The following is a 57,671-nucleotide window of genomic DNA, read 5'->3' on the forward strand; positions in this document are numbered from 1 at the left end:
AACGGTTGCTCCTTCGCAAATGACTAAACTGCCGTTAGTTCCAGCATCTGGCGCAGCTTGTTCAGTTACTTCCACTTCTGCAATAGCATCTGTAGTACAGGGCGAAGTTGCGGGGACAGTGTAAGTATATGTTCCAGCACCAGCTAAAGCAGGTGACCAATTTCCAGTGTTGTCAGGAGTGCCACCGAGTTGCGCAAAAAGTTGTGCAGCGGTAACGGTTGCTCCCTCACAAATTACCAAACTGCCGTTAGTTCCAGCGTCTGCTTGAGCAGCATAAGAAACAAAAACAGTAGCCGATGCATCTTGCGTACATGGAGCTGTGGCAGTCACCGTATAAGTGTAACTATCGTTTCCATTATCTGTCCACGTTCCACCAGTATCTGGAGTCCCAGTAAGTGCAGTAAATAAATCTGTTTGAGTTGGTGTGGAACCTTCACAATACTTTAAAAGTGCGTTTCCACCAGCTTCAGGACAACCATTTACGGTAATAGATACGTTTGCATTTACAATATGTCCTAAGGCATCAATTATACCATATATAAAACTATCTGAACCCGAAAAGTCGGGGTCTGGAGCGTAGGTAAAAAAATCGTCTGTTGGGTCCGTTGGTGTACCGTTTACATTGAGATTAGCGACTCCATTAGAAGGGTTGCTAAACAAAAATATACCTACAGTTCCAGGACCATTGCCACCGAAAGAATCGTTCGTTGTAACATAGATAGCTCTTGACACGTCTTCATCTGTACTCACATTGTCATCTTGTGGCACGGGAAAGAAGCTCTCAGTAACATCATTTTCAGTATTACCATCCGTATCGATACCATCGTCAGAAATATCTGTTGTATCTGCAGGACCATAAGGACTATCTCCTGTAACAGTAACTTGATTTAAAAATCCACCATTAGGTAAATCGCCTGCTGTAAGCGTATAGCTAGCAACATAGGTGGCTACTTCGCCAGCTTGTAATGTGCCCATAGGAGACCCCATAGTATTAGTAACATAATTAGGTCCAGTAATGGTTAATGGGTTTAAATTGGCATCCGTAAAAGAGTCATTTAGTGTAATGTTATTCAGGGTTACATTACCTGTGTTTTCTACTTCAATAGTATACTGCACTACATCGCCTGCAGAAACGGGATTACTATATGCTTCGGTTACGGTTTTTGTAACTTCAATTTCAGGTTCAGCAATAATGAGATTTGATAAAACAAATTCTACTTTATCAGAAGCCGTAAAAAGAGGAATTCCTAATAAGCCTCCAGTTACATTTGTATTCATTTGAATAACGTGCGAGGGCTCATTCACCGATAGGCTTCCAGCACCTGTTCCACTATCTATTCCATTTCCACACTCGCCACCATTACTTATTAGAAGCGCAGAATCATTTATATTAAAGGATGTTGCAGTAGATTGAAAAATTGGTCCAACCGAACTCAATTCGTTCCAAGTGCCATTGGTAAAATTAAAATTTGCTGTAGCCGAGTCTCCTAGTGTTATTGAAAATGTACCTATTTTATCTACATTAATGATAGGGTTTACTATATATACTGGAATGTTACCCGGAGTATTTTCATAAAATTCAAAAGATAGATTGCCTGCAGCTATAGAACTAACTTCAATCTCTATAGAAGAACTGCCCACAATAGCCGGGTCGGAATACGTATTGGTTTTAGCACAATCTATATTCTCGTTCCCATTAATAGCGGTACCGTTACTAACTTTACAAACCACAAGAACTTTTCCATCACTAGAAACACTTTGCCATTCGGTAAGACTATTTTGTGTCCATGTAGTAGTTTGTTGGGCTAAAAGGGTAGGTGCACCAAAAAAACTAAACAAAAATAAGGCACATATAGCACGTATATAAAACAAAGTTTGGTTGGTCAGTTGTTTACGCATATAAGTATACTGGTAGCCAATAAAATATGGGGGGAGTCTTGACTATTTTAATTAAGCGTAAAAGTATATGGGACTAACAGTTGCTAAAATTTTATGTTGTAAAATAGGGCTACACCCACGTGAATACCCTTGTTTCTGTGGGGATACAACTAAGCTTTATACTGTTTTAGTTGTTTTGTTCTAATCCTAATTCTTTTCCTTTAGTAAGCATAAAAGCAAAGGCAGCTACTTTATCGTTAGGAATTTCACCTTCTAAAATAGCTTCTTTAATAGCTTCTTTTATGATACCAATTTCTTTGGAAGGTTTAAGGTTAAAGGTCTCCATAATTTCTTCACCACTTACTGGAGGCTGAAAATTTCTGATGCGGTCCCGTTCTTCTACTTCCTTTATTTTTTGACGTACCAACTTGAAGTTGTTAAGATAACGACGTTGCTTTTTAGGATTTTTAGTGGTAATGTCTGCTTCGCATAAAGTGAGCAAATCCTCCACATGTTCTCCGGCATCAAACACCAATCTTCTAACAGCGGAATCTGTTACATGGTCTTCAGATAGAATAATAGGCCTAGAGCTCATTAAAACCATTTTCTGGACAAACTTCATCTTGTCATTTAATGGCATTCGTAAACGCTTAAACAATTTGTAGACCATTTTACTACCCACAAATTCATGCGCATGAAAAGTCCACCCAATTTTTTTATGAAACTTTTTAGTAGGAGCCTTACCAATATCGTGTAATAATGCAGCCCAACGTAGCCAAAGGTTATCTGTGGTTTTAGCAATATTGTCTACCACCTCTAAGGTGTGCCAAAAATTGTCTTTATGGCGTTGTCCTTCAATCTCTTCAATACCTTGGAGTGCTTTTAATTCGGGCAATATATAGGGTAGTAGGCCAGTTTTATGCATTAGGGCAAAACCAATAGAAGGCTGCTCACTATTTAGGATTTTGTGCAGCTCATCAACAATACGCTCTTCGGAAATGATTTTGATACGCTCTTTATGTTCACTAATAGCTTGTAAAGAACTTAATTCAATTTCAAAATTCAACTGTGTCGCAAAGCGTATAGCGCGCATCATTCGTAGTGGGTCGTCAGAGTAAGTTATACCTGGTTCTAAGGGGGTGCGTAGAATACCTTTTTGTAAATCGGCTAATCCTTTAAAAGGGTCTAATACTATTCCAAAATTATGTGCATTGAGCCCCAATGCCAAAGCATTAATGGTAAAGTCCCTGCGGTCTTGGTCTTCTTGCAAGCTGCCGTCTTCTACAATAGGTTTTCTACTATCCCTAGTGTAACTCTCTTTACGTGCGCCAACAAACTCTATTTCCATGCCTTTATAATTTAGCATGGCGGTACCAAAATTCTTAAAAACTTTTACGTCAGAACTACCCTTAAGCAATTTAGCAACTGCTTTTGCTAAAGCAATGCCACTCCCAACAGCAACTACATCTATATCTTTGGCAGAACCTCGTTTTAAAAAAAAGTCGCGTACATAACCACCAATAACGTAGGCTTCCAGACCAAGTTCATCGGCAGCGGCACCAATAGATTTAAAAACAGGATGGGTTAATGCTTCTAGATATTTTTCCGACTTCATGTATGCTATTCCCTAATTACCTTTACCGTACCGTCATTCCCTAATTTAATAATGGAAGAAGGAGAAGGATTTGTTTTTTCGCGATGCAAATTTACTACATAATCTACGCCTTCTAAAATACGGTGGTCTATTTCTGAGAATTGCGTTGGTGTTGGTGCTCCAGAAATATTTGCAGAGGTAGATACGATGGGTTTTTTAAACCGTTGAATAAGATTTCTGCAAAAATCGTCCGAAGCTATCCGTATGGCTAAAGAATTATCTGCTGCAATTAGGTTTTTGGCCACTCCTTTGGGTTTGTCGTAAATTATAGTGGTGGGCTTTGTTGCTAAATCAATAATATCCCATGCTACATCTGGAACTTGTTCTACCGTACGTTCTAACATAGCATCATTGGCTACAAGGCAAATCAATGCTTTAGAATCCTCCCTATTCTTAAGTGCGTATACTTTTTTTACAGCATCTACATTAGTAGCATCACAACCTATGCCCCAAACCGTATCTGTGGGGTACAAGATAAGTCCACCATTTTGTAAGGTTTCCAAACATTTTGCTAGGTCTTCTTTCATGGCTATTTTAAATTAGATTTTTGTAATCGTTTTAGTTCTTTATATCTACTGTGAACGCCTAATGCATTAAGGTAACAAATGACTATTCCTCTTTTACCGTCTAAGAAACCAAACCGTAAAATATAGTGGTTGATAAATTTCCAAAAAGGTCTAAATATAGAATGATACCATCTTGCTTTCTTACCATTGAAAAAAGCTTCTTTAGCTTTCATTTCTCCATATTTTATCATTTTATCCTTATATGTGCTGTAAGAGTTAAATGAATAGTGAATTAGTTTGTTTTTTAATGTTTTGGAAACGCCATTAACTTCTAATGTTTCGTGAACAATCCTATCCTTCACAAACTTTACTTTATCTTTTTGAAATAGGCGATAATTCTTATCTGTCTGCCAACCACTAAAACGAAGCACTTTATTTTTATACATAAATGTCCTTAGAAAGTAATAAGCAGCCGCAGGGGATTTTAAATTAATGGTTACCTCAATTTCATTTTTGAGTTTTGGCGTAACTCTTTCATCAGCATCCATAAATAAAACCCAGTTGTTTGTGGCTTGGTCTAAGGCAAATTGTTTTTGGTCTGTATAATTTTTAAAGGCTCTTTGAATTAGTTTAACATGAGGATAATTAGCAATAATTTTTGTGGTATTGTCAGTGCTAAAAGAATCTACAACAATAATTTCATCACAAAAAGAAAGGTTTTCTAACACTTCCTTTATGTGTTTTTCCTCATTGAGAGTTATTAATAAAGCTGTTATTTTTTCTGTTCTATCCATGCAATAAATAGCCTTCTATTTCTTTGAGCTTTTTTGCTTTATCAAAATGATTAATAATATACTCCCTAGCTGCTTTCCCTTTCTCTATCAAATCCTCCTTATTTTCACTCAATTTCAGGATTGCTTCTACAAAAGCGTCTACATCATTTGGAGGAGTTAAAACACCGGTTTTATTTTGTTTAATAACCTCTGGGTTACTACTAATATTAAAAGCCACCGATGGTAGTCCGCAAAGGCCAGCTTCTGCTAACACATATCCAAAGCCTTCCCAGTGAGAGGGTAGTAAAAAAATATCTCCTTGCTTAAGAAACTCCATCGGATTATCTATAAAACCAGCCATGGAAATAGTTTCCCTTAGATTAAATTCTGATATTTTTTGTTCTAAATCTTTTCTTAAACGACCTTCCCCACCTATAATCATCTTAAATTCTACCTTACGGTCCTCTAATTGTTTTGCAACATCAATTAAAAAGGTCTGATTTTTTTGGTATTCTAATCGACCTAAATTAATTAAAGTGAAATGCTTTTTGTTATCCCAAGAGATACGATTTAAATTATCAGGAATGGCAATTCCATTATGTATTACAGTTATCTTATCTTTTGGAAATAGAGTGGGATTTTTTTGATTTATTGTTTTTTTAGTTGCTAGTGAGTTAGCTAATATTTCGGTTAGTACATTTTTAAAAAGATATCTGTTTAACCGATTATTTTTAATGGGAATAGCGCTGCCTCTTCTGTAAATAATTCTTTTAACACCCAACTGTTTGGCAATGGGACCAGCTATTTTTACATCACTAGACAGATTCATGACAATGGTTTCTAATTGTCTTTTTGCTAAGGTCTTCTTTACAATTACTCTTTTTACTGGGTTTAAAAAGCTTAAATTACCGAGTGCGATGGTTTGAAAAGGAATATTGGTTTTGCTTAGTTTGGCGGCCAATACACTATCTGGATGCGCAATGACAAAAACAGAAAATCCTCGGTCATTCAAGTATTGACTAACTTCTAAATGCCATTTTTCTCCTCCTCCCCAAGCTTTTGCGGTATTAAAAAAGCAAATTGTTTTCATCTACCTTAATTTGTTATAGATTGCTAATAAATCTGCTCCTACTTTTTGATCGGTAAACCGCTGCGCAAAATCGTACCCTTTGCTTGCCATCTCTGCTCTTATAGCAGGGTTTTTATACAAGTACTCTATTTTTTCTAGTATTTCTTTTGGGTCGTCTGGATTTATATAGATACTATGCGGACCTGCAGCTTCTGGAAAGCAACCATCTTTAGTTACTATAATAGGTAATTTACTAAAGAGCGCTTCTATCAACGGTATTCCAAAGCCTTCACAATAAGAAGGATAACAGAACACTGTAGCTGCTTGGTATAATTTTGGTAAGTCTTGTATGGAAATGTTTTTTACAAAAGTAACCTGTCTTTCCATTTGGTGATCAGCTATGTATTTTTTAAGTTTTTTAGCATACCCTTTTTCACCACCCACCAATGCCAGATGATACGTAGTGTCTTTTATAGCCTTTACAATAGTTAAAGCATTTTTACGCTCTTGTATGGTGCCTACATTTAAAATAAACTTATTTGGCAAGTTGTATCGTCTCCTTATGGCTTCCACATCTTTTTCTAGAAATTGTTGCTTAAAAGCATTATGACAGCCTTGATATACCACACTAATTTTGGTAGGTTTTACCTTTAAAAAATGGATGATATCTTTTTTGGTCTGCTCACTTATGGCAATTACATGATCAGCAGAATGTACCGCATAATTGAATTTTAATTTATAGATAATTCTATCCCAAATTTTGTAATAATGCGGGTGACTAAGAAAAATAAGGTCGTGGATAGTAACAATGGTTTTTACCCTCTGTTTTTTTAGTTTAATTGGAATTTCTCCAGATAAGCCATGATAACAGTTTAACTCATTTTCATTTATTTGTTTCCACTGTCCAAGTATCCGCCAGAGGGCAGGTATTTTTTTCCAAAACCATCCTTTAGGATAAACAATGGTGGTCTTTACATCTGGGATACTTCTATTAACAGTGGGTTGTCTGGTGTTAAATAAGTAAAAAGACTCTATCTCTGTAAAATCTGTTAGGATACGAATAACATCCCGGCCATAATTACCCAAACCGGTTTTGTTATGAAAAATTCGTTTGGCATCGTATCCAATTTTCATGTAAACTTTAAAATTTTAATTTAAGACTTACTTAATGTATCTAGCCCATTTAAGCATACAAAGTTATTCGCTTCTTGTTTTTCTCTCAACAATTCTCGGTTTTTTTCTACCCCTTCCGCAGAATACCCTTTTTTATGGTATAAGTGGTAAACAATTGCCTTGTTTTTCATGGATTTACTGCCGATACCATTCTTTTTTAAACGCCATTCTATATCTGTATCCTCACCAACGGCAGCTCTTATATAATCTTCATCGAATCCATTTATGGCAAGTAAATGTTGTTTCTGTATTCCCCAATTACAGCCCAATAAACCTTTGTCTTTTAGTGTAAAAATTAAGCTTTTGTTTTTTAAGTATATGGCTTCTTTTTTCTTGCCAGATTTAGATGTTAGAATATTAAATAATGCTAAATACTTTAGCGAACTTGTATTTTTAATTTTATTGGTAGTCACTTCATCTAGCATAACCCTTCTGCCTTTGAGCATTACATTGGGTATGGTTTGGTTAATATATGCTTTAACAAAATGTTTATGAGGTATACAATCACCATCTATAAAAACAATTGTTTTGCCTTCAGCAACTTTTATAGATTTATTGAGCATTTGGTTTTTTCTGAACCCATTATCCTGTTGTTGGCAGGTATGCTTTATGGGGAAATTATACAGACCTTTATTTTTTTGTAAAAACAAAGATGTTTCTGGATTATTATCGTCCTCAGAAATTATTGCCTCAAATTCTTTTGCACTTTGATTGTTTAAAGCTTTTAAGATAAGCTGTAAGCTGTCTAGTGCTTTGTAGTAAGAAATTATAACAGATACTTTAGCCATTACAGTATCAATATTTACGTATTCCTAGTAATCGTTTAAACTTTAGTTTAAACAATCTATAGGCGTATGATTTTTGCGCTATAGATACAAAATAGAAATAGGGGTTTCCTCTTCTTAAATCACCACTAATAATAGATGGTTTAAAATTGTTTTTCCAAGCGGCATAATCAAAACTTAATTGGTCTCTCTTACTTCTGGTAGAAACCATTTGCCACCAATCTTCCATAACTTTTATAACCTCTGGGTCATTGTGTTTACGTACAAGGACAGCAGAAAAAATTAAACCATTATTCTTTGGGTAATTTTCTGATTTTAAAAATGCTATTTGCTTTTCCATTACTTCTGGAGCATCTTTAAAACTACCACGTTCCTTTCCCAGTTTTATAAGGGCATCAAACTCATCGTAGACGCAGTCTCTTTTATCATCACATTGGTTGTGGTCAAAAATTGCCATTTTAAAATTTCCTAGGCTTTGGATAAGCTCGTGTATGTCCCCAACAATTAAATAATTAGAGTCAATATAAACGCTAATATCGTAATCCTTAAAATAAAGATGAGGAAGTATTTTTGGATGTCGATTTTTTCTACCCTCATCAGGATGGTCACTGAGTAATTCTATGGTTTTCCAAGGTGATTTTATCTTGGTTTTATCATCAGTAAAGCAAAAGAAGTCGGCACCGGGTATTTTTTTTTGAGGAATTATACCGTAATTTTTCCCAAATGCACCTGTATAAATTGCAATTTTGTTCATCTAGGGGTAAAGATAGAACTATTATTATAGTCTTATGTAAGTAAGCCCATTTACTTAGTAGAAAGGCTAAAATTCAAGAAAAAGAGGTACATATAGCCTTAATTAGGCTGTTTTTAGGTGGTATTCCTTTTCTTGTTCAGTAGTAGAAGCGAGATGAATCTCATTTTTTAGACGATACAGTTTAGAATACCGTATGTATACACTCAATGCATTTAAATAGCAAATGATAAACCCTTTGTAGCCATCTAAAATTCCTAAACGGAAGAAATAATTATAAACAAACTTCCAAATAGGTTTAAAGACCAATTTTAAGATATTAAAAGATTTATTTTTTAAAAAAAGCTCCGAAGCTTTTAGACTTCCATATTGAACCATTTTTCTTTTGTAGTCCTTATAACTTTTGTAACAATAATGTGTCAACTTCTCATTTAGAGCAGAGGTCTCTCCTTTAACTTGTAAGGTTTCATGCACCAATCTTCCTTTAGTAAAAGAGCAATGACTCTTTTTAAAAAGCCTTATATTTTTATCGGTTTGCCAACCACTAAAATTTAGGCTGTGATTTTTAAACATGAATTTTCTATAAAACCAATACGCACTGCTTGTATTTAAACTATTAATTGTAGTTAATATTTCATTTTGTAAAGGCTTGGAGACCACTTCATCTGCATCAATAAACAAAACCCAATTGTTAGAGGCCTTACTTAAGGTATATGCTTTTTGATCTGTAAAGTTTGAGAATTCTTTTTGTAACACAATTACGTTTGACAACGACTTTAAATATTCAAAGGTGCCATCTGTACTGAAAGAATCCACTACAATAATTTCATCCGCGAATGATACGGAGGCAACACTTTGTTTAATGTGCTCCATTTCATTGTAGGTAATTAATAAAGCGGTAAGCTTTTGGTTTGCCTTGCTCAAATCAACAACTATTTTGGTTAGAATTGTTATTGTACCATTATTAACTCGCAAAAAAGGTTTTAATTGTATTAACGAATACTTTTCTTACAAATTATTCTTTAGCTAGACTACATTAGTTCATAAAGGTTGCGTGTAAAAGTTGTTAAATTAATAAAAAAGCCCACGGCTATTTTTTTCAAACGGCCATGGGCAATGTTTTTAATCGGATGAGCAAACAGTCTATACTGCTACGTCATATTCGCGTAAAGCATCGTTTAAACTGGTTTTTTTATCCGTACTTTCTTTACGTTTTCCAATGATTAATGCGCAAGGCACCTGATATTCACCAGCAGCGAATTTTTTTGTGTAACTACCAGGAATTACCACAGAACGAGCTGGGACTCTACCTTTCATCTCAACAGGTTGCTCTCCAGTAACATCAATAATTTTAGTAGATGCGGTAAGCACAACATTGGCGCCTAGTACGGCTTCTTTTTCTACACGTACACCTTCTACAACAATACATCTAGAACCTATAAAAGCACTATCTTCTATGATAACTGGGGCAGCTTGTAGCGGTTCTAAAACCCCACCTATGCCAACACCGCCACTTAGGTGAACATTTTTGCCAATTTGAGCACAACTCCCTACAGTAGCCCATGTATCTACCATGGTGCCTTCGTCTACATATGCACCAATATTTACGTAAGAAGGCATTAAAATAGTACCCTTAGAAATGTAGGCGCCGTGGCGTGCAACCGCATGTGGTACAACACGAATACCTTTTTCTTTATAACCTTTCTTTAAAGGAATTTTGTCATGGTATTCAAAAATGCCAGCTTCTAGAACTTCCATTTGCTGTATAGGGAAGTATAGCACAACACCTTTTTTTACCCATTCATTAATTTGCCAACCGTCTGCAGTTGGTTCTGCACAACGCAAACTACCTTCATCAATTAAGTCTATTACTTTTCTTATAGCGTTCTGAGTCGCTTCTTCTTTTAATAATTCACGATTATCCCAAGCCTTTTCTATAAGCGCTTTAAGTTCTGTCATTGCTTCAATTTTGCGGTAAAGATAGCTTTAGGAAGGCAATAAACTCGTCAATTTTTAAATGCATAACATTTTTAAGGCTATTTTTGCCAAAATTTAGTATTGTGGCTAGAATCTTAGCGTTGGATTATGGTAAAAAGAGAACAGGTATTGCAGTTACAGATGAACTGCAGATAATTGCTTCTGGACTTACTACTGTAGCTACGGAAGAATTGTTACCATTCTTAACCGCATACATTGAGAAAGAGTCTGTAGAACGTATAATTGTTGGTGAACCCAAACAGATGGATGGTTCTGCTTCCCAGTCAGAAGAGTTAATTATTCCATTTATAAAAAAGTTACAGCAACAATTTCCGCAAGTTCCTGTAGAACGCCAAGACGAAAGATTTACCTCTAAAATGGCGGTTAGAACCATGATAGATGGTGGATTAAAAAAGAAAAAGCGACAAGACAAGGCTATGGTAGACCAAATAAGTGCTACCCTAATTTTGCAATCTTATCTAGATAGAAAATAGAATTATGATTTTACCGATTACGGCTTACGGAGACCCCGTATTACGAAAAAAAGCAACAAACATAACCAAGGATTATCCTAACCTAGAAACCTTACTTAACAATATGTGGGAGACCATGTATAATGCTAGCGGTGTAGGTTTAGCCGCTCCACAAGTAGGTTTACCTATCCGTATTTTCTTAGTGGATACTACTCCTTTTTCTAAGGACGAGGATTTAACGGAAGATGAACAATCCCAATTAGACGGATTTAAAAAAGTGTTCATCAATGCAGAAATTTTAGAAGAAACAGGAGAGGAATGGGCATTTAATGAAGGTTGCTTGAGCATTCCGGACATAAGAGAAGATGTACAACGCAAGCCAGAAGTAACTATTAAATACATGGACCAAAATTTTAAGGAGCATACAGAAACTTTTGATGGACTGTTGGCGCGTGTTATACAGCATGAATATGACCATATAGAAGGAATTTTATTTACCGATAAACTATCGTCTTTAAAAAAGCGTTTACTTAAAGGACGTTTGGAAAAAATTTCCAAAGGAAAAATTAATGTTGAGTATAAAATGAAGTTTCCACAAATGAAAAAAGGACGTTAATCCTTTGGTGGTTACTTTAAAAGTATAAATTTGCGCGCATAAAATTTGAATAAGCATGGCGTTGGAGAAAATATTATCTATAGGTGGTAAACCAGGATTGTACAAATTGCTAACACAAACCCGTTCTGGTTTTGTAGGTGAATCTTTAATGGACGGAAAGCGTATTTCTGTGGGTTTACGTAGTAATGTTAGTGTGTTGTCAGAAATTGCCATCTACACCTTAGAAGAAGAAGTGCCTTTAAAAGAAGTGTTTCAAAAGATTAAGGAGAAAGAAGACGGTGGTAAAACATCTGTACACCATAAAGACGAAAAAATTAAATTAGAAGAGTACTTTTTTGAAGTGTTACCTAATTATGATGAAGATAGAGTGTACGCGAGTGATATTAAGAAGATTGTACAATGGTACAATTTGTTGCATGATAATGGTATCACCGATTTTACTTTAGAAGCAGAGGAGACTTCAACAGAAGAGGAATAAATAGAATTAGGTTCTATTACACAACTATAAAGCTCGGTTAGCCGAGCTTTTTTTATGGGATAATTTTGGCAGTATTTTGTAGGGTGTCAATAAGTAAAATACCCTCTTTGTTATAAGGTAACATTCCAAGTTGTTCCCCTGCAGTGTTGAAAAAGCTAGTCAGACCCCCGCTTACATAAGAATCGTTTGGTCCTATGGCATTGACGATACCTAGGCCTAAAGATGTTTTTGTAGCAAGCTTTTTAAGATAGTTAAAGGAGTTTAGGCAGCTTTCTTCAGTTTTGGCCACACTGGCTATAACCATATCAGGTTGCTCATTGCTAATTTCTTCTGCTATTTGTGGTGTAAATGTTTCGTAGCAAATAGTGGCTTTTATGGTTTTAGTTTTAATTGTCGTAGTATAGGATTCTTTCCCTTGTTCAAAAAATGGAAATTCGTCTGCATGTAAAAAACGTTTAGCATAATGGGTAAGCGTTCCATTTGCTTTAGTGATTCTTAAACCTATTTTGGACTTATTGAGCCCTGGAATGGGTAAGCCTAACCAAATTTCAGTATTTAATTGTGTGGCAAATTCTTCAATTTGGCTATAATCTAACTGGTTTAATGGCTCTAAGAGGTTCTTTGCTAAAGAAGGCTCATAACCACTTAAACTTAATTCTGGAAATACCACTAAATTGGGTTGGAATGGTATGAGTTTACGTAACCAATTTAGATGGTTAGCTAGGTTGTACTCTAGATTACCCGGTTGAGCTTGTAGTTGTACTAGCGCAACATTCATTAGTATTAATTTTCTAGATTTTCTTCCTCTGGCTTTTTCTTTTTAACCTTTTTATAGAGTGGTATAAAATAAGATATGCTGTAGTTGTAACCTACTCCCCATTTAGCTTCTTCTGTAACCTTATTAAAACCAGGAATCCATAAGTTGTCAAAATTATCGGGTTTGGTGTTAGATAAAAGGTGACTCATCCTAACACTCATCCCCAAATACATATTCTTAATCAATTCTACCTTTAGCCCTAAAACAAACTCTAGCCAAGTAGCGTTAAGCCCTTCATGATTAATTGGCGTGTCGCTACCAAAAATGAGCTCATTTTCTGGCGCATACGTTCTATTTAAGTTCCAATAATTAAAATTGTGAATAGTAGAGGAAAAGCTGCTATGGGCTAAACGCCCACCTACGGTTATTTGATTCCGCATTCCGTACCAGTTAGAGTAGGTATTGTAGTCCATACCTGCTTTGGCATAGTTGCCTTCTGTGGTATAGCTGTATAAGATAGATTGATTTAAGTTTTCATCATCAGACTTTTCTTCGTTACCTACTTCTACAGCAATGTACCATTTATCTGATAATCGGTAATCTGCTACAAACTCTAATCCATTATAATCTTCATTAAGCATACCCATTACAGGTTTGCTTAAATCTACCCCAATTCGTAAACCGTAGGCGTATTTTCTGGTAATTGTATCCTTAGGATTAAGGTCTATAGATTTATCCTGAGCCCAATTTAATTGGCTAAAAAGACCAAAAATTATAAGACTAATGAAATATCTTAACATGTATTAAAGTGTCTCTTTTAATAGTAGTTTCTACCACAGCTACGCTATCTATCCAATTAGCAGAATCATTACTAAGTGTATAGCTTAACTCGTCGTAATTAGCAATAAATCCACAAGCTCTAGATAAGAATTCTTCCTGTACAGTGTAATTAAAAGTAATAGTATCAGGGTTACCAGATACGGTGCCATCGGTTGCTTGGCTATAGTTATTGGTAAGTACAAAAGTGGAGTTGTTAGTTTCTATGCGTAATGGTAAAGAGTCACTGGTTTTAGCTCCAACCGTATTTACAACTACATTTAATTCTGTCTCTACTGACCGTAAATTAGGAACCGATTTTTCGGTATCTGGGTCTTCGTAGTTAAAGAATCCAAGCATTAATACTGGCGTGTCTCCGGCAACACAAATGTCATCTTTTTCACAAGAGGAGAATTGTATAATAACTAGCAACAAAACAAATGGCAAAAATCGCTTCATGCGGTATTTTATCGTTTTTGTAAAAGTACTACATTTTCTACGTGATGGGTCTGCGGAAACATATCTACGGGTTGTACCTTAACAACTTTATACATATGGTCTAATAAGGCTAAATCACGTGCTTGTGTAGCGCTATTGCAACTTACATAAACAATTTTAGCTGCCCCAACGTTTAACAATTGTTCAACAACTTTTTTATGCATACCATCTCTAGGTGGATCCGTAATAATAACATCTGGCTGACCGTGTGTTGCTATAAATTCCGGGGAGAAAACATTTTTCATGTCGCCCACGTAAAATTCTACATTGTTAATCTTATTGTGCTCGGCATTTGCTTTTGCGTCTAAAATTGCTTCTGGTACAGATTCTATACCTATCACTTTTTTGGCCTTTTTTGCCACAAATTGAGCAATGGTTCCAGTGCCAGTATATAAATCGTACACCAATTCTTCCCCTGTCAATTCTGCAAAATCACGGGTTACCTTGTAAAGCTCGTATGCCTGCTCAGGATTGGTTTGATAAAAGGATTTTGCATTTATTTTAAATTGCAATCCTTCCATTTCTTCAAAAATGTGGTCACGACCGTGGTAACAAATAATGTCTTGGTCGTAAATAGTGTCGTTTTGCTTGTTATTGATTAGGTATTGTAAAGAGGTGATTTCAGAAAAGTTTTCTTGTAAGCCATTTAATAAGAGTTCTCTAGAGGCTTTATCGTCTTCAAAAAACTGTATCACTACCATTACCTCACCTATGGTGCTAGTTCTAAGCATTAAGGTACGTAGTAGTCCTTCTTGGTTTCTAGGATTAAAAAAAGACAGTTGGTGTTTTTCTGCAAATGCCTTTACCCACAATCGGATAGCATTACTGGGGTCTGGTTGTAAATAACATTTTTTTACATCTAAAATTTTATCCCACATTCCCGGAATATGAAAACCTAAGGCGTTTCTGTTTTCTATCTGTTGGTCAGAGATTATTTCTTCTTGACTCAACCATCTAGAGTCAGAAAAAGAAAACTCCATTTTATTGCGATAAAAATACTGTTTACCAGAACCAAGAATTGGTGTAACCTCTGGAAGATTTACCTGCCCTATACGCGTTAAGTTTTCTTCTACTTCCTTTTGTTTGTAAAACAATTGATGTTGGTACTCCATGTGCTGCCATTTACAGCCGCCACAGGTACCAAAATGTTCGCAAACTGGGTTCGTACGCTTATCAGAATAGGTATGGAACTTTATAGCTGTGCCTTCAAAAAAATTCTTTCTTTTTTTAAAAGTCTGTACATCAACTACATCGCCAGGAATGGCGTTAGAAAGAAAAATTACTCTTCCGTCTGGGGCTTTGGCAACAGATTTGCCTTTAGCGCCAGCATCTACAACAGTTACATTTTCAAAAACTTTTCTTCTATTATTTCTTCTCATGCCGCAAAAATACATCTTCTTTAAACTTTGAACTTATGCATGGCTTTTTAAAATGATTTTAAATTGATTTTATAGGTGCTGGGGATACTTTCGATTTTCGCACAGATTTATAAGATGTAATTCATCTTTCTAAAACGAATTACGTACAAACTTTTAAGTTTTATTAACTTTGGCACTCTAAGGGATGATTTCTCTCCCACGCTGCTTTTCTGAAGCTCTTCAGGAAAAAAAAGGTACAGAAGGAATGGTTATTTTAACAATTATAAAAACTATTAAAATGGCTGTTTTACAAGATTTAACTTCACAGCAAGCAATTGAATTAGAAGACAAGTACGGTGCTCACAACTACCACCCACTGCCTGTGGTATTAACCAAAGGAGAAGGTGTTTTTGTATGGGATTTAGAAGGAAACAAATATTATGACTTTCTTTCTGCATATTCTGCCGTTAACCAAGGACATTGTCATCCTAAAATTATTAAAGCACTTACTGATCAAGCTCAGCAATTAACCCTAACATCAAGAGCGTTTTATAACGACCAATTGGGAAAGTTTGAAAAGTTTGCCACTGAATATTTTGGATTCGATAAGCTTCTACCAATGAATACCGGAGCAGAAGCTGTTGAAACTGCTATGAAATTAGCACGTAAATGGGGGTATGAGAAAAAGGGAATTCCTGCAAATAAAGCAAAAATCATAGTTTGTGAGAATAATTTTCACGGTAGGACTATATCTATAATATCTGCATCCAATGACCCTGTAGCAACGGAAAATTTCGGCCCATTTACTCCTGGAATTGTTTCTATTGCCTATAATGATTTGTCTGCTTTAAAAATTGCTCTAGAAGAAGAAAATATTGCAGCATTTTTGGTAGAGCCTATACAGGGAGAAGCAGGTGTTTTTGTGCCAGACGAAGGCTACATTAAATCGGCAAGAGCATTGTGTAAGGAGAATAATGTATTGTTTATTGCCGATGAGGTGCAAACCGGTATTGCAAGAACAGGAAAGCTTTTGGCTACTTGTGGTGACTGTAATTGCGCGGATAGAAATTGTTCTGGAGAGCCAGAAGTGAAGCCAGATATTTTAATTCTTGGCAAGGCAATTTCTGGTGGTGTATTTCCAGTTTCTGCTGTCTTGGCAAATAATGAAATAATGGAAGTAATACGCCCTGGTAATCACGGTTCTACCTTTGGAGGTAATCCTTTAGCCTGTGCCGTAGCCACCGCTGCTTTAGAAGTTGTTAGAGACGAGCGTTTGGCAGAAAATGCTGCTGAATTGGGAGTGCTTTTTCGTTCCGAAATGGAAAAAATTATAGCAGAAACTGACTTAGTAGTAAAAGTTAGAGGTAAAGGCTTGCTTAATGCAATTGTAATCAACGATACCGAAGATAGCAGTACGGCCTGGGATATTTGTATGGCACTAAAAGAAAATGGTTTATTAGCCAAGCCAACCCATGGTAATATTATTCGTTTTGCTCCTCCTTTGGTGATGAATAAAACGCAATTGCAAGATTGTGTGGCAATAATAGCTAAAACCTTAAAAGGTTTCAAAAAACAAGCTTAGACCACAGCATTTTCTAACAAATGTAAAGACAATTGGTCTGCATCTAGTTGGGCCATAATTCCTGTGGGTAAGGTAAAGTTATTGGGAACATGCCCAAAACTGAATCCATACGCCGCAGGAATCCCCATTGGGGAGATTCTATCCAGAATGACTTCTTTTAAGGTGAAATTGCGATTATCTTTAAGGGTGTCACAACCAATGCAAACACCAAAAAAAATACCTTTTGCTTTATTAAAAGTTGACGTAGATAACAGTTGAGTAAGCATGCGGTCTATGCGGTAAGGCCGCTCTTCTATATCTTCTAAGAAAACTAATTTATCTGTAAAGTCAAGTTCGTATGGTGTGCCTATTAGAGCCGTAACCAATGTTAGGCTACCACCAATAAGTTCACCCGTTGCTGTACCAGCTGTAATTGTGTAGCGTTCATAGGTGGTATCTGATAACATTTCCACTTTAGTTAAAACTACATTTTTTAAGGTTGTGTGCTGCTGGTTGTGCATCACAACTTTTTTCAAGTATTCTTGGCTATAAGCATCATCCAGTGTGCTGCCTACGGGACCATGAAAGCCAACCAATCCCGTCTTTTTGTAAATGGCATTCAAAAGTGCTGTAACATCACTAAAACCTATAAGTACTTTTGGATTATTCTGTATAGCATCATAATCCAAAAGATGTAGTATTCTGGTGCAACCGTAACCGCCTCTAGCACACAGGATGCCATCTATTTCTGGATTTTTAAACATCTCCATAATATCTGCTGCGCGTTCTTCATCTGTATTACTAAAATAGCCGTAGTTACCTATAATACGTTGCGTGTGTACAGGCATAAATCCCATTTTTTTTAGCGCATCTAAACTAGTTTCTAGTACTTCTTTTTTAACAGCATAACCTGGGGCGATTACACCAATGGTAGCTCCTTTTTTAAGTTTTTTCGGTTTAATTTTAGATAGGTTATTGTCTAAATGGTGTATTTCACCCAAAGCAAATTGAGAAAAGAAAGTTGTTGCTCCCAGAGCAAGAGAGGATTGTATAAATAACCTTCTTTTGGTCATAGCAATTGTTTATTTAATAGGACTAAGGTTTAGCAGCACCATTTTTATTGGCTCGTTTTATTTGGCGTTGTATTTTTTTTATGGCACTCTCAATAGATTTTTCAGGTTCAATAATATTATATTCTCCCCAGAAATCTGGGTCAGAGAACCCAATAGCTTCATCTGCCAGAATAGTACTTCGTTTTAGTTTTTCTTTATTCTTAAGATTTTGTTGTTCTGTATTTTGTTTCCAATCTGTTACTGCCATTTCAGCAGCCATGCTGTAGAGTGAATTAAAGAGCTTTCCTTCCCAATTTACTTTAAACTCCATCAAAATATTACTATAGCCATAATACCATTTACCATTCTTTTCTCGGTAATCTACACGATAAGCTACCTCTGTTGGCCAAACATCTACTTGAGCTGGTTTTCTTCTTACAAATAGTCTGGAGGCTTTTTCACGGTCTGTAATATTCAATTGGTATACGGCGCTTACCAAAGTTTTGTTTTCTACATCTATATATAATTTTCCCTTGTATAAAGGGTCTGCAATGCTCTCTAATTGATTAAAAGCGATGACGTAAATCTGGCGGTCATCAATTAATGTGGAACCTTCGTATTTAAATCGGTATTCATCTACTAAGCCACCAGCAAAGATGTATTCTGGATATTTCATCAGGTCCACATACAAGGTGTTAAATGGGCCACCTTGTAGCTTTAAAGCCACGGTATCTAATTTATTATAATCGGTACTTTTACGAGCTTTATACAACCGCATCGCATCGTTTTTGTCTGATGCGTAGGGCGATTTATAAATGTTGACAACTGCTTCTGATAGCGAAACATTTCTTCTTCGCTTTTTAATAGTCTCTCTGTAAAAAGCTGTCATAATAGATGGCGCATCAAGGTAATGTTCTCCTTTTTTACTCAACACTTCTCGCACCAATTTCTCTGCATCTTTTGGTGCATTTATATTTACTGGTTCTAAAGCGGTCACTGCCACCTTAAGGTGAATTTTATTATTTTTTTGATTTAATGTTGTAAGCGGAATTGATTTAGTTTCGTACCCTAAAAAAGCAATTATTACTTGCGCATTTTTGGTGGTTAAAGGTACTTTTAAACTGAACTCACCGTCCGTATTTGTGATAGTGCTAATATTGGTGTTTTCAATGCTTATGGTAGCAAGCGCTAAAGATTTGTTGCTGCCTTCTTCTAAAACTTCTCCATTATATTCTCGGAACTGTCCATTTTGGGCTACAACGCTATGTGTTGTAGTACAACATACAGCAAATAAAATTAGGGTGAATATCTTTTTCATAATCAACAGTTTATAAGTTTTACTAGTTTGCAGTTTTACAACTAAAATTACAAAATATCAGCTTAAATTATGATTTCATACTTCATATAATTCTAACGGTAATTGGTCTGGGTCTTCAAAAAAAGTAAATCGTTTTCCCGTAAGTTCATCTATCCGGATAGGTTCTGTAGCAACATCAAAAGAATGTAAGCGTGCAATAGCATCTTCTAAATTGGTTACACAGAAGGCTAAATGACGCAGACCAGCTGCTTCTGGTCTAGAAGTTCTTTGTGGTGGATTGGGAAAAGAAAAGAGTTCAATACAATACTGCCCAGCAACGTCTAAATCTAATTTGTAAGAAGCCCTAGCCTCTCTATAGGTCTCTTTACGAATAGAGAGACCTAGAATCTCCGTGTAAAAATGTTTCGACTTTTTATAATCAGAACAAATTATGGCGATATGGTGTATACCTGTAAACATTAGTCTACCATGAACAGGGCATTAGCAAAAAATAGCTTGCCGTTTTCCCAAAAACCTCTGAATAGAGGATTATCTACCATATAAATTACTTGTCCACGGCCGTAGTTTTGATTGCCAAAAACAAGGGTATTGCCCAGTTTTTTTTGTGCGTTAGTACCTGCAAAACCAGAAACTGGAGTAGCATCTTTCTCTAAGTAAACTGCGTTGCCTTGTTTTAGATAATCATAACTGTCTGTGCCTAGTTTTAACGTAAAGTAGCTGTTGCCATACCCATATGCCAAAGGATTACTATTATCTACTCTAGTTTTAAAAATAGCTCCGGTAATAGCATTTTTCATTCGCTCTCGTTCTATGGCATGGCTAGGCGTAGGGGATGTAGCTTCAGTTTCCTTTTCTAATTCTTTTATTTTTAGACCAAACCCATTACTACCGGTTAAGCTTTTTAAGGCGCCACCCATAGCAATAAGTTTGCCACCTGCTTTAACCCAATCTTTAAGCTCTGCCATGGTGGTCTCATCCAAATAAGAATTGTAACGGCCATTGGGCAAAATCAGTACATCATAGGCGTCTAAATCTATATTTTTAAAATAAGCTTCGTTTAAAATGGTCACAGGATAGTTCAATTGTTGCTCAAAGAAATGCCATACTTCTCCAAATTGTAGGGTGGAGCTAGGTTTACCATTAAAGACTGCAACCTTAGGCTTTTTAATCATTCTTACAGCACTAGAACCAAAATCTTTGCCGCCATCCACAAATCCGGTGTTTACAGCCTCTAAACTTTTATAATGTTTGGTAGCTACTTCTTGTAATGTTGTTTCAAAATCAGCCACTTGTTCGTTATCGGTTTTGGTAATAATAAGACTACCACGTTCAAAAGATTTTCCATTAAGTGTAAAAGAATGGTGTGCCGCACGTATTTTTATTCCTTTTTGGAGTAATTCTGCTAAAAAACGAGCATCGTACATACTGTTCCAATCTGTTACATGCGCATACGCATTAGAGGTTACTTTGGTTGTAATAGGTTGGTCCATGAAATTTTGCTTGCTAACCGTATTTGTGCTTGCTACGGCATCCAGACCGTACGCATAGGGTAAAGACCAAGCCGTGATATCATAAGTTAAAGAATCACTCAACTTGGCAGCGGGTTCAAATAATACTTTTACCATGGTACCTTTGGGTTGGTTGGTAGAAACCACTAAGCTATTCTCATTACTTTTTAAAGAAGTCTGGCGATTGGTTTGGTAGCCAAAACCCTTAACGGTACTGTTGGTACCTTGATGATATGCTATTTCATGTTTGTTCAATAAAGAACTAAGTGCTCTAATTTTATCAACATCTCCATTTAAAACATAGTCTTTATAGGTAAAGTTTTTTTGCTGATAGAACTTTTTAAACTCGCTATTTAGACGTTGTGTGTTCCTAGCGGCTACTTCTACTGTAGATAAGCCTGTTGTAAAATGGTGGTCTATACGTTCTTGTAGCGTAAGCGTGTCCCCATTTTTTGTAATAATACCTAAGCCAGCACGGCCACTCCCGCCTTGCTCATACGTCATCCCAATACTTCCATTATACATAGGGTAGGTGTCTCCATAACTAGGATAGAGCAAATCAAAAACCTCCTTGGTGAAATAAAACCAACCCTTGGCATCAAAATATTTTGCATGATTTCTACCTATAGTCTCTTGAAATTCGCGTTGAAAATCGGTTATCACCTCATGGTAAGGTTCTGCAGCAGGTGCAAAATAATATGGATTATCTACACCTTGTTCATGAAAATCTACATGTACATGCGGTAACCATTGATTAAAAATTTTTAATCGTTGTTGACTTTCCACTTGGGTCAACCATGCCCAATCCCTATTTAAATCGAACATATAATGATTACTTCTGCCAGACAACCAACCCTCGTGATGCTCTACACTATTTGGGTCTACCTGATTAGGAGTGTTTTTATTCTGATTATACCAGTTTACATACCGATCTCTACCATCCGGATTAATACAAGGGTCTATAATAACTATGGTGTTTTTAAGATATTCTTTTTTATCGGTCAATAAACTGTAAATGGTTTTCATCGAAGCTTCTGTACTTACGCTTTCATTACCATGAACGTTATAACTTAACCAAACGATAGCCTTATCATTAGTGCCAGTGCCCGTAGTATTTTTTAAATGCTCTTTGCGTATTTCTTCTAGATTAGCTAGGTTTTCTGCACTAGAAACATAAGCCAGTTGTAAAAGTCTACGTTCATTAGTCTTACCATAGGTAATTAACTTTACATTTTCTGGTGCTACAAGAGCTAAATATTTATAGTAACCTACAACCTCATGGTGTCTGCTAAATTCTGTTCCAAGTTCATATCCCAAAAACTCAGAAGGACTTTTAAGAGTCTGTGCATAAGTGTTTAAAGCGATAGAAAGGACTAGTAGCGTAAAAATTTTTTTCATAAATGTGTTTGATTGTGGCGTAAACTCAAAGCTAGCAATATTTTTTGCAAGCGGCAATTAACGAAATTTTTAGGCTTCTACTGTTTGAAGTAACTTATCTTTAACCCGATTTTTTTCTTGAGTTCATGGATGTAGACTGTATACCTTACCAAAAAACCGGTTATTTTTCCAAGCTTATTTGCGATTATATTTCAGAAGAGCCAAAGCTTTCTAAATTCTATGGACACTTTCCTAGAATTGAAAATTTTGAAGCACAGATTAAGACAAAAGAACAATCGTTTTCTGTAACAACAAGAAAAATATTGGTACAGGCCCTTAAAGCACAGTATCAAGGAATATCCGCATCACCCAATACACAAGCAAATATAGAGGCACTGGGCTTAGAAAATACGTTTACTGTTGTTACAGGACACCAACTGAATTTGTTTACAGGACCCCTTTATTTCTTATATAAGATTATTAGTACAATTAATCTTACCGAAGAATTACAACAAAAGTACCCAGATAAAAACTTTGTGCCTGTGTACTGGATGGCAACAGAGGACCACGATTTTGAAGAAATAAACTACTTCAATTTTAAAGGCAAGAAAATACAATGGAATAAAAAGGCTGCTGGACCAGTGGGTAGGTTAGATACTACGGGTTTAGATGAAGTATTTAAGGTGATAGAGGCTCAAATGGGAACTACCCAACGAGCAGAAGAACTAAAAAAGTTATTTAAAGAGGGGTATTTACAGCACGCTACTTTGACGGAGGCTACACGGTATATTGTAAATGAATTATTTAGGTCTTACGGACTAGTTATCGTAGACGGGGACGATGCTGATTTAAAGCGATTGTTAATACCGTACATGAAAGCAGACATTTTAAATCAGCAGCCTTATGCGTTGGTTTCTAAGACTATAAATGCTTTGAGCAATGCTTCTGAGGATTATAAAATTCAAGTAAATCCAAGAGAAATTAACTATTTCTACATTAAGGATAATTTGCGAGAGCGAATTGTACAGCGTGGTGCCGATTTTTTTGTAAATGATACTGAGATAGCATTTTCTAGGGAAGCACTCTTAAATGAGATGGATGCGCATCCAGAACGGTTTTCTCCTAATGTAATTGCTAGGCCGCTATACCAAGAAGTAATTTTACCTAATTTATGCTACATTGGCGGTGGCGGAGAATTGGCGTACTGGCTACAACTTAAACAGTATTTTGATGTATTAGAAGTTCCTTTTCCTATACTTCTGCCGCGGAATTCTGCTCTATTAATAACCCAGAAAGTAGTGCAGAAGATTCATAAAATGGAGTTGTCTGTTGAAGATTTATTTTTAAAACAGAGTAGGTTAATCAATAAGAAAATTAGAAAAATATCTAATATTGATATAGATTTTACACCACAAAAAAAGGCCCTAGAAGCACAGTTTAAAGCACTTTATGAGTTAGCGGAGCAAACCGACGAATCCTTCATCGGAGCTGTGAAAGCACAAGAAGTTAAGCAAAAAAAGGGATTAGATAATTTAGAAAAACGTCTTTTAAAGGCTCAAAAATTAAAACTTAAAGACCATGTAATTCGTATTACAGAACTTCAAAATCAATTATTCCCTAATTATTCGTTACAAGAAAGACAACTCAATTTTTCTGAGATGTATTTAGAATATGGAGATGACTTAATTACAATCTTAAAAGAAAAGTTGCGTCCACTTCAGTTAGAATTTTTAGTGTTACGGGACTAAAAACTGACTCTCCCATCCATCATTTTGCTTGGTAAATTCAATACGTTGATGTTGGCTGTCTGTGAGTTTTAAATATTCTAATGTTGTGGTTTCTATTTCTACTTGGCAGAAAAAGTTTCGGTCACTCAAATAATCAATACCATCTGTTGGTGTTATAGTGCTTCCCGGAGCTTTTTTGGTGGTATAGTCTTTCTTTGCTTTATCAGATAATTGCGTCCATATTTTTTGCAACTCTTTAGTTTCCGTAACAATAGTCGCATTCCCAGTAAAAAGGAGTTGTATTTTTTTTTCTGGATGATAAAATAGTGCGGATATGGTGGAGTTGTTTCTTAATTGTTCCACTTTCGCAGAGCGTTTATCTGTGTAAAAGATTAATTTAAAATCTCCTTCTATAGCCCTAAGTACTACAGTTCGTTGTTTTGGCGTTTTACTTGCTATGGTGCCACAGGTAAAATATCTAAAGGGATGGCTATAAGTGTTAAGTGCTGTTTGGAGTTCTTTTTTGATGCTTTGTAAAACTAATTGATTCACTTTAAAACTTTTTTTAAAAATAATTCAATTTTAGGGTAGGGTAAAGCAAAAACTAATTGTTATACTACAAATTGCTTTGATTAAAAAGCAAAGCTTTAAGTATGTGGATTAGTTAATTCATGTGTTTAGGTTGGTTTTGATTTAAAATTAAAAGCCCCGGAGTGGTTCCCGGGGCTTTTGCCATTTATTATGTTGACTTGTTTTAAAACAAATCTTTAAAATGAGATTTTACTTCAAACAAAGTCGCTTGTTTCATATCATCAAACCGAACGTCTGCATGGCCAACACGCTCCTTAGGGCCTATCCCTACAGCGTGGAAACCTCCTGCTTTAGCAGCATCAACACCGCTTTCGGCATCTTCATAAACTACACATTCCTCTGGCTTTAACTCAAGTTTCTCTGCTCCAAACAAAAAGATATCTGGCGCAGGTTTACTTTTACTTACACTATTACCGTCACCAATTACATCAAAATATTTGGTAGCATCTAGTTGTGCTAAAACTTTAGTAGAATTTTTACTTGCACTGCCTAATGCCACTTTAAAACCTTCTTGTCTTAAATGTGTAAGTAATTCTCTAGCACCAGGCAAATAGTCCTCAGGAGTAATTTGGTTTAAACTTGCTACGTAAATCTCATTCTTTTTAGTAGCTAGTTCAACTATTTCTTTTTCTGGTAAACTTACAGCGTTGTGGTCCATAATAATACCTATGGAATCTAACCTAGAAACACCTCTAAGTTTTTCGTTCACTTCACGGTCAAAATTCCAGCCCATCTCGTCAGCAAGGGCTTTCCAAGCAAGAAAATGTAGTTCAGCGGTATCCGTAATTACACCGTCCAAATCGAAGATAAATCCTTTTATCATTTTAAATTTTGGTTTGGAGCACAAAGAAAGGTTTTAAATTGTTAAGAAAAAAGCTACAGAATGTTATATGTGCCTAGAATAATTAAAAATAAGGATAATCTTTAGGTTTATAGGTAGTTAGAAAAAAAATAATGTCCTAATTACCTCATAATTAATCAATTTCAAAAGAACTGATAATAATCTTTAAAATTACCTTTCGGTACTATTTCAAATTGCTATTTTTGCTCATGCATAACCAAGTTTTAATCCTCGATTTTGGTTCCCAGTATACTCAATTGATCGCCAGACGCGTTCGGGAACTTAACATTTACTCAGAAATTAAACCATTTAATAATCCGCCTAAGGATTTATCTCTTTACCAAGCTGTGATACTTTCTGGTTCACCACATTCAGTGAGGTTAGACAATCCTCCGCATCCAGATTTATCGCAAATAAGGGGCAAAAAACCATTATTAGGTATCTGTTATGGAGCACAATACTTAGCTCATTTTAGTGGAGGTAGCGTAGCACCATCCGCTACTAGAGAGTACGGTAGGGCACATCTGTCTAAGTTTAAAACAGATGAAGCGTTTTTAAAGGGTATAGACGAAGGTACTCAGGTGTGGATGAGTCACAGTGATACCATTAAAGAATTACCAGAAAACGGAGTGTTATTGGCAAGTACGGAAGATGTTGTCAACGCAGCATACCGTATAAATGGGGAAGATACCTACGCAATACAATTTCATCCAGAAGTGTACCACTCCAAAGACGGAAGTACGTTTTTAAAGAATTTTTTAGTAGACATTGCAGGCTTAAAGCAAGACTGGACACCCACAGCATTTGTAGAGGAAACTGTATCTGAGTTAAAAGAAAAAATTGGTGATGAGCGCGTAATTTTAGGACTTTCTGGTGGTGTAGATTCAAGTGTTGCAGCCATGCTTTTGCATAAAGCTATTGGTGAACAATTACATTGCATCTTTGTAAATAATGGTTTACTGCGTAAGAATGAGTACGAGCAGGTTTTGGAGCAGTATAAAGGAATGGGGCTAAATGTTAAGGGAGTCGATGCTTCGGCACGTTTTTTGGATGCTTTAAAAGGGGAGTCGGATCCAGAAGGTAAACGTAAAATTATTGGCCGAGTATTTGTTGAGGTTTTTGATGATGAATCACATCAAGTAGAAAATGCAACATGGTTGGCGCAAGGAACCATTTATCCAGATAGGATAGAATCAGTATCTGCAAGTGGTGGGCCATCGGTAACCATAAAAAGCCACCATAACGTAGGTGGTTTGCCAGACTATATGAAGTTGAAGATTGTAGAACCTTTACATTTATTATTTAAAGATGAGGTAAGAAGAGTGGGTAAGAGCCTAGGCATGCCAGACAATATTTTAGGCAGGCATCCTTTTCCTGGACCAGGATTAGGTATTCGTATTTTAGGTGATATTACCGCAGAAAAGGTGTCTATGTTACAAGAGGTAGATGCCATTTTTATTGAAGGTCTTAAAAAAAGTGGACTTTACGACAAAGTTTGGCAGGCCGGAGCCATGCTTTTACCCGTAAATAGTGTAGGGGTAATGGGAGATGAACGTACGTACGAAAAGTGTGTAGCGCTAAGAGCGGTAGAAAGTACTGATGGTATGACGGCAGATTGGGTTAATTTACCTTATGAATTTTTACAGAAGGTATCTAACGATATTATTAATAAAGTAAAAGGTGTAAATAGAGTGGTGTACGATATTAGTTCTAAACCACCAGCCACTATAGAATGGGAATAATGAAAAATTCTTTTATCACTGCATTTTGTGTAGTTTGTACGTTTGTTTTGGGTACGTTTTGTGTTTCTGCACAGCAGCGTTATATAACCCACGGGGTAGAAAAGGGAGAAACACTATATAGCATTGCTAAAAAGTATAGGGTAACTCCGTTTGCAATTCTTAAAGAAAATCCTGAAATCACAGATAGGGAAAATATAAAACCAAATACAATTTTGGTCATTCCTGTGAGTGAAGACATAGATGGAGCTACAGAAGAAAAACCTATAAAGCCTAAGCCCGAGGTTCAAGAAAATCTAAACCAAGATAGGCCTATTGGCTACACTAGGCATAAGGTGCGTAAAAGAGAAACTTTATTTGGTATTACCAAGGCTTATAATATTACAGAAGAACAATTAAAAAGATACAATAAAGAGTTGTATGCTACACCCCTTAGAAAGGGAATGGTTTTGCAAATTCCTAAATATCCAGAAGTTCCTGAGGAAGAAGAAACAGATATCGAATTTTTTCAATATCAAGTACTGCCTAAAGAAACTAGGTGGAGTATTGCTAATAAATATGGTATTACCGTAGATAGCTTAATAGCTCTTAATCCTAATTTGCCAAAGAATAGTAGTTATTTGGCAGAAGGGCAAGAATTACGTTTGCCAAGGCCTAAAGGCGATAGCTTAAAAGAACAACAAGTAGGGATATTTGAGTCGTATACCGTTCCAAAATCAATTGGGATTTATAGAATTAGTCAGAACTATGGTATCCCTGTAGATTCAGTCATTGCACTAAATCCAGAGATAAAAGACTTAGGCGGCTTAAAAGAAGGTATGGTGTTGCGTTTGCCTAAACGTAAGCCTAATGATGAGATAGTTAACACTGAGAACTTTATTTTTTACCAAGTAAAGCCTAAGCAAACGGTATTTACATTGACTAGAAATTTAAAGATTAGTAGGGATTCTCTTTTATTGCTCAATCCAGAATTAGAAAATGGACTAAAGGCTGGCATGGTACTTAAATTACCAAAAAAGAAAGAAGAGGTACTGCAAGTTAAAAACGCCCTAGTGATTGATCAAATTAATTTGCTAGACAGTATAAATGTGGTAAACAAACCCAATCTAATGTTTTTGCTTCCCTTTAGGTTAGATAGAGTAGATTTTTCTAATAGCGATAAAACGCAAAATCAAATTACAGGTAGAAAAGACATCAGCTATGCTATGGGCTTATATTCTGGTGCTATGATAGCATTAGATAGTTTAAAGCATTTAGGAATTTCTGTAAACGTAAAAGCCTTTGATACGGAAAGAAACGCGGATAAGGTTAATGCAATTTTAGCACAGCACTTGTTAGGTATAGATGCTATTGTGGGACCAGTAGATCCTAGTTTATTGAATACAGTAGCAGCGCAGGCAACTCAAAAAAATATTCCTGTGGTGGCTCCATTTGCATCCGCTAACGCGGTGAATTTTAACAACGTTTTTTATTCCATGCCTAATGATGAGTTGTTGAGAAATACATTGTTAGATTATATAGAAAAAAATAGAACTAAAGAACAAGTTATTGTTATTGCAGATGCCAAACACCTAGAGGCTAGGCAAGCTATTTTAAAACGATTGCCCTACGCAAGAGTAGCCAATATGGCTAAAGACGGGTCGTTACACCTAGTAGATTTTAAGGGAATGCTTACTAGAAATGAAGAGAATTGGGTTATAGTAGAAACAACGGACGAAAGTTTAGTGGCTAGTGTTAGCTCTATTCTTAATGCATCTAACCATAATAATGAGACTGGAGGTAAAACTAAAGTTCGTATGTTCACTACCAATTATAATAGTGCCTTTGAAGGAGAAGATGTTTCTAGACCTCATTTGTCTAATTTAAAATTCACCTTTCCTGCACCGTTTAAGGTAGATGAAACAAGTTCTTTTGTAAAAGCTTACAAGAAAAAATATGGAATAGATCCAGATAGGTATGCAGTAAGAGGATATGATATGACTATGGATTTAGTTTTAAAATTAGCTTACAAGAAAAATCTATTTGAAACCAATAAAGAAATTGGAGTAACGGAGTACAGTGGAAATAAGTTTGATTACTACCATAAATACACTGCGGGTTATTACAACAATGCTGTTTATGTACTGGGTTACGATAATTTGTATATTAAAGAGCTAAAATAATTAGGATGACTTCTAAAGTAACATATACCGGAGATTTAAGAACAACTTGTGAGCATTTACGTTCTGGAGCCGAGTTTGTAACTGATGCCCCTACAGATAATAATGGACTAGGACAGGCCTTTTCACCAACAGATACAATAGCTACAGGTTTGGCCAGTTGTATGCTTACTGTAATGGGTATAAAGGCTAGAGATATGGGTATAGACTTGGCGGGTTCTACTGCTAATGTTGCTAAATATATGGATAGCAACCCTCGACGAATTTCTAAAATTGAGGTAGAACTTAGTTTAAGAGGGGTGCAAGAACAAAAGCAGCGCACAATTTTAGAACGTACAGCAGAAACCTGTCCTGTACACTACAGCTTACACCCAGATATAGAAAAGGTAATTACATTTAATTGGGATTTAGAAAAGGAATAATTGTTGTTAGCCTCTTATTAGGTTTTGTTCTTTCTGCGCAAGATAAAGAAGCAGGAGTACCATGGCAATCCAAGCAAAAGCTAAGCTGGAGTGATTTTAAAGGTAAAATACCTAAAGACGCTGCCGCCGCCGCAACTACAGCAAGCGGAATAACCTATAATTACTCTGCCAATATTTGGTATCATGAGGTTAAAGTTACAATCACTATTACCGCATTCTTTTACCCTAATCAATCTTGGTATAGACCAGAGCTAGTAAATGAAAGGGTATTGCAACATGAGCAGTTGCATTTTAATATTACTGAATTGTATGCACGCAAGATGAAATTAGTTGTAGAGCGTACCGCTTTTACAGAAAATGTAAAAGAAGAAATACAAAAAATTTACAAGGATACGCTTAAAGAAATGAAAGATTTACAAGAGCGCTATGACTGGGAAACCAGTTTCTCTAGAAATGCAGAGGCCCAACAACGTTGGAACAAACGCATTGCAGAAGCCTTAGAAAGGCTTAATGATAAAGCGTAGTGCTCTTGTAAATACTAACAAATGTGTTTTGTTACCAATCGGTAACAGAACCCCAGTTTTCTCCGCTTTTAATACGGTATAATTGCATTTCAGAGATACCGAACTGCTTTGCAATCATTTTCATACGGGTTCTTCTGTTTGGATCGTGGATCTTTCTTTTGATCAACTTAACTTTTGCCTCTGTTAGTTTGGCGTAAGTTCTTTTCCTAGGTCGGTTCTTGTAGGCAGGATTGCTGAACTGGTGTTCCTCTTTCTCCTTTTTAGTAGCCCATTTAAGGTTTTCCACCCTATTGTCCTTCTTGTCGTAATTTACGTGGATTACGTACTGGTCGCCTTCTTTTTTCTCTAGAAAATGCTCTGCGACTAACTTATGGACGTATCTACTCGTAGATTTTCCATTTTGCTCCTGCTTCAATGGAAGGTTCTGGTATCCGTTGATAAAAGATTCAGTTACCAAAAATTCTTTATCTCCTTTACAGTTGATGACTCTACCGTAATTGGAAATCTTGAATTTGGCATCTTTTGAAATCTTTTCATCAAACTTAATCTCCTTCCATTCTTCGTTCCAAAAATTCCTAATCATTTGCTATCACTTAAAAGTTTTTATTTCACTAATGTGTATCCCCCATAAAAACTAGGGGAAATGTACAAAAAAACGGGGGGTTTTATAGTATTAACCGTTAACAGGTTTAATTAAAACGCTGAAAATTAATAAAATAATATTAAAAAAGTAAGTATAATATTACAAAATTGTTAATCAAAGACTAATAAAAGCAAACTTAAACCATAAATTTTAACAATAATTTATAAGTTATGCAGGGGTAAATACATGTATTTAGCGCTCCCAAGGTACCTCTGTGGCATTAAAATAGTTAATAGAATTGCGTTTTAAGTATGGAACTTGTAGGCCTAACCGTTTTTTATACGATTCCCAATCATAAAATTCTTCTTGTGTCCAGCCTAATTCTGCTATTCCAATAACTCTTGGAAAAGCAAGGTATTCTAAATCATCGCTATTAGTTATCGTTTCTGACCATAATGGTGCTTCAATCCCTAATATATGTTCTTTCCCTAATCCTTTTATAAAAGTGGATGGCCTCCACTGGTAAGCAGAATCTACAGGTATAAATCCTGCCCAAGTTAACCCTAGTTTGGTATTTGCATCATACTTCATATCTAAGTACGATTTGTTGCCGGGACTCAAAACTATTTTAGCTCCTTTTTTAGCCGCTTCTACGGAATGATGTTTTTCTTTCCATAATTGATGAATGGTATTGCTAGAAATATCGGCTTGGGATATTTCATTCCATCCCATCATTTGTTTACCATGTTGGTTTACAATAGCTTCAACTTTATTGATAAAGTGTAGGTAATCTTTCTTTTTGGTAGCGAATGTCTCGTCACCACCAATGTGAAAATACGGGGACGGGGAAATAGCTGCGAGTTCACCAATTACATCATCTATAAATTTATATACAGTGTCTTTACGGGTATCTAAAGTGCTAAAGCCTACTCGCATTCCAGTGTAATTGTTTACAGATTTTCCATTACCATTTAAAATAGGATAGCTGTAAACTGCCGCATTGATATGACCAGGCATGTCTATTTCTGGGATAACTTCTATATGCCGTTCTGCTGCATAGGCTACAATTTCTTTATAATCTTCCTGTGTGTAAAATCCGCCTTTTGTACCGCCAACTTCTGTCTTAGCACCTATAGTTGTTAGTTTTGGCCACGATTTTATTTCTATGCGCCATCCTTGATCATCTGTTAAATGCAAGTGAAACTTATTTATTTTATAGTAGGCCAATTGGTCCAGGTATCTTTTTACTTCTGCTACAGTAAAAAAATGTCTTGCCACATCTAACATTGCTCCGCGGTAAGCATATTGTGGAGCGTCTATTATTTTTCCACTAGGTATTAGCCACATGGAACTACTGCTTATTGTGTCATTAGCCGCTTCGGGAATAAGTTGTCGTAGGGTTTGAACGCCTCTAAAAGCACCTGCCGCAGAACGTGCACTCAATAAGATAGTATCATTCTGTATATAAAGTTCATAAGCCTCAGGAGAATCCTGTGCTAAACTGTCTGTTTTAGTGATATAGATAATACGCCTTACACTCTCATCTATACTGGTATTGACGCCTAATTCTAAGGGAGTAACTTCTTTTATTTTATTTGCTAAAAATTGTCCTACCGCTTCAAAACCAGTGGCGCTTTGGTCTGTAAAAATTACGGTACTACTATCTAATCCAAAGGCCGTATGGGTAGGTATTACTTTAATGGGTTTAGGTATTAGGGCATTTACAGATAAATCCGTTTTAGGATATTCAATTTTTTTCTTCTCTTCTTTACATGATAGTAAGGCAAGTAGTAAAGAAAATATGGTTATGGATTTTAGAATGGTCGATTTCATTATGGCTTGGTCAATAAAGAAATTGTTTTAGTTGTTGGTGCCAGATATCATAACCCGTGGGATTCATATGTAAGCCATCTGCTATGAAAATATCTTTACGTAGTTTTTTGCCATCGAGCATTGCATACCAAACATCCGCATAACTAATATTGGGAGAATTTTTGGCCAGTTTATCTAATTTTTTGTTGAGACGTTTGTACTTTCCTTTCAATTTCCAGCGGGCAATACTAGGCTTGGTAGATATAAGTACTACTTCTAAATCTGGGTCGTATTTGTAAAGTCGTTCTAAAACTTCTTGTAATGTTACTATAATTTCTTTAGGTCTTTTTTTGGCTGAAATATCATTATCTCCTTCGTAAATAAATACTTTTTTAGGATGGTAACGTAACACCACATCATCTAAATAATGTAATAAATCACTAGTTTGTGAACCGCCAAAACCTGTATTTAATACTTGATGTTCAGGAAAACATTCTTTTAGGTTTTTCCACATTCTTATACTAGAGCTACCAGTAAAAATTACCGTGGCTTTTTCTTGATTCCAAAGCGAATCATTATGCTTTACCAACGCAGTTATTTCGTCTTTAAATACATCTTGGGCGTTAGTAGATCCAATTACACACAGAAGAGATATGAATAGATAAAATTTATTGAGCATAATATTCTTATTAACTATGGAAGGTAAAGATTTTTTTATCCTTTTGGTCAAAATGGAACAGCTCTTAAGTCTAATTTAACTTTTGGTGCAGCACGTTATTTTATGGTGTAATTTTAATCAGTTTCTCACTTACTGCCCAATCATAAAATCGGTCTATCCATTTATCAGAAGGTAGGTTTTGTGTTTTCATTCCAAAACCATGTCCGCCCTTAGCATACATATGCAATGCAACAGATTTACCTGCATGTAGATATGTATTATAAAGTGCAATACTACCACTAGCAAGTTGTAGGGGGTCATCTGTAGCGCAAACAAGTAGCATTGGTGGAGCATCTGTTTTAGGGGGTAAGGGTAATAATACGGTGGACCAATAATACACAGGGACCAAAAAATCTGGTCTGGATGCTTTGGTATAATTTTGGCTTACCCCAACCGTAACTGCGCCACCAGCAGAAAAGCCCATAAAACCAATTTTGTTTTTTACGATGCCATAAGTTTCTGCATTATTGCGTACATATTCAATAGCATTTAAACCATCCTTAATAGAAAGTGGTATGTATTTAGTAACTTCTGTAACAATTTTTGCAGGATTGGTTTGTCCTAATTCTGATATTTCTTGAACCCCATCGTCACCCGTAGGCACTAAGCGGTATCGCAATACAAAGGCGGTTATCCCTTTATCAGCAAGCCATTTACCAACGTCTTTACCCTCACTATTAATACTAAGACCATATAGTCCGCCGCCAGGAGCAACTATAACAGCTGTACCTGTATTTATAGCGGGGCTTGGTCTAAATACTTCTAGGGAAGGCACGGCTACATTGGTAACAACTTGGGTTTGCCAAATGTTAGAGAAATACTCCCTTTCTGGATGGGTATAGGCTTTTGTAGTTTCATCATTGTAAGGAAGGATAATTTTTTCTTGACTATAACCTAGGGTAATCATAATTGAAAAAACGGAAATAAGATAGGTTTTCATGCTATTTAGTTTCTTAAATGTAAGGATAATTTATGCGGTGCATTGACACCAAAACCATAATTGTTACTTTTTACAAATTAGCAGGTAAAACCGTTCAACAAATTGTAGTTTTGAAGCCTGAAAATTTCAGCATGAACTCTAGACAGGAACAACTCCGAGCTTTTGACCGATTATTAACCATTATGGACGAGCTCAGGGCTCAATGCCCATGGGATAAAAAGCAAACCATGCAGTCTTTAAGGCATTTAACTATAGAAGAAACCTATGAGTTAGGCGATGCTATTTTAGATAATGATTTGGAAGAGGTTAAAAAAGAATTAGGAGATGTTTTATTGCACATTGTATTCTATGCTAAAATTGGTTCTGAGACTAAGGATTTTGATATTGCAGATGTAGCCAACAGTATCTGCGAAAAGCTGATACATCGCCATCCACATATATATGGTGATGTTAAAGTAACCGATGAAGAAGATGTAAAGCGAAATTGGGAAAACATCAAATTAAAAGAAGGCAAAAAGAGTGTGTTAGAAGGAGTGCCAAACAGTTTGCCTGCTTTGGTAAAAGCAAACCGGATACAAGAAAAGGTAGCTGGTGTGGGTTTTGATTGGGAACAACCAGAACAAGTATTTGAAAAACTCCAAGAAGAATTGGGAGAACTACAAGAAGAAGTGCTAAAAAATGATGCTGATAAAATGGAGGTAGAATTTGGAGATGTACTTTTTTCTATGGTTAATTATGCTCGCTTTTTAAATATTAATCCAGAAAACGCTTTAGAAAGAACCAATAAAAAGTTCATTAAAAGATTTCAATATTTAGAACAAAAGGCTAAAGAATTAGGTAAAACTTTGCAAGAGATGACCCTGGCAGAGATGGATGTTTTTTGGGAAGAAGCTAAAACTAAAAAGTAGGTTTAAATGAAAAAGTACACCAATGAGTTTGCCTACAATCTTAAACTAGCTGCCCCGGTAGTACTTGGTATGCTGGGACATACTTTTGTAGCTTTTGCAGACAATGTTATGGTGGGCCAACTGGGAACAGCAGAATTGGCAGCAGTGTCTTTGGGCAATAGCTTAGTTCTTATTTTTATGTACGTAGGTATTGGTTTTACTACAGCACTAACACCTCTAGTGGCAGAAGCGGATGGTGCTAATGACATTCCCATGGCTAAAAAATTATTTAAACATGGGTTGTTAGTTTGTCTAATAATAGGTGCGGTAATGTTTACCTTAATTATGTGTAGTAAAAATTTGCTTTATTACATGGAGCAACCACCAGAAGTGGTTGCGCTGGCTATGCCTTATTTAAATTTGGTGGCAGTATCCATGGTGCCTATGATTATTTTTCAGGCATTTAAGCAGTTCGCAGATGGGTTTTCACAAACCAAATACCCCATGTATGCTACCATAGTTTCTAATGTAGTAAACATTCTACTGAATTATATTTTTATTTTTGGAGCATTTGGGGCACCCAAATTAGGTATTATTGGAGCTGCAATAGGTACATTGGTTTCTAGAGTGGTTATGGTACTTTTTGTTTGGTATTTAATGTATCATAAACCAAAGTTTAAAGTCTATTTTCAAGGTCTTACCTTAAAAACTATAGAGAAAAAAATAATAAATAAGATTATGGCACTGGGTTTCCCTTCTGCTATGCAAGTGTTTTTTGAGGTCGGAATTTTTACATCTGCAGTTTGGCTCAGCGGAGTCTTGGGTAAAAATGCACAAGCTGCCAACCAAATAGCACTTAATTTAAGCAGTATGACCTATATGGTAGGCATTGGCTTAAGTGTCGCTGCTATGGTAAGAGTGGGGAACCAAAAAGGATTACAGAATTTTAAAGAATTGCAACGTATTGCTTCTTCAGTGTTCTTTTTAACCTTGCTTATAGAAGTTGTCTTTGCTGCCCTTTTTCTAGTGTTTAGGCATGCTTTCCCAACCATATATTTAGATGTAGACGATTTGGCTAATCAACAAGACAACATTGCTGTAATTGCTTTGGCAGCTAAACTGCTTTTGGTTGCAGCTTTTTTTCAGATTTCAGATGGGATACAAGTTGTTGTCTTAGGCGCATTAAGAGGACTACAAGACGTTAAAATACCTACTATTATAACGTTTATTGCCTATTGGCTAGTTGGTTTTCCCATAAGCTATTACCTCGGCTTACACACGGAATTGGCAAGTACCGGAATTTGGTTAGGGCTTTTATCTGGCCTTACGGTTTCTGCAGTATTATTGTATATTCGATTCAAATTATTGACAGATAAACTGATTGTTCAAAAATCCCAGCAAGCTAAGGCAAGCTAGGTACTATTAAATGTGATATGGAACTACCTAAATTTCTTTTGGGCGATAATACCGATTTTCCTGATGCAATTTTTATTGTGCATACAGACTACCCAAGGTTCATTATAAATCTAGAAAATGATGAGGTTGAATGGCTGGAAGAGTTTTCTAAGGAGGACGAAGAAGAATTAATGACCGAGGCAGAAAATCTGATAGAAGAGGCTACTGCTTTTTATGATAGAGAAGTTAGTAGATACGAAGATTAGCAGTGATAGGTTTGGAGCGACTAGATGCCATAGACAGAACAATTTTTTTATTTCTGAATAACCTTGGAACACCCCAATGGGATGGTTTTTGGTTATTTTTGAGCGACAAATGGGGTGCTATACCGTTATATGTGCTCTTATTGTTTCTTACGTATAAAAAATTAGGACCCAAGAAGACTGTTTTTTTACTCATTTTTATTGCATTGTTAATTACCTGTACAGACCAGCTTAGCAACTTTTTTAAATATGGTTTTCAACGTCCACGACCCTGCCATAACCAAGAGGTATTCAGGGTAATGCGTTTGGTAAAAAACAGCTGTGGAGGTAAGTATGGTTACTTTTCTGCACATGCCGCTAATGCATTTGGCGTAGCTGTATTTTTTGCATCTTTCTTTTTTAGAACGTACAAGTGGTTTGCCATATTTCTGTTAATTTGGGGTATTGCAGTGGGCTATAGTCGCATTTATCTTGGCGTACATTATCCAGGAGACGTTTTAACCGGTTTTATGGTAGGTATAGTTTTTGGCTGGGTGTTCTATAAGTTGTTTAAAACAATATTGCAAAAGGTTGGGTATGATATCTAATAGGCGGTATTGGTTCTTAATAGGCTTAATTTGTTTGGTATACTTAGCAGGCATGTTTGTTACCTTATTTGAAAACGACTCTGCCCAATTTGCTGTTATGGCGATGCGAATGGTACAAGAAAACGATTTTACGCATTTATTTAAAGGTCCAAACGAATACTTAGACAAACCCCATATGCATTATTGGTTGGCGGCCTTATCTTTTAAATTTTTTGGCATTCGCGATTGGGCCTATAGAATCCCAGGAATTTTGGCCACCCTATTGGCGGCTTATAGTTGTTTTGGTCTTGGTAAACTATTATATAATGCAGATGTGGGTAGGTTTGCAGCTTTAATTTTTATGACCTGCCAAACTATAGTTTTAGGTGCCATAGATGTCCGTACAGATGCGGTTCTTACAGGGTTTACCATACTTTCAGTTTGGCAATTAGCTGCCTATATAGAAGAACAGCAGCTTAAAAATTTACTTTGGGGTGCATTTGCTGCCGGAATGGCTTTTGCTACAAAAGGGCAAATAGCTCTTGTGGTTATAGGATTATGTGTTTTATGCCATTTAGCGTATACAAGAAGATGGCATTTGTTACTAAATTACCGTGTGCTTTTGGCTTTGCTTGTTTTTGGTGTAACCATAAGCCCTATGTTATATGCGTATTACCAACAATTCGATTTGCACCCAGAGAAAGTAATTAGAGGTAGAAATGAGCGCAGTGGTATCTTTTTTATTTTTTGGGAGCAGAGTTTTGAACGGATGAGTGGAGAAGGTATCGGTAAAAATAGTAGCGACTTCTTTTTCTTTTTTCACACCTTTTTATGGGTTTTTCTTCCCTGGTCTTTATTGGCCTTGTTAGGTTATTTTTGGAGAGTTAAGACTTTTGTTAAAATGCGATTTAAGTACATACAAGGGTTTGAGTTTTTGACTTTAGGCGGTATTACATTCATATTCTTTTTAATCAGCTTTGCCCAATTTAAGTTGCCACATTATATGAATATTATGATGCCGTTGTATGCTGTGCTCACCGCATCTTACATTTACAGCTTGCAAAAGTTTACCAAAAAGTCGATGATTAAAGCGCTGTTAGGTTTTCAGTATTTTGTATTGAGTATCGTGTATATTTTTGCGCTATTGGTTTGCTTTTACGTGTTTAAGTTTACAACTTGGTATAATTATGTGTTGCTTTTTAGTGGATTAGGTCTGGTTATTTATTTTTGTTTAAAACGAGAGCCTAGCTATGTAAGACTAATTACCTTATCTGTCTATGCCAGCCTGTTGCTTAATGGTGTTATGAATTTGCATTTCTACCCACATTTATTAGAATACCAAGCAGGTTCTACAATGGCAAAAAAGATAAAGGCAAATGCTATTGATGTCAATGACATTTATAAAATTAGTGAAGAACATACGTGGTCATTGGATTTTTACAATAAAAAACCTGTGACTATTAGTAGTATTACCGACTTAATGCAAGTGGAAAATGCATGGGTTTATGCATCGGATAATGAGCTTAAAAAGTTACAAGAGGCTGGGATAGATTGGGATAAAAAGTTAACGGTTAATCAATTTAGAATTACTCGTTTACAAGCTAAATTTCTAAATCCCAATACTAGAAAAAAGATTGTCAATAAAAGGCATTTGGTACACCTTAAATAGTCGGGTTTGTATGTAGTTCAGGTTTTTTTAAATGGTAAATTATACCGGCTAACGAAACCAAGGCATTAATTATAAAGAATACAAAACTAATGCCAATAGCAGTGTCTGCTTGCAACCCCAACCAATGTGATCCGTATAAAAAAGTAACTTCTCTACTACCTATGCCACCTATAGTTAGGGGAATAACGGATACGACTGAGGAAACCATGAAAATAAATAGATAGGCCACAGTATTTAGGGCGATGCCTATAGCTTGTAGAATAGCTAAGATTGCTAAAAGTTGTATTCCCTGAACTAAAAAGGAATAAAAGAAGGAAGTCCAAAATACTCCTAGGGTATAACTAAAGTATTTTTTTACCACCAACCAAAAACTTACAATAGCTAATGGTATTGCGAGGACAAACAGCCATGTAAATTGTTGTAGTACAGGTGCTTTAACAAAAACGGCAAAAATGCAAGCAAAAATGCCAATTAATAACATTCCACTTAAGCGGTCTAGCAAAAGAACAGAAACTATTTTGCGTGTGCCCGTTTTATATTTTTTCTGAATAACGTAGCCTTTGTAAGCATCCCCACCAATACCGCCAGGTAAGAATAGATTGTAAAACATACCCAGTATATACAATTTAAAATTGCTAACATGGGTAAGTGGAATGTTGATACTATGAAAGTATAGATTTAAACGTAGGGCGTTGAAAGTTTTAGATATTATAAATAAAAAGAGCGCTAAAATTAAATAACCTATATGCACTTTTTTTACAACCGCAATGACATCGCCAAAATTAATTTTGGTGAAAATAAAGTAAATCAAGACTACACTTATAACAATTTTAAGCGCAGTTAAGATGGATTTACGTTGTTTCTCCGTCACCTATGGTTATTTTCTTTATTCTATATGGTCTTTTAGACTGACTCTCATAATACGTACGTATAAGAAGCTCCATAACAATACCAATGGTAAAAAGCTGTATGCCACCTAAGATAAACATCATTCCAAAAATTAATAGTGGTCTTGTACCTATATCTTGGTCGAATCCAAATTTTACAATTAGCAAGTACATTTCTATAAAAACACCTAGTATAATTAACAAGAATCCAAATATTCCAAAAAGATGAATGGGACGCTGAAAGTACTTTCTTATAAATAGGAGTAACATCATATCCGCTACAACTTTAAACACACGCTCTAATCCATATTTAGATTTGCCAGCATGTCTTGCATGGTGTTTAACAGGTACTTGCTTAATTTGTGCTCCTTCTAGATAGGCTAAAAGCGTAATAAACCGATGCATTTCTCCATAAAGGTTAAGCCCTTTAGCAATATCTTTAGTAAATACTTTTAGAGCACACCCATTATCTTTAATGTCTAACTTAGTCACTCTACGGACTAAAAAATTAGCAATTTTAGATGGAATTTTCTTTACTAGGGAATCCTTTCTTTTTTGACGTATTCCTGTAATTAAATCGTATTCGCCATCTACCGCATATTGCAACATGGAAGGGATATCGCTTGGGTCGTTCTGTAAATCTCCATCCATGGTAATGATGAAATCCCCAGTAGCATAATCAATACCAGCAGCTAGCGCTAAACTTTGCCCATAGTTCTTTTTTAATTCAATCAACGCCACCTTGGGGTCGTTCATTTCTTTTACCACTTTTTTAGTGTGGTCTGTAGAAAAATCGTCCACATAAACAATTTGATAAGTGTACCCCACTAAAGCCTCATGTATCTTTTGGGTTAATAGTTGTACATTATCTTGTTCGTTATATAAAGGAACTACAATAGAAAGGGGAGAATCTGTTACCACCTGCATGTATACTGTTTAAATCGCCGCAAATTTAGGCTTTTTAATTAAGTGTTTTCTGTTTTACCCTCTATGAGTACTTTGGCAGCGGCAAAAGGCGATACTTTATTGGTTTCTATTTGTGTTAATAGTGTTTTTAATTGCTCTTGAATGCCAGGGGTATTGTAAAATTGATGTTTTAGTAAGCCATCTACGGCTTGTAGAAACCAGTTTTTGTCTTGTTTTTTTCTGTTGGCCATAAATTGATGGTTTTCTTTCATGGTAGACACAAAATGGGTTACAGTATCCCATATTGCTGCTATACCTGTATTCTGTATTGCAGAACAACTTAAAACTTTTGGGAACCACCCGTTTGGTTTAGGCGGGTATAAATGTAGGGCTCTTTTAAACTCTGTTTTGGCCAGTTGCACTTGTTCTAAATTAGTACCATCTGCTTTTGTTATGACGATGGCGTCTGCCATTTCCATAATGCCACGTTTTATACCTTGTAATTCGTCTCCAGCGCCAGCTAGTTTTAATAGTAGAAAAAAATCGACCATACTGTGCACAGCTGTTTCACTTTGGCCAACCCCTACGGTTTCTATCAAAATGACGTCATATCCGGCTGCTTCGCACAAAATAATGCTTTCACGAGTTCGTTGAGCAACGCCCCCAAGAGAATCGCTTGCCGGTGAAGGCCTTATAAAAGCATTAGCATCTTTAGCTAAGGTTTCCATCCGGGTTTTATCACCCAAAATACTTCCTTTAGAAATAGAGCTTGTGGGGTCTACAGCAAGTACGGCAACTTTTAATCCTTGTTGGGTTAAATAAGACCCAAAAGTTTCTATAAAGGTACTTTTGCCAACGCCCGGGACGCCAGTGATACCAACCCTAATACTGGTGTTGGTTAGTTGTAAGCATTGAATAATTAATTGGTCTGCTAATGTTTTATGGTCTGTATGGGTACTTTCTATTAAAGTAATGGCCTTTGCCAAAGCTGTTTTATTCCCTTTTTTTAGTTCTGAGAACAAATCGTCTACCGCAATGGGCGCCTTTTTTTTATTTTCTGGCGATTGCTTATTGTTTTTAAAAGATGGATTTATACCCAAGACACTTTGAATTTATTGCTAAAATAACAAGAATGCGCTCCTAAAGAACGCAAATGCTAGCTAATTGTACTGTATTGCTATATTTCACAAATTTTTAATATACCTTATTGGTGTGGTAGGGCAAACAAGTCTTACCTTCTCTGCTCGTAAAGAAAAATTAGATATGAAAACACTTTTTGAAACCTTTGCAACTAATGAAGGTGGTAGGGTAGGACACGTCACCAGTGATAATGGTGCTATAGACTTAAAGGTACAAATGCCAGATAACAATGGGCAACCAGAGGGTACCACAAATCCAGAACAATTGTTTGCTGCGGCTTACGCTTCTTGCTTTGCGGGGGCTGTACAGGCAGTAGCACAACAAATGGGAATTAAAGATTTAGGCGATTTTAGCGTAAAATCCACCATTTCTTTAAATAAAGATGAAGATGGTTATTATTTAGAAGCTACTCTAGATACCTACTTGCCAACAGTAGATAAAGAAAAAGGAGAAGATATTATAAATGAGGCGCACGAAATGTGCCCATATAGTAAAGCAACAAGAGATAATATTACCGTTCACCTCAATTTATTGTTAGACGAATAAGTTTCTCATAAATACACATTTACCATCCCGTTGTCTAACGACTTCGGGATTTTTTTTTATAAATTTTGACAAAACTTGCCACATTGTATTTTTTAAATCGTCCTTAAAGAAAACAACAAAACAAACCAACCATTTTGCATCTAGAGTTAGTAGAAAAATGTAAACAAAATGACAGGGCTGCACAGCTTTCGCTTTATAAAAAGTATTGCGATGGTATGTATTGTGTAGCAATGCGCTTTTTACAAAATGAAAAGGATGCAGAAGATGTATTGCAAGAAGCGTTCATTAAAGCCTTTCAAAAAATAGAGCAGTACCAAGGAGAAGTAACTTTTGGCGCATGGCTCAAAAAAATTGTGGTGAATAGGAGTATCGATTTTTTAAAAGCGAAAAGAGAAAAGACTATTCCGTTAGAGGATGGTTACATGCATGTAGCTGAAGATGATAGTTGGGAAGTAGCAGACCATTGTACAATAGAAATGGTAAAACTAGCTATAAACAATTTGGCAGATACCTATAAATATGTAGTGCAATTGTTTTTACTAGAAGGGTACGACCATCAAGAAATTGCAGAAATACTGGCAATAAGTGAAACAGCATCTAGAACACGATTAGTAAGAGGTAAAGCGCAATTAAAAGAACAGTTAAAACAGATGGACTATGGCACAGGATCTTAGAAAAATGTTTAGGGAGGAACGGTGTAAAGAAGATTACCAGTTATCCCATGGGCACGAGACCCGTTTTTTGGAACGCTTGGATAGAGACTTGCCAAAACGAAAGGGTAAATCCTATACTAGGTACATGATTGCCGCAAGTATTGCCCTCTGTGTTGGTATTGCTACGTATTTGTTTTTTGCAAAACCAGAAGCTTTGCCTAGCACTACCACAGTGGTACAGCAAGATGTAAAAAAAGAAGATGCTAAACTTTCTCTAGGAGCCTTGTCTCCAGAATTGCAAAAAGTAGAAACCTATTATACCGCTAATATTAATTACGAATTAAGCAAGTTAGATGTTTCTATAGCTAATAAAGAAGTAGTAGATGGTTATATGGATCAGTTGGGGGCGCTAGATGAAGAGTATCAAAGCTTAAATAATGATTTAAACGTTTACGGCCCTAATGATGATACTATTGCAGCACTTATCCAAAATCTACAGTTGCGCTTACAACTACTACAAAAATTAAAAGCAAAATTAAATCAATTAAAATCATCAAAAAATGAACAGGAATCAGTTACTATTTAATGGTATAGGTATGTTCTTGCTCCCCATGGTATTTTGGGCGCAGGGCAAGAGCAGAACCTATACTGAAACCTTTAATGTAGGAGAAGAAACGGTATTAGAAATTAATACTAGCCATACGGATATAGCTTTTGAAGCTTGGGATAAAAACCAAGTAGAAATAATTGCTACAGTTACAGTAGAAGAAGCTACGGATGAAGAAGTGAAAAATTATTTTAAAAACGAACCTTTTACCATTCTAGGGAATAGCAAAAAGATAGCTGTAAATAGTAGAGATGGGAGTAGTACATGGCAATTTATGGCTAATGATTTTAGCGGTGATGTGTATATGGACGTTGAACCTATATTTCTAGATTTAGAAATACCAGATTTGCCAGAAGTAGAAGCTGTAATTGGTACCATGCCTGCACCACCAGTACCGCCTTTGCCCCCAATGCCTAAAAAGACTTTTGACTACGAAAAATTTAAAGCAGAAGGGGAATCGTATTTAAAAGAATGGTCTAAAGATTTTGAAAAAGGTTTTGATAAGGAATATCAAAAGAAAATGGAAGAATGGAGTAAAAAGGTAGAAGAGCAAGTAAAGCAGTGGGAAAAAAAGCATGGTAAACGTGCCAAAGCTATGGAAAAGAGAGCCGAGCTCATGGAAGAGCGTGCTCAAAAAAGAGCAGAATTACAGGAACGTAGGCAAGAAATAATAGAAGAAAGAATTTTAGCCAGAGAAGATGTTAGGGAGGCTATAAGAATTAGTCGTGCAAATGATACACCTAGCGTATTTTATTATAACAATGCCGGAAAATCTACTAAGTACAAGGTTAAGAGAGAATTAAAAATAAAATTGCCAAAAAGTGTACGTTTAAAAATGAACGTAAAACATGGCGAAGTTAAACTAGCTTCATTGACCAAAAATTTAGAAGCAAGCTTGCGGTATGCAAGCTTGCTTGGCCAAACAATAGATGGTGACCATACTACAGTTAGCGCTGCATATTCGCCCATAGAAGTTCAAAAATGGAACTTAGGGCAATTAAATACCAAACATTCTGATGCTGTTTATTTAAAAGAAGTGGGGGAGTTGCAATACACCCTTGTTTCTTCTAACGCTAAAATTGGTAAGGTTAATAGTAAGGCATACATAACCAACAACTTGGGTAAATTAAGTATTGCCCAGTTGGGGCAAGGCTTTAAAGATGTTGATGTAACCTTGGTGAATGGAGAACTTAACTGTAAGTTGCCAACCTCCCCATTGTCACTATATGTAAATGGTACAGCTAGTGAGGTGAGTTGTTCTAAAAATTTACAATTAGAACGTACCACAAATAATTCTACTGTTATTTACAAAGGTTATCAACAACAAAAAAATGGCGGCGGAGCACTAACAATAAATGCAAAATATAGTGAAGTGGTTTTGGAATAGCCGCGATAAAGTTGTCCCAAAACCACCTACTATTTTTAATGCAATTTGGCTTCTTCTTTTAAATAATCTGTGAAATTTTCTTTAAATCGGTTTAATCTAGGAATAGAAACAGATTTTATATACGGATGTTCTGGATTACGTTTTTCAAAATCTTGATGATATTCTTCTGCCTCCCAGAATTTTTTAAAAGGTTCTACCTGAGTTACAATTTCATTTGGAGCATATACCTTTTCAGAAACTAATAAGTTCATATAATCCATAATTATCTTTTTCTCCTCTTCATTCTTATAGAAAGCAATAGAACGGTATTGAGGTCCTTTATCTGGTCCCTGTCTGTTTAATGTTGTAGGATCGTGAGAGCCAAAGAATATTTGCACTAGGGCAAAGAAAGAAACTTGCTCTGGGTCATAATATACCTTTACGGCTTCTGCATGTTTAGTTCTACCATAAGAAACTTCTTTATAGCTAGGATTTTGCTCGTCCCCACCAGCATATCCAGAAACTACTTCTTTTACGCCTATAACACTCTCGTAAATAGCTTCTACACACCAAAAACAACCAGAAGCAAAATATGCTGTTTTAAACTGACTTAAATCTTGTTGTTCTACTACTTTTTCTTCTAGTTTGATATCATTCTTTGTTGCATTTTCCGTATCCGTTTTGGTTTGGTTCGGAGTTCCGTTGCACGAAATACTGACTAATGCTAAAAGGAGTATACTTAAATGTTTCATCTAATTTTTCTTTTCTTAGTAGTAATTAAGCCTTAATGCTTACAATTTTTATTACCTATATAAGGATACTTTCTCCAATTTCTGGAAGCAACAATTTCTTTTGCAGCCCGTCAAAATGTGCTTTTGCCATTTCTGCATCTAATTTAATAGGTGGAAAAGTATCGTAATGGCAACCTAAGATGGTATTACACGCTATAAAATCAGAAGCATGGGCAGCATCTTTGTAATCCATCGTAAAATTATCTCCTATAGGTAAAATGGCCATGTCCAGACTACCAGAGGTTAACGGTATAAGTTTCATATCCATGGTAAGGGCAGTATCACCAGCAATATACAGTTGTTTACCGCCAGAGTTTAAAATAAAACCCCCAGGATTACCCCCGTAAGTACCGTCTGGCAAAACACTAGAATGGATTGCATTTACATATTTAAGAGTGCCAAAATCAAAAGTAAAGCTACCTCCATGATTCATAGGATGCCCATTAAAACCTTTTTCTTGGTACCAACTTATTATTTCAAAATTAGAAATCAGTGTGGCGTCTGGATTGTTTTTAGCAATCTGTTCTACATCTAAAACGTGGTCTTGATGGCCATGTGTAATTAAGATGTAATCTGCTTTAAGTTGATTAACATCTATATGACTTGCAAGTTCATTGCCAGAAATAAACGGGTCAATAATTAAGGTTTTGCCTTCTGTCTCTATTTGAAAAGAGGCGTGTCCTAGAAAAGTGATTCTCATAGTATGTGTCAAATTTTTAAGGGAAGGTAACAAAAACTGTACGCTTTTTAAATACCTTGGCGGTCTTAACCTAAGCTTTTAAGGTAGAATTATGATAGCAGCGCATTCTTTTTTACAAGAAATTGGTCCAACACGTTTATTTAAAGGGACTTTTAGCCATGCAGATTATATTCCGTTAGATTTATCTGTGACCAATAAAAGACTAAATGCCTATAATATTACAGACGCTCAGGAATGCCAAGATTACATTAATGAGGTGTTACGTGAGAAGAACGGTAAAATTGCCTATGGTGGTTATCTAGAAAAAAGAAACTTATACGGGAGTGCAGATATATTTAAAGGAGAAGCGTTAAGAAACATTCATTTAGGAATGGATTTTTGGATAGCCGCTGGGACACCCATCTACTGCCCTTTGGCAGGTACTGTTCACAGTTTTGCAAATAATTCGGATTTTGGTAACTATGGACCAACAATCATTTTACACCATATATATAAGGATTACAGCTTTTATACTTTATATGGACACTTATCTTTAGAAAGTTTGGAAGGTTTGTTTGTGGGTAAAGCTATTCCCAAGGGAACTGTGCTTGCTACCTTAGGAGTACCAGAGGTAAATGTTGGGTATGCACCCCATTTGCATTTTCAGGTAATTTTAGATGTAGAACAGTTTAACGGTGACTATCCAGGAGTTTGTGCAATTGAACGGTTACCTTTTTATAAAAATAACTGTCCAAACCCCAATTTACTGCTCGGTCTTTAGATTTCTATCGACGAAATGCACCCCAGTTCGATGTGTTGTTTTTTAGTTAAGAAACGGTTATCGATAGATTTTTGCACTTCATCTAAACAAGTGCATTTAATCGACTAAAGCCCTATCCATGGCGATTTAACTTAGGTCTCGTTTTATCTGGTGGTAGTTTTACAGTGTAAAATTATCAAAGACATGAAAGCAATAGTAACCTTTATCTTCATCATCTTAATCGGAAACGTAGCAATGGCTCAAGCTGATACTAAGGTAGAAGTTAAACCTCAAGGTGTTGAGTTGAACATCGCTGTGGTTAAAGAAGAGGTTAAGCAAGAGGTTAAAGAAACTGAAGTTGCTAGATTGTACATGTTTAAAAACTCTAGAGTTAAGAAAGCGCTTTCTTTTAACACTAAAAGAAACAAAGCTAAATTAGCTTAATCCCTAAAAGCCTATGATAATTGCAAGTTTAATATTTAGTACGCTTCTTTTAATTGGAGCAGCTTACGTAATTTATATCAATCAAAAAAAAAGTAAAAAATTAAAGCCCATAAAAGTAAGGGTTCGTTAAACGGAATTAATTTACCGATTAATAGATAAACGGTTAGGAGCTAAAATAAGCATTACCAGTGCGTTTGGTCGGTGTTTTAGTCGTTAATCGAGCTAAATTGCCATCCATCGATATATTTTGAAGTCGGTTTTGCATCAAAATTAAATTTGTAGCAAATCCTACTGACAATGAAAAGCTTAACCACCCTTATCTTAATCCTTGTAATGAACACCATAGCTTTTGCACAGACCGAAGCAAAAGTTGAAACCAAACTAAAGCCTGTTAAGCTAACAACTACTACTATAAGGACAGCAACCCCGAACCAAACACAAAAAGTTGCCTTTATCCATTTATTTAAACAAACTAGAGTTTTAAAGGAACTAACCTTTCAACCAAAAGTGGTAGAGGCAAAAATGGCGTAAAGCATTTCTAAATTTTTTAATAACTAATTTATAATGTAGTGTATTTGCTGGTTAAGCCTGTAAAAGATTGTGTAATTGCATAGCACTATTTTCAACAATAGTCTCTATAAAGTATAAAGATTGCCATTTCTGTGTATTAAGAGCTTGTTTGCCTGTTGGAGCGTCCCAGCTTGGGTAAACCCTAAATCCACGTTTACCAACTTTTAGGTGGGTAGTTACAATACCTTTTTTTACTAATACGGTCTTTGGGAAAAGGAATAGCCCGGACTTACCATTGGCTTTTACATGAATAAAATAAAAGTGAAATTCGTCTGTATATCGATTGGGAATGGTAACCCCTTCTGAATTTCTTTTCCAAAAAGTAACAAACTGACCTGTTTTTTTAGGCGTAATTTTAGCGATGCGGCACATTATGGTTTTGTTATTCACTTTAAAATTACAAGCTAAATATATTCCTGACTCTCCTGTTCAATCTTAAAATCTGCTATGGTACAGCCTGCCTTCGGAAATAAAAAAGGGTCGAGATGTTTTGTCATTTTTAAATCCAATTAGTACTTAGGAAGTTGAGGTGATGAAATTAGTTTTTTAGATTGGTTTTGTATAGTTTATTAATTCTAGGTTGTAGTATCCAAATACCTATTGGAAAAAATAAAATTAAAATGGATGCTATCCCCATCTTTTGGGCCATCTATTGCCACACCAATTAAGGCTTTTTTCGTACGCAATAGGGCTTCTAGTACTGCTTTTAGATGATTATTATTTTGAGCCGTTAGATTCGCTGTTATGCTAACAAATAATAGAAACAGAAGCGTAATTTTGCTGTATATAGAATAATATATTTAAAAGAAAAATTGACCTTCTAGTACGGGGAAAACTATACTCAAAGGTAAACATTGTAAGAGTTTAGAATGGAGCAGAATAATCATATTTTTAGTGTAACTTATTTTATTTAATATTGGGTAGGTTAAACATAATTGTTTAAAACCGTGGATTATAAGCTTATGAAGCGTTTTCTTGGAGTTCTCTTAATTGCTGTGTTGCTATTACAATCTTGCAGGACGGAAACAAAACAAACGATTGAGAAACAAGTGGTGATAAAAGATTCGCAATCAAAATCTGAAGAAGAGCAGGTAGAAGATACGCTAGAAGTAGGTTTAGAAGTATGGTCTAACCCTACTTGCAATTTAGGAAATTACATTTATAGCATCACAATTACCCCAGATACTACTAGAGCAGTAACCGATATGAGTTATAACCTACTCATGATACGTGAAAAGATGAAATTTAATGATTATAGTAATTTGAAACTCAAAGATACCGTAGTAAATCTGGATGTCAATAAAAAGACCTTCTTAGAGGAATATAATAGGAGAAAAGGAGACACCTTAGTATTGCCCAATTTTTACATTACTAATATGGTGTATAAATACGCTAGAGCTTCTGAAATACATTTTGATGCAACCATGTTTTCTATCAAAGATTCTGTGCATGCAGATGCTAGCTATCATATCTCCTATACTACGGGGGATTACCGTTTAACTTATGATTTAGACAATTAGAAATGTCGTTACTGTTACAATAGAGATGATACAACACTAAGGAATAGGAAAATTATTTAGTTCTCATAGTACTGAGGAAACTAAAATTTTAGCTGAAATCATTTAGAAATGGTACCGTTTAAAAGTGTCCATAATTTTTAAGATTGTAATAGCCCCAAACAGCCATTGCAAATTCTAAAAGCATGCCAATGCTGTAAAGTAGAGAAAAACCATCCAAAAAGAGACTTATTAATCTACCAAAAGCTAAACCAGCCATAAAAATGATGTTGCTTGTGGTAGCACTCTTCCAATAGGTTACTTCATAAACGCCGTACAACCAATAGAGTCCAATTGTAATATAAAGCCCCATTATAGATCTAAAAATGTTTTTCAGTTCTAGGTTTTGAACTTCAAAGTCAAAAATTAGGGGCAAAATTTTTTGTGGATTACCACCATAAATAAAAGAAACAACTATAACAACTAAGGAAGAAAGTAAGAGCTGAAGGTTTTTTAGTTTCATAATACGGTAATCAGACCAGGGCTCAAGCTCTTATTATTAGGATTGAAAACAGCTCATAAGGTATAAAACTTGCAGACCAAATTCCGATGAATAGCATATTTAAAGGATTAAAGGTAAAGGTTTACACCTAAATAGATTCTCTACTCTAATGTTTAATGGAGCAAAAATAGGTATTCATCGGTTAACTGTTACTTTTTACCGTTCATCGACACACTTTTGTAATCTATCTCAAACCGACTATTATTTTTTTGAATAGGAGGTAATTTTAACATGTAATTAAAAAATACTTAGCAATGAAAGCTTTATTAGTTATTGGGTTTTGCCTATTTGCATACTTAACCACTTGGGCAAAGGAGACACAAAAAGAACAAAAAGTTGCAATTGTAGTAACCAAAGGCATCGCTAAAGATATTTCTATAGTAAACAACCGCGTACGTTACCCTAAAATCGTTTTTATTTACAGATACAAGAACCAACGAATAGATCAAGCTTTAAATTTTATTACTAAAGACACTGAAGCAAAAGCTGCTTAATCATTAATGCGGTATACCTGGTTGTGTGATAGTAAAATTTGTTTTTTTCTTTGCATCAGAGACCATTGTTCTCACCTCTGACAGTAACTTTTTAGCGTCATAGATGATTCCGTCTTTTATCGTATAACTAACACCACCAATACGTACTACTTTATTGTCATCGGTTAATTTTATAGCCCCTGTTCCATAGAGAACCTTTAAATTTTTTAGTGGATTCTCCTTCAAAATTACAAAATCTGCTAATTTTCCAATTTCTACAGACCCTATTTGGTCTGCCATCCCAAGAGCTTCTGCGCCGTTGAGTGTGGCACTTCTAATAACCTCTAAAGGATGAAAACCAGCTTCTCTTAACAATTCTAACTCGCGTATATAGGCAAATCCATATAACTGAAATATAAACCCAGAGTCAGACCCCGCTGTTACGCGGCCACCTCTATTTTTATATTCGTTAATAAACGTCATCCATAACCGATAATTTTCTTTCCAAGCCACTTCTTGTTCCGTTCCCCAATCATGCCAATAAGAGCCGTGACTAATTTTACTGGGTTGGTAAAATTTCCACAAAGAGGGAAGTGTATACTCCTCATGCCATTCTGCACGCCTAGCTCGGTGCAAGTCCCTGCTAGCTTCATAAATATTAAATGTTGGGTCTAAGGTAAAATCTAAGCTAATTAATTCATCCATAACCTTGTTCCAATGTTCAGAATACGGTTTGGCAGCTTGTTGCCAAAGTTTGCCTGCATTTTCAAATCGGTGTTGTTCGTTCTGGTAATTATAATCTAATGGATAATTCTGTACGGTCCTATCATCAAACAAAGCTTCTGGTAAACCATACCAATGTTCCATACTGGTAAGACCAGCCCTTGCAGAATGTAAAACGTTCCATCTGGCAACATCCATTTGAGCATGGTGGCAGGCAGAACGTAAACCTAACTTCTTATTCTCATCCAGAGCAGCTTCCATAATTTCTGGTGGCGCACCAAAGAACTTTATACCATCGGCACCTTTTTTTGCATTCTCCCTTACCCAAGCACGAGCCATTTCTGGTGTGCTAATTGAGTTCTTACTGCCTTGTCCAAAGCCAGTATAAGCCAAAATTCTAGGAGCAACAATACTATTTTTAGCACTTCTTTCTTTTAAATCCAAAGCCCAATCTAAACCACGTCCACTGGGTTCTCGCACAGTTGTGATGCCATGTGCCATCCATAAACGAAAAACATATTCTGGTTCTGCGCCTTGGGCAACACCACCTATGTGGCCATGCATATCAATAAAACCAGGTAATAAGTACATACCCTGGCAATCCAATTCTTTACCTCCTGGTTTTAATTGTGGTCTTTTGGTTGGTTCAATAGCCACACCAGGATAACCAACTACAACTATATCTGTAATTTTATTCTGCTCTACTACAATATCCAAGGGACCCCTTGGGGGAGCTCCATTACCGTTTATGAGGGTAACGCCTCTTATGATAAGTTGGTTAAATGGTCCTTCCTGTGTATTGATTTGGGCGTTTAGCGTATGTAATATCCCAATAAAGAATAGAGCTATAAGTTTTTTCACGGCTATTTATTGTGGAAGATTAATATAATTGCCTAAAAAGAGCGCATTCAAAAATAGGCGATTGGTTCCATACCATGCCCCTCTAAAATTGGGGTTGTCTGCAAATAAAATAACCTTACCAGCTTTATGCTTACTCACTAGTAATGATGCTGAGGGTTTTAAATATTCTTGTGTATTCTTTTTAGTGATAAAACCATCTATATGTGGATTACTACTATACTTAGCTACAGTAGCGAATGCGTTTTTACTTGGTTGTAACCAAACCGTATTGTTTTTGTAAACTGGTATTTGCGTATCTCTATACCCAAAAGCTAGGGGGTGTGTAACATCTAAATCCACCTTAAAAATAGCACCGCCCACACGTTCTTTTCCTAAGAATTCTCTCGCATCTACATAAGGCTGTCGCTTAGTTGCTGTAGAATCTTTTTTGCTTTCTGTCAAGCTTTCTTTTACCCATTCTTTCTCTATCACAAATTTAGACGCTGTACCAACGGTGACCAAGGTATTACCTGCTGCCAACCAATTTTTAAGCTTTTCTTCTTCTGCTTTAGAAAAGTTATATTGGCCAGAAACCATTACCAAGGTGGTATATTTAGCTAAACTGGCTCTGGATAAATTTCGCATAGGGATTTTAGTTATGGGCATATGTACTCTAGTGTCCAATAAGTGCCATACTTCTCCTGCTTCATAAGAATTGATGCCCTCCCCAATTAGCATCGCCAATTTGGGTTTTTTAATTGGGGTGATATACCCACTACCTAAATCGATACCCTTGGTATTATAACCAGTAGATACACTATACATGGGCACCTGATATTTTTCTTGTGCTTTAATAAGTAACTCATGCACTTCTGATGCGGTTTTCTTTTGTAACGAAACAGGGACAACTAATGTGCCATAATTAAATGCTATTTCTCCTTTATTAGTAGCTGCAGTAAATGGTTTAAAAGACGATGAAATAACTAAACCATTTTGTTGTAAATAATTGAGAACTGCTACCGCGTTATAATCATCATAATCTATAAGATAAGCATAATTGGTTGAAGGAACAGGTGTGACAGTTACTAAGTTCTCTGTGGTGGTTATTTTGCTTCCCAAATTTGTTGTAGAAGTGCCTTTGTACTTTACGTTGTAAAAATTAGCCAGAGACCACGCAGATGCATCATAATAAACGCTATCTCTATACTTACTATACGTCTCGAACATGGTTTGCACCATTCGGTACTGTGGTTGTTTTGTAGGGACTACAAATGCATCGCCGTTTTTGTAAACGTCTATTTGGTGTAACAGCAATTTATCCACAAAGGCTTTAACTCTATTTTTATCATTTTCAGCATTGAATGTATAAGCTTTAAGCTTGTTCTTACTTGCATTGGTTAAGGCACTTTTAAAAAACTTTTTTTGGTAATTGTATAGTAGTTCCCTGTTTTCTACGGCTGCTTTAACCGTGGTAATACTGCTGGTGTATTGATTACGAATGGTAAAGGGAAAAGTGATTTCTCCAAAAGCGGTTGTCTGTTTGTGCCCGCGAGAACTTGCTTGCTCAAATAATAATCCAAGACCTCCTTGTAAATCTGGATAAGAAGACCCATAACCAGGATAGGTGCCATCAAAAACTTCCTTGGTAAAATAAAAACTACCAATACTATCTAGTGCTTTAGCATAATAATCACCAAATAAATTATTTAAGTCTTCATAATTTTCTTTGGGCATAATAGGGTTTAAGCTTCCATTATCCTTCATGGGTTCAAAAAAGTAGGTACTTTGAGAGCCCATTTCATGAAAATCCGTTACTACATTAGGATACCACTCGTGGTACCACTTTAATTTGCCTCGGCTTTCTGGGTGAATAGCCAATAACCAATCCCTATTTAAATCAAACCAATAGTGGTTAGTTCTACCTCTTGGCCAATATTCATTATGTTCAGCATCTTGTGGGTCTGCAACCAAGGGGTTTCCTTGGTAAGCGTTTGCATATTGCGTGTGTCTATCACGACCATCGGGATTTATGGTAGGGTCTATAAAAAGAACCGCATTTTGTAGGTAGTTCTTAATTTCTGCATGTTCTGAAGCTACAAAAGTATACGCCGCTAGTAATGCAGCCTCTGAACTAGAAGGTTCATTCCCATGTACGTTGTAGGCTAAATTAATAAACACAGGTAAATCTGCAGTATATGTAGGGTTTTCTTCTGGTTTGGTAAAGGCTAAATGTTTTTCTTTTAAGGACGATAAATTTTCTAGATTTTCTGGGGAACTAACTTGCAGTATAACAAGTTTGCGCCCCTCATGGGTTTTACCATAATAGGTGATTTTGGCTCTGTTTGAAACAGTGGCGAGTTTTTCTAAATAGGCCACAATTAAATCGTGACGTGTGTGGTGTTCCCCAATGCCATATCCTAAAAAGGCTTCAGGTGAAGGAATATCTGGGTTAAACGGGTAAAACTTTTTGTAGAAATAGTCTTGTGCGGAAAGGCCTGTGGTGCATAAAAGCACTACAAATAGTAATTTTTTGAGCATGGTTGGTATAATTAGTCCATCTAAAGATAGGACATCCTTATGAATCCAACGTATTAAAGCCTTCTATTACTTCTTCAAATGTTATTTGATAATATGTGCCTTTCTTAGAAGTATCTCTTAATAATGTGCCGCGCAACTGTCTAGATAAGTTATGAATAAGCTTTAAACCTAGAGATTTTGTGGTTTTAGGGCTCACATCTTCAGGAAAACCGATACCATTGTCTCCCAAGTACATCTCATAGCCGTTAGCTCCTTTTTTAACCAAGTTTACTTCTATTTCTCCGTGGCTGTCTCCAGGAATACCATATTTAAGGGCATTGGTAATGGTTTCATTAATAATTAAGCCTAAAGGAATAACGGTATCAATACTAAGCTTGTAATCTCCTAAATCCATCTTAGTGGTAATGTTATGTGTGTTTCCTTTTACAGAACGAATAAGGTACTCGCATAACTCCTCAACATAAGGTTTAAAATCAATTTTAGAGGTATAATCGTCCCTTTTGTATAGCATCTCATGAACCATAGACATAGAAACTACGCGGTGTTGACTACTACGGATAATGTTTTCTATTTTTTCATCGCCAACGGAACGGGATTGCAAACTTAAAAGACTAGATACTGTTTGTAAATTGTTTTTTACTCTGTGGTGAACCTCCTTTAATAAAGTTTCTTTCTCGTTTAGTTTTTTAGTTAGGTCATTTAAATGTTGTAGCGTTTCTGTAAAGGAAGCTCCCATAATTAAATTGGTTACAAAAACAGCAGTTAAGGCAGTAAGGGCAATAGGTACTAATAAGGCTCCCCCAAAAAAATAATAGGCAGCCAGGGCTATTGCAATTAATGCTCCTAAACTATTAATAACTTTTAAAATTAAAAGTCTGTTTTTGTCCTGTGAATTATCAACAGTGCGTTGCTCCATATGCATGGTTTGCCCTTTTTATTGAAAAATAACAACAAAATGTAGGGACGTTCTTACCGTAAATCTAACTATGTTTTAGAATATAATCAAAAAAGGTAACCAAAAATTGGTTACCTAAATTTAACATATTTTAATAAAGTCTGGTAATTAATCATTTACCAAAACCCATTCTCCTTTACTAATAAGTGGTTCTGCCTGCTTAAACTTTACAGTTTTGCTTTCGCCAGACATTACATTCTTAATGGTAACCTTGTCATTACGTCCAATTTTTGGAGCCTCTCTAACAATAGTTTCTGTTTTTTGAGGACGCTGTTGTGATTGCGTTTGGCCGGCAGCTCTATTCTGCGCGGCAAGTTCATCACTATTTGGAATTTCTTCTTTAGAAGTCTGTAATTTTTCTTTAGGCTTACTTACCGTTTTAGCCTCTTTTATCTGGGTACTATCTTGCGTAGGTAATTCGCCTTTAAATAAGAAAGAGATTACTTCTTTATTCACTTTGTCTATCATCGATTTAAATAGTTCAAAAGCTTCAAACTTGTAAATCAATAAAGGGTCTTTTTGTTCGTGTACCGCCAACTGCACAGATTGCTTTAGCTCATCCATTTTTCGCAAATGGGTTTTCCAACTATCATCAATAATAGCTAAGGTAATGTTCTTCTCAAAATCATTGATAAGCTGTTTTCCATTGCTTTCATAAGCTGCCTTTAAATTGGTAACAACATTCAAAGATTTTATCCCATCTGTAAACGGTACTACAATGCGCTCAAATCTATCTGCCTGATTCTCAAACACGTTTTTGATAACTGGGAATGCTTGTTCTGCACTGCGAGCTACTTTTTCTTGATAGTGTTGATAAGCACTATCATACACCTTTACAGCAATAGCTTGGAAGTTCATTTTTTTGAATTCTTCCTCAGTAATTGGTGCGGTAATAGAAAAATACTTAATTAACTCGAATTCAAAATTTTTGAAATCGTCTGCCGTCTTATTAGTTTCAGCAATTACTTCGCTGGTATCATAAATCATGTTGGCAATGTCCACCTTAAGACGTTCACCTTGTATGGCATGTCTTCGTCTTTTGTAGATTACCTCTCTTTGGGCATTCATTACGTCATCATACTCTAACAATCTTTTACGAATACCAAAGTTGTTTTCTTCTACCTTCTTCTGGGCACGCTCTATAGATTTGGTCATCATAGAATGCTGGATAACTTCGCCTTCTTCCAAGCCCATTTTATCCATCATTTTAGCTACGCGGTCAGAACCAAACAAACGCATCAAATTATCTTCTAAAGACACATAAAACTGAGAACTACCAGGGTCTCCTTGCCTACCAGACCTACCACGCAACTGTCTGTCTACACGTCTAGAATCATGGCGTTCTGTACCAATAATGGCCAAACCACCCGCATCTTTAACTTCAGTACTTAATTTAATATCCGTACCACGCCCAGCCATATTTGTTGCAATTGTTACAATACCGCCTTTACCTGCTTCTGCAACAATGTCTGCTTCTTTTTTATGCAACTTAGCATTTAATACATTGTGTGGCACTTTACG

At 35.9% G+C, this 57,671-nt stretch carries 58 protein-coding genes (1 of these 58 running past the window's edge); 23 read left to right on the forward strand and 35 right to left on the reverse strand.

Annotation, left to right across the window (positions count from 1 at the left end; translation table 11 throughout):
• The 10 genes from FBT53_RS08980 to FBT53_RS09025 form a co-directional block, all read right to left on the reverse strand.
• On the reverse strand, positions 1-1,899 hold a 1,899-nt coding region (locus FBT53_RS08980; RefSeq protein ID WP_136950851.1), incomplete at its 3' end, for an Ig-like domain-containing protein.
• 166 nt (positions 1,900-2,065) lie between these two features.
• The gene (locus FBT53_RS08985; protein ID WP_136950852.1) at positions 2,066-3,493 is read right to left on the reverse strand and encodes a CCA tRNA nucleotidyltransferase; all 1,428 of its coding nucleotides are present in this window, start codon (positions 3,491-3,493) and stop codon (positions 2,066-2,068) included.
• A gap of 5 nt (positions 3,494-3,498) precedes the next feature.
• A complete protein-coding gene (locus FBT53_RS08990) occupies positions 3,499-4,059 on the reverse strand; it encodes an L-threonylcarbamoyladenylate synthase (protein WP_136950853.1) in 561 nt (186 codons plus the stop codon).
• Positions 4,060-4,061: 2 nt separating this feature from the next.
• Positions 4,062-4,832, reverse strand: coding sequence for a glycosyltransferase family 2 protein (locus FBT53_RS08995; protein WP_136950854.1), 771 nt, complete (start codon positions 4,830-4,832; stop codon positions 4,062-4,064).
• The gene (locus tag FBT53_RS09000; RefSeq protein ID WP_136950855.1) at positions 4,825-5,901 is read right to left on the reverse strand and encodes a glycosyltransferase; all 1,077 of its coding nucleotides are present in this window, start codon (positions 5,899-5,901) and stop codon (positions 4,825-4,827) included. The genes FBT53_RS08995 and FBT53_RS09000 overlap by 8 nt, the downstream gene beginning before the upstream one ends.
• On the reverse strand, positions 5,902-7,014 hold the full coding sequence (locus FBT53_RS09005) for a glycosyltransferase family 1 protein (protein WP_136950856.1): 1,113 nt from the start codon (positions 7,012-7,014) through the stop codon (positions 5,902-5,904).
• 20 nt (positions 7,015-7,034) lie between these two features.
• Positions 7,035-7,841, reverse strand: coding sequence for a glycosyltransferase (locus FBT53_RS09010; protein WP_136950857.1), 807 nt, complete (start codon positions 7,839-7,841; stop codon positions 7,035-7,037).
• Between the two features lie 7 nt (positions 7,842-7,848).
• Positions 7,849-8,592: a glycosyltransferase domain-containing protein gene (locus FBT53_RS09015; protein ID WP_136950858.1), complete on the reverse strand. Its 744-nt coding sequence runs from the start codon at positions 8,590-8,592 to the stop codon at positions 7,849-7,851.
• A 102-nt stretch (positions 8,593-8,694) separates the two neighbouring features.
• Positions 8,695-9,513 carry a glycosyltransferase family 2 protein gene (locus tag FBT53_RS09020; RefSeq protein ID WP_136950859.1) on the reverse strand — a complete coding sequence of 273 codons (819 nt, stop codon included), beginning with the start codon at positions 9,511-9,513 and terminating at the stop codon, positions 8,695-8,697.
• Between the two features lie 219 nt (positions 9,514-9,732).
• Complete coding sequence (locus tag FBT53_RS09025) at positions 9,733-10,548, reverse strand: 2,3,4,5-tetrahydropyridine-2,6-dicarboxylate N-succinyltransferase (RefSeq protein ID WP_136950860.1); 816 nt, start codon at positions 10,546-10,548, stop codon at positions 9,733-9,735.
• Between the two features lie 101 nt (positions 10,549-10,649).
• Between FBT53_RS09025 and ruvX the strand changes: the two genes are divergently transcribed.
• Genes ruvX through FBT53_RS09040 form a run of 3 tightly spaced genes read left to right on the forward strand, consistent with a single transcriptional unit; the run spans position 10,650 to position 12,133 of the window.
• The gene (ruvX, locus tag FBT53_RS09030; RefSeq protein WP_136950861.1) at positions 10,650-11,060 is read left to right on the forward strand and encodes a Holliday junction resolvase RuvX; all 411 of its coding nucleotides are present in this window, start codon (positions 10,650-10,652) and stop codon (positions 11,058-11,060) included.
• Positions 11,061-11,064: 4 nt separating this feature from the next.
• Entirely contained in the window at positions 11,065-11,655 is a 591-nt protein-coding gene (def, locus tag FBT53_RS09035; protein ID WP_136950862.1) for a peptide deformylase, read from the forward strand.
• A 55-nt stretch (positions 11,656-11,710) separates the two neighbouring features.
• Positions 11,711-12,133 carry a DUF5606 domain-containing protein gene (locus tag FBT53_RS09040; RefSeq protein WP_136950863.1) on the forward strand — a complete coding sequence of 141 codons (423 nt, stop codon included), beginning with the start codon at positions 11,711-11,713 and terminating at the stop codon, positions 12,131-12,133.
• 52 nt (positions 12,134-12,185) lie between these two features.
• Here the strand turns inward: FBT53_RS09040 and FBT53_RS09045 are convergent, their stop codons facing one another.
• The 4 genes from FBT53_RS09045 to rlmD are packed head-to-tail and all read right to left on the reverse strand — an operon-like array spanning position 12,186 to position 15,583.
• Positions 12,186-12,911 (reverse strand): carbon-nitrogen hydrolase family protein, encoded by a 726-nt coding sequence (locus FBT53_RS09045; RefSeq protein ID WP_136950864.1) that lies wholly within the window; start codon positions 12,909-12,911, stop codon positions 12,186-12,188.
• A 5-nt stretch (positions 12,912-12,916) separates the two neighbouring features.
• Positions 12,917-13,690 (reverse strand): DUF6048 family protein, encoded by a 774-nt coding sequence (locus FBT53_RS09050; RefSeq protein WP_136950865.1) that lies wholly within the window; start codon positions 13,688-13,690, stop codon positions 12,917-12,919.
• Positions 13,671-14,165, reverse strand: a complete 495-nt coding sequence (locus FBT53_RS09055; protein WP_136950866.1) for a DUF6452 family protein — start codon at positions 14,163-14,165, stop codon at positions 13,671-13,673. The genes FBT53_RS09050 and FBT53_RS09055 overlap by 20 nt, the downstream gene beginning before the upstream one ends.
• A gap of 8 nt (positions 14,166-14,173) precedes the next feature.
• Positions 14,174-15,583, reverse strand: coding sequence for a 23S rRNA (uracil(1939)-C(5))-methyltransferase RlmD (gene rlmD / locus FBT53_RS09060; protein WP_136950867.1), 1,410 nt, complete (start codon positions 15,581-15,583; stop codon positions 14,174-14,176).
• 277 nt (positions 15,584-15,860) lie between these two features.
• Between rlmD and rocD the strand changes: the two genes are divergently transcribed.
• A complete protein-coding gene (rocD, locus tag FBT53_RS09065; protein ID WP_136950868.1) occupies positions 15,861-17,144 on the forward strand; it encodes an ornithine--oxo-acid transaminase in 1,284 nt (427 codons plus the stop codon).
• Here rocD and FBT53_RS09070 read toward each other — a convergent pair.
• From FBT53_RS09070 to FBT53_RS09085, 4 genes are all read right to left on the reverse strand, one after another.
• A complete protein-coding gene (locus FBT53_RS09070) occupies positions 17,141-18,196 on the reverse strand; it encodes an LD-carboxypeptidase (RefSeq protein ID WP_136950869.1) in 1,056 nt (351 codons plus the stop codon). The genes rocD and FBT53_RS09070 overlap by 4 nt on opposite strands.
• Before the next feature lie 22 nt (positions 18,197-18,218).
• Positions 18,219-19,493 (reverse strand): carboxypeptidase-like regulatory domain-containing protein, encoded by a 1,275-nt coding sequence (locus tag FBT53_RS09075; protein WP_136950870.1) that lies wholly within the window; start codon positions 19,491-19,493, stop codon positions 18,219-18,221.
• Between the two features lie 75 nt (positions 19,494-19,568).
• On the reverse strand, positions 19,569-19,952 hold the full coding sequence (locus FBT53_RS09080) for a VOC family protein (protein WP_136950871.1): 384 nt from the start codon (positions 19,950-19,952) through the stop codon (positions 19,569-19,571).
• Positions 19,952-22,399: a M14 family metallopeptidase gene (locus FBT53_RS09085; RefSeq protein ID WP_136950872.1), complete on the reverse strand. Its 2,448-nt coding sequence runs from the start codon at positions 22,397-22,399 to the stop codon at positions 19,952-19,954. The genes FBT53_RS09080 and FBT53_RS09085 overlap by 1 nt, the downstream gene beginning before the upstream one ends.
• 125 nt (positions 22,400-22,524) lie before the next feature.
• Here FBT53_RS09085 and bshC point away from each other — a divergent pair, with 125 nt between their 5' ends.
• Complete coding sequence (bshC, locus tag FBT53_RS09090) at positions 22,525-24,126, forward strand: bacillithiol biosynthesis cysteine-adding enzyme BshC (RefSeq protein WP_136950873.1); 1,602 nt, start codon at positions 22,525-22,527, stop codon at positions 24,124-24,126.
• Here the strand turns inward: bshC and FBT53_RS09095 are convergent.
• Positions 24,115-24,657: a pyridoxamine 5'-phosphate oxidase family protein gene (locus tag FBT53_RS09095; protein ID WP_169630345.1), complete on the reverse strand. Its 543-nt coding sequence runs from the start codon at positions 24,655-24,657 to the stop codon at positions 24,115-24,117. The two genes, bshC and FBT53_RS09095, sit on opposite strands and share 12 nt — an antisense overlap.
• A 202-nt stretch (positions 24,658-24,859) precedes the next feature.
• On the reverse strand, positions 24,860-25,519 hold the full coding sequence (gene pgmB / locus FBT53_RS09100; protein WP_136950875.1) for a beta-phosphoglucomutase: 660 nt from the start codon (positions 25,517-25,519) through the stop codon (positions 24,860-24,862).
• Positions 25,520-25,746: 227 nt separating this feature from the next.
• Here pgmB and guaA point away from each other — a divergent pair, with 227 nt between their 5' ends.
• From guaA to FBT53_RS09120, 4 genes are read left to right on the forward strand one after another with little or no spacing between them, the layout of a single operon-like run.
• A complete protein-coding gene (guaA, locus tag FBT53_RS09105; protein WP_136950876.1) occupies positions 25,747-27,279 on the forward strand; it encodes a glutamine-hydrolyzing GMP synthase in 1,533 nt (510 codons plus the stop codon).
• A complete protein-coding gene (locus tag FBT53_RS09110) occupies positions 27,279-29,438 on the forward strand; it encodes a LysM peptidoglycan-binding domain-containing protein (RefSeq protein WP_240729798.1) in 2,160 nt (719 codons plus the stop codon). The genes guaA and FBT53_RS09110 overlap by 1 nt, the downstream gene beginning before the upstream one ends.
• A gap of 5 nt (positions 29,439-29,443) precedes the next feature.
• Positions 29,444-29,857, forward strand: a complete 414-nt coding sequence (locus tag FBT53_RS09115) for an OsmC family protein (RefSeq protein WP_136950878.1) — start codon at positions 29,444-29,446, stop codon at positions 29,855-29,857.
• The gene (locus FBT53_RS09120) at positions 29,836-30,381 is read left to right on the forward strand and encodes a DUF922 domain-containing protein (protein ID WP_240729799.1); all 546 of its coding nucleotides are present in this window, start codon (positions 29,836-29,838) and stop codon (positions 30,379-30,381) included. The genes FBT53_RS09115 and FBT53_RS09120 overlap by 22 nt, the downstream gene beginning before the upstream one ends.
• A 31-nt stretch (positions 30,382-30,412) precedes the next feature.
• On the opposite strand, the gene FBT53_RS09125 is transcribed toward FBT53_RS09120, so the two are convergent.
• The 4 genes from FBT53_RS09125 to FBT53_RS09140 form a co-directional block, all read right to left on the reverse strand.
• Entirely contained in the window at positions 30,413-30,964 is a 552-nt protein-coding gene (locus tag FBT53_RS09125; protein WP_136950879.1) for an HNH endonuclease, read from the reverse strand.
• Positions 30,965-31,216: 252 nt separating this feature from the next.
• Positions 31,217-32,797, reverse strand: a complete 1,581-nt coding sequence (locus FBT53_RS09130; RefSeq protein ID WP_136950880.1) for a family 20 glycosylhydrolase — start codon at positions 32,795-32,797, stop codon at positions 31,217-31,219.
• Between the two features lie 10 nt (positions 32,798-32,807).
• Positions 32,808-33,455, reverse strand: coding sequence for a GDSL-type esterase/lipase family protein (locus FBT53_RS09135; protein ID WP_136950881.1), 648 nt, complete (start codon positions 33,453-33,455; stop codon positions 32,808-32,810).
• 100 nt (positions 33,456-33,555) lie between these two features.
• Positions 33,556-34,434 (reverse strand): alpha/beta hydrolase, encoded by an 879-nt coding sequence (locus FBT53_RS09140; RefSeq protein WP_136950882.1) that lies wholly within the window; start codon positions 34,432-34,434, stop codon positions 33,556-33,558.
• 131 nt (positions 34,435-34,565) lie between these two features.
• On the opposite strand from FBT53_RS09140, the gene mazG reads away from it, so the two are divergent.
• The 5 genes from mazG to FBT53_RS09165 are packed head-to-tail and all read left to right on the forward strand — an operon-like array spanning position 34,566 to position 39,214.
• Complete coding sequence (gene mazG, locus FBT53_RS09145) at positions 34,566-35,342, forward strand: nucleoside triphosphate pyrophosphohydrolase (protein WP_136950883.1); 777 nt, start codon at positions 34,566-34,568, stop codon at positions 35,340-35,342.
• 6 nt (positions 35,343-35,348) lie between these two features.
• A complete protein-coding gene (locus tag FBT53_RS09150; protein WP_136950884.1) occupies positions 35,349-36,737 on the forward strand; it encodes an MATE family efflux transporter in 1,389 nt (462 codons plus the stop codon).
• A gap of 17 nt (positions 36,738-36,754) precedes the next feature.
• Positions 36,755-36,982 (forward strand): hypothetical protein, encoded by a 228-nt coding sequence (locus FBT53_RS09155; protein ID WP_136950885.1) that lies wholly within the window; start codon positions 36,755-36,757, stop codon positions 36,980-36,982.
• Between the two features lie 11 nt (positions 36,983-36,993).
• Positions 36,994-37,566, forward strand: coding sequence for a phosphatase PAP2 family protein (locus FBT53_RS09160; RefSeq protein ID WP_136950886.1), 573 nt, complete (start codon positions 36,994-36,996; stop codon positions 37,564-37,566).
• Entirely contained in the window at positions 37,556-39,214 is a 1,659-nt protein-coding gene (locus FBT53_RS09165) for a glycosyltransferase family 39 protein (RefSeq protein WP_136950887.1), read from the forward strand. Before FBT53_RS09160 ends, FBT53_RS09165 begins: the two co-directional genes overlap by 11 nt.
• Here the strand turns inward: FBT53_RS09165 and FBT53_RS09170 are convergent.
• The 3 genes from FBT53_RS09170 to meaB are packed head-to-tail and all read right to left on the reverse strand — an operon-like array spanning position 39,207 to position 42,107.
• Positions 39,207-40,085, reverse strand: coding sequence for a lysylphosphatidylglycerol synthase transmembrane domain-containing protein (locus FBT53_RS09170; RefSeq protein ID WP_136950888.1), 879 nt, complete (start codon positions 40,083-40,085; stop codon positions 39,207-39,209). The genes FBT53_RS09165 and FBT53_RS09170 overlap by 8 nt on opposite strands.
• Positions 40,066-41,028, reverse strand: coding sequence for a glycosyltransferase family 2 protein (locus FBT53_RS09175; RefSeq protein ID WP_136950889.1), 963 nt, complete (start codon positions 41,026-41,028; stop codon positions 40,066-40,068). The genes FBT53_RS09170 and FBT53_RS09175 overlap by 20 nt, the downstream gene beginning before the upstream one ends.
• 38 nt (positions 41,029-41,066) lie before the next feature.
• A complete protein-coding gene (gene meaB / locus FBT53_RS09180; RefSeq protein WP_136950890.1) occupies positions 41,067-42,107 on the reverse strand; it encodes a methylmalonyl Co-A mutase-associated GTPase MeaB in 1,041 nt (346 codons plus the stop codon).
• Positions 42,108-42,270: 163 nt separating this feature from the next.
• Here meaB and FBT53_RS09185 point away from each other — a divergent pair, with 163 nt between their 5' ends.
• From FBT53_RS09185 to FBT53_RS09200, 4 genes are all read left to right on the forward strand, one after another.
• Positions 42,271-42,693, forward strand: a complete 423-nt coding sequence (locus FBT53_RS09185) for an Ohr family peroxiredoxin (protein ID WP_136950891.1) — start codon at positions 42,271-42,273, stop codon at positions 42,691-42,693.
• A 131-nt stretch (positions 42,694-42,824) separates the two neighbouring features.
• A complete protein-coding gene (locus FBT53_RS09190; RefSeq protein WP_136950892.1) occupies positions 42,825-43,367 on the forward strand; it encodes an RNA polymerase sigma factor in 543 nt (180 codons plus the stop codon).
• Positions 43,351-43,932, forward strand: coding sequence for a hypothetical protein (locus FBT53_RS09195; protein WP_136950893.1), 582 nt, complete (start codon positions 43,351-43,353; stop codon positions 43,930-43,932). The genes FBT53_RS09190 and FBT53_RS09195 overlap by 17 nt, the downstream gene beginning before the upstream one ends.
• Entirely contained in the window at positions 43,907-45,340 is a 1,434-nt protein-coding gene (locus tag FBT53_RS09200; RefSeq protein WP_136950894.1) for a hypothetical protein, read from the forward strand. Before FBT53_RS09195 ends, FBT53_RS09200 begins: the two co-directional genes overlap by 26 nt.
• A gap of 35 nt (positions 45,341-45,375) precedes the next feature.
• Here FBT53_RS09200 and msrA read toward each other — a convergent pair whose 3' ends face one another.
• Together msrA and FBT53_RS09210 are read right to left on the reverse strand one after the other, a co-directional pair.
• Complete coding sequence (gene msrA / locus FBT53_RS09205) at positions 45,376-46,071, reverse strand: peptide-methionine (S)-S-oxide reductase MsrA (RefSeq protein ID WP_136950895.1); 696 nt, start codon at positions 46,069-46,071, stop codon at positions 45,376-45,378.
• A gap of 55 nt (positions 46,072-46,126) precedes the next feature.
• Positions 46,127-46,810, reverse strand: a complete 684-nt coding sequence (locus tag FBT53_RS09210; RefSeq protein ID WP_136950896.1) for a metal-dependent hydrolase — start codon at positions 46,808-46,810, stop codon at positions 46,127-46,129.
• Between the two features lie 91 nt (positions 46,811-46,901).
• On the opposite strand from FBT53_RS09210, the gene FBT53_RS09215 reads away from it, so the two are divergent.
• From FBT53_RS09215 to FBT53_RS09225, 3 genes are all read left to right on the forward strand, one after another.
• Positions 46,902-47,570 (forward strand): peptidoglycan DD-metalloendopeptidase family protein, encoded by a 669-nt coding sequence (locus FBT53_RS09215; protein WP_136950897.1) that lies wholly within the window; start codon positions 46,902-46,904, stop codon positions 47,568-47,570.
• A gap of 183 nt (positions 47,571-47,753) precedes the next feature.
• A complete protein-coding gene (locus FBT53_RS09220; protein WP_136950898.1) occupies positions 47,754-47,993 on the forward strand; it encodes a hypothetical protein in 240 nt (79 codons plus the stop codon).
• Positions 47,994-48,290: 297 nt separating this feature from the next.
• Positions 48,291-48,524, forward strand: coding sequence for a hypothetical protein (locus FBT53_RS09225; protein WP_136950899.1), 234 nt, complete (start codon positions 48,291-48,293; stop codon positions 48,522-48,524).
• A gap of 51 nt (positions 48,525-48,575) precedes the next feature.
• Here the strand turns inward: FBT53_RS09225 and FBT53_RS09230 are convergent, their stop codons facing one another.
• The gene (locus FBT53_RS09230; protein ID WP_240729800.1) at positions 48,576-48,953 is read right to left on the reverse strand and encodes a MepB family protein; all 378 of its coding nucleotides are present in this window, start codon (positions 48,951-48,953) and stop codon (positions 48,576-48,578) included.
• 572 nt (positions 48,954-49,525) lie between these two features.
• On the opposite strand from FBT53_RS09230, the gene FBT53_RS09235 reads away from it, so the two are divergent.
• Positions 49,526-50,083, forward strand: a complete 558-nt coding sequence (locus FBT53_RS09235; protein ID WP_136950900.1) for a hypothetical protein — start codon at positions 49,526-49,528, stop codon at positions 50,081-50,083.
• A 118-nt stretch (positions 50,084-50,201) separates the two neighbouring features.
• Here FBT53_RS09235 and FBT53_RS09240 read toward each other — a convergent pair whose 3' ends face one another.
• On the reverse strand, positions 50,202-50,582 hold the full coding sequence (locus tag FBT53_RS09240) for a DUF4345 domain-containing protein (RefSeq protein ID WP_240729801.1): 381 nt from the start codon (positions 50,580-50,582) through the stop codon (positions 50,202-50,204).
• A 293-nt stretch (positions 50,583-50,875) separates the two neighbouring features.
• Here FBT53_RS09240 and FBT53_RS09245 point away from each other — a divergent pair, with 293 nt between their 5' ends.
• Positions 50,876-51,115 carry a hypothetical protein gene (locus FBT53_RS09245; protein ID WP_136950902.1) on the forward strand — a complete coding sequence of 80 codons (240 nt, stop codon included), beginning with the start codon at positions 50,876-50,878 and terminating at the stop codon, positions 51,113-51,115.
• Positions 51,116-51,118: 3 nt separating this feature from the next.
• On the opposite strand, the gene FBT53_RS09250 is transcribed toward FBT53_RS09245, so the two are convergent.
• From FBT53_RS09250 to secA, 4 genes are all read right to left on the reverse strand, one after another.
• Positions 51,119-52,666, reverse strand: coding sequence for an amidohydrolase family protein (locus FBT53_RS09250; protein ID WP_240729811.1), 1,548 nt, complete (start codon positions 52,664-52,666; stop codon positions 51,119-51,121).
• Positions 52,667-52,684: 18 nt separating this feature from the next.
• Complete coding sequence (locus FBT53_RS09255) at positions 52,685-55,195, reverse strand: M14 metallopeptidase family protein (RefSeq protein ID WP_136950904.1); 2,511 nt, start codon at positions 55,193-55,195, stop codon at positions 52,685-52,687.
• Between the two features lie 37 nt (positions 55,196-55,232).
• A complete protein-coding gene (locus tag FBT53_RS09260) occupies positions 55,233-56,111 on the reverse strand; it encodes a sensor histidine kinase (RefSeq protein WP_240729802.1) in 879 nt (292 codons plus the stop codon).
• Between the two features lie 147 nt (positions 56,112-56,258).
• Positions 56,259-57,671: the 3' end of a preprotein translocase subunit SecA gene (secA, locus tag FBT53_RS09265; protein WP_136950906.1), read on the reverse strand. The gene runs 1,953 nt beyond the window's last position; only the last 1,413 of its 3,366 coding nucleotides appear in the window; its start codon lies off the right edge, out of view; its stop codon occupies positions 56,259-56,261.

Origin of the sequence: Flavobacterium sp. ASW18X (genome assembly GCF_005144745.1) — a bacterium.
Lineage (GTDB): Bacteria > Bacteroidota > Bacteroidia > Flavobacteriales > Flavobacteriaceae > Croceivirga.

Excerpts from the sequence above, each read along its gene's own strand:
- FBT53_RS09070 (WP_136950869.1), bottom strand. The coding sequence starts at position 18,196 with ATGACCAAAAGAAGGTTATTTATACAATCCTCTCTTGCTCTGGGAGCA.
- FBT53_RS09055 (WP_136950866.1), bottom strand. The coding sequence starts at position 14,165 with ATGAAGCGATTTTTGCCATTTGTTTTGTTGCTAGTTATTATACAATTC.
- mazG (WP_136950883.1), top strand. The coding sequence starts at position 34,566 with ATGAACTCTAGACAGGAACAACTCCGAGCTTTTGACCGATTATTAACC.
- rlmD (WP_136950867.1), bottom strand. The coding sequence starts at position 15,583 with ATGAGAAGAAATAATAGAAGAAAAGTTTTTGAAAATGTAACTGTTGTA.
- FBT53_RS09025 (WP_136950860.1), bottom strand. The coding sequence starts at position 10,548 with ATGACAGAACTTAAAGCGCTTATAGAAAAGGCTTGGGATAATCGTGAA.
- FBT53_RS08985 (WP_136950852.1), bottom strand. The coding sequence starts at position 3,493 with ATGAAGTCGGAAAAATATCTAGAAGCATTAACCCATCCTGTTTTTAAA.
- FBT53_RS08995 (WP_136950854.1), bottom strand. The coding sequence starts at position 4,832 with ATGGATAGAACAGAAAAAATAACAGCTTTATTAATAACTCTCAATGAG.
- FBT53_RS09005 (WP_136950856.1), bottom strand. The coding sequence starts at position 7,014 with ATGAAAATTGGATACGATGCCAAACGAATTTTTCATAACAAAACCGGT.
- FBT53_RS09245 (WP_136950902.1), top strand. The coding sequence starts at position 50,876 with ATGAAAGCTTTATTAGTTATTGGGTTTTGCCTATTTGCATACTTAACC.
- FBT53_RS09150 (WP_136950884.1), top strand. The coding sequence starts at position 35,349 with ATGAAAAAGTACACCAATGAGTTTGCCTACAATCTTAAACTAGCTGCC.
- FBT53_RS09130 (WP_136950880.1), bottom strand. The coding sequence starts at position 32,797 with ATGAAATCGACCATTCTAAAATCCATAACCATATTTTCTTTACTACTT.
- FBT53_RS09240 (WP_240729801.1), bottom strand. The coding sequence starts at position 50,582 with ATGAAACTAAAAAACCTTCAGCTCTTACTTTCTTCCTTAGTTGTTATA.
- FBT53_RS09135 (WP_136950881.1), bottom strand. The coding sequence starts at position 33,455 with ATGCTCAATAAATTTTATCTATTCATATCTCTTCTGTGTGTAATTGGA.
- msrA (WP_136950895.1), bottom strand. The coding sequence starts at position 46,071 with ATGAAACATTTAAGTATACTCCTTTTAGCATTAGTCAGTATTTCGTGC.
- FBT53_RS09215 (WP_136950897.1), top strand. The coding sequence starts at position 46,902 with ATGATAGCAGCGCATTCTTTTTTACAAGAAATTGGTCCAACACGTTTA.
- FBT53_RS09045 (WP_136950864.1), bottom strand. The coding sequence starts at position 12,911 with ATGAATGTTGCGCTAGTACAACTACAAGCTCAACCGGGTAATCTAGAG.
- FBT53_RS09085 (WP_136950872.1), bottom strand. The coding sequence starts at position 22,399 with ATGAAAAAAATTTTTACGCTACTAGTCCTTTCTATCGCTTTAAACACT.
- FBT53_RS09110 (WP_240729798.1), top strand. The coding sequence starts at position 27,279 with ATGAAAAATTCTTTTATCACTGCATTTTGTGTAGTTTGTACGTTTGTT.
- FBT53_RS09125 (WP_136950879.1), bottom strand. The coding sequence starts at position 30,964 with ATGATTAGGAATTTTTGGAACGAAGAATGGAAGGAGATTAAGTTTGAT.
- FBT53_RS08990 (WP_136950853.1), bottom strand. The coding sequence starts at position 4,059 with ATGAAAGAAGACCTAGCAAAATGTTTGGAAACCTTACAAAATGGTGGA.
- FBT53_RS09185 (WP_136950891.1), top strand. The coding sequence starts at position 42,271 with ATGAAAACACTTTTTGAAACCTTTGCAACTAATGAAGGTGGTAGGGTA.
- FBT53_RS09175 (WP_136950889.1), bottom strand. The coding sequence starts at position 41,028 with ATGCAGGTGGTAACAGATTCTCCCCTTTCTATTGTAGTTCCTTTATAT.
- FBT53_RS09000 (WP_136950855.1), bottom strand. The coding sequence starts at position 5,901 with ATGAAAACAATTTGCTTTTTTAATACCGCAAAAGCTTGGGGAGGAGGA.
- guaA (WP_136950876.1), top strand. The coding sequence starts at position 25,747 with ATGCATAACCAAGTTTTAATCCTCGATTTTGGTTCCCAGTATACTCAA.
- FBT53_RS09155 (WP_136950885.1), top strand. The coding sequence starts at position 36,755 with ATGGAACTACCTAAATTTCTTTTGGGCGATAATACCGATTTTCCTGAT.
- FBT53_RS09210 (WP_136950896.1), bottom strand. The coding sequence starts at position 46,810 with ATGAGAATCACTTTTCTAGGACACGCCTCTTTTCAAATAGAGACAGAA.
- bshC (WP_136950873.1), top strand. The coding sequence starts at position 22,525 with ATGGATGTAGACTGTATACCTTACCAAAAAACCGGTTATTTTTCCAAG.
- FBT53_RS09140 (WP_136950882.1), bottom strand. The coding sequence starts at position 34,434 with ATGAAAACCTATCTTATTTCCGTTTTTTCAATTATGATTACCCTAGGT.
- FBT53_RS09235 (WP_136950900.1), top strand. The coding sequence starts at position 49,526 with ATGAAGCGTTTTCTTGGAGTTCTCTTAATTGCTGTGTTGCTATTACAA.
- FBT53_RS09040 (WP_136950863.1), top strand. The coding sequence starts at position 11,711 with ATGGCGTTGGAGAAAATATTATCTATAGGTGGTAAACCAGGATTGTAC.
- FBT53_RS09195 (WP_136950893.1), top strand. The coding sequence starts at position 43,351 with ATGGCACAGGATCTTAGAAAAATGTTTAGGGAGGAACGGTGTAAAGAA.
- FBT53_RS09115 (WP_136950878.1), top strand. The coding sequence starts at position 29,444 with ATGACTTCTAAAGTAACATATACCGGAGATTTAAGAACAACTTGTGAG.
- def (WP_136950862.1), top strand. The coding sequence starts at position 11,065 with ATGATTTTACCGATTACGGCTTACGGAGACCCCGTATTACGAAAAAAA.
- FBT53_RS09200 (WP_136950894.1), top strand. The coding sequence starts at position 43,907 with ATGAACAGGAATCAGTTACTATTTAATGGTATAGGTATGTTCTTGCTC.
- FBT53_RS09075 (WP_136950870.1), bottom strand. The coding sequence starts at position 19,493 with ATGAAAAAGATATTCACCCTAATTTTATTTGCTGTATGTTGTACTACA.
- pgmB (WP_136950875.1), bottom strand. The coding sequence starts at position 25,519 with ATGATAAAAGGATTTATCTTCGATTTGGACGGTGTAATTACGGATACC.
- FBT53_RS09165 (WP_136950887.1), top strand. The coding sequence starts at position 37,556 with ATGATATCTAATAGGCGGTATTGGTTCTTAATAGGCTTAATTTGTTTG.
- FBT53_RS09225 (WP_136950899.1), top strand. The coding sequence starts at position 48,291 with ATGAAAAGCTTAACCACCCTTATCTTAATCCTTGTAATGAACACCATA.
- FBT53_RS09080 (WP_136950871.1), bottom strand. The coding sequence starts at position 19,952 with ATGTTTACAGGTATACACCATATCGCCATAATTTGTTCTGATTATAAA.
- FBT53_RS09015 (WP_136950858.1), bottom strand. The coding sequence starts at position 8,592 with ATGAACAAAATTGCAATTTATACAGGTGCATTTGGGAAAAATTACGGT.
- rocD (WP_136950868.1), top strand. The coding sequence starts at position 15,861 with ATGGCTGTTTTACAAGATTTAACTTCACAGCAAGCAATTGAATTAGAA.
- FBT53_RS09260 (WP_240729802.1), bottom strand. The coding sequence starts at position 56,111 with ATGGAGCAACGCACTGTTGATAATTCACAGGACAAAAACAGACTTTTA.
- FBT53_RS09050 (WP_136950865.1), bottom strand. The coding sequence starts at position 13,690 with ATGTTAAGATATTTCATTAGTCTTATAATTTTTGGTCTTTTTAGCCAA.
- FBT53_RS09255 (WP_136950904.1), bottom strand. The coding sequence starts at position 55,195 with ATGCTCAAAAAATTACTATTTGTAGTGCTTTTATGCACCACAGGCCTT.
- FBT53_RS09220 (WP_136950898.1), top strand. The coding sequence starts at position 47,754 with ATGAAAGCAATAGTAACCTTTATCTTCATCATCTTAATCGGAAACGTA.
- FBT53_RS09010 (WP_136950857.1), bottom strand. The coding sequence starts at position 7,841 with ATGGCTAAAGTATCTGTTATAATTTCTTACTACAAAGCACTAGACAGC.